The sequence below is a fragment of the Gudongella ferriphila genome (assembly GCF_046224405.1).
GTDB lineage: Bacteria > Bacillota > Clostridia > Tissierellales > Tissierellaceae > Gudongella.
In genome coordinates, this window is the sequence record NZ_JBJXRK010000001.1 from 1 (window position 1) to 57671 (window position 57671).

Consider the following 57671-nt stretch of genomic DNA (forward strand, 5'->3'; position numbering starts at 1 on the left):
GTTATAATTATACTACAATATGAGTAAAAAAGGAAAGAAACAGGCGTTTTAAAGGACATAGAGGTGAAGCTGAATGAAGTTTATGGATAAAATAAGAGATGTGTTGTATGACTCGGTTGACTATATATTTATGATTGTTATAGTTCTGGTGGTAATAGGTGTTATCGGCTGGAGACTTGACGTTCTGTTCGCTAAGGATGCACTGGGGTCACAGCAACCTGGACAGGTGATCGTTGACAACAGCGGAAGAGAGGAATATGATCCCGACCAACCCTCAGATGAGCCTGAGGTCATTGTTGAAGGTGAAGAAGGGTCTGAAGATCAGGTAGCACAGGACGGGGAGCCTCAGGAAGAGCCTGGGCAGCCTGCACAACCTTCAATCACCATAGTACAGGTTGAAATTCCTGTAGGCAGCATGCCTGGAAAGATTGGACTTATTCTGGAGGAGAAGGGCGTCGTAACCAGCAGCAGGGAGTTTATTGCCAAGGCCGTTGAGCTGGGACTGGACACCAAGCTTAAATCCGGAACCTATAAGATCCAGCTAGGACTACCAACTGAAGAAATAGTAAGGCTACTTACAAATTAAAGGACCGGCTTTTTAGCCAGTCCTTTTAATATGTCTCGTTTATATACTCATCTATTACAGATACTCTTCTCTTCTCTGAAAATACCCCTTCCTCCTTGAGAATATCAAGAAGCCAGATTGCCTTGGAGTGGAATATTGCCTCCTTGTAGTCCAGGAGCAGTATTTCGTAAAGCTTGTCCTTGAGACCCTTGGATTCACACTTGATAAAGTATGCCTCAACCCCTTCAAAATCGATCAGCCTAAGAAGGGCAAGGGCAGACTTGTCCTTTTCATGATAATAGTTGTTTCCCTTGTTTAGGTACTGAACATAATACCTTTGATGCTTTCCAGAGGCCTTGACCTCCTTTGCAAGCATTCTGAAGTATTTTGCCAGGACATTGTAGTACTGGTAGTTGTACATCCCCTTTTCAAAGCTGTCAACCTTGAGGAAGGGCTTTACATTCATCCTTCTTACAAAATCGTAGTTGTATTCCAGAAACTCCCTCTTGGTGATGTCTCCATTTTCATACTGAGTAATCAAAGAAGACCTGTGTTCAAAGAAGGTCGTAAACAATCCTTTTTTCCTATGATAAATCAAATTATACACCCATTCTAATATTAAACTTAGTTCCTAGTGGTTATTATACCACAAATCACCTATCCAGCAACAATCTAATTTCCTCCTCAGTCAACTCCCTGTACTGGCCAGGCTCCAGAGACTGGTCCAGATGCAGTGGCCCCATCCTTATCCTCTTTAAGTATGAAACCCTCATGCCGAGGGCCCCAACCATCCTCTTGACCTGGTGGTACTTGCCCTCCTGAATTGTTATTTCAGCGGTTGAGACAGGTCCTGAGGAAATTATCCTAAGCTCTGCAGGAAGTGTATGGTACCCGTCCTCCAGCAGGATTCCACGGCCAAACTCCTCCACGTGCTCTTCTGTAAGCCTGCCCTCAATCCTTGCAAGGTAGGCTTTGTCCACCTTCTTCTTGGGGGATAGCAAATCGTGAGCAAGCTTTCCGTCATTTGTTATGAGAAGAAGCCCTTCAGTATCCTTGTCAAGCCTTCCCACCGGGAAGGGTCTGAAATTCCTATGGAAATCATCAAGCAGCTCTACAACCGTTGATTCCCTTGGGTCATCCGTGGAGGAAACCATGTCCTTTGGCTTGTTCATCTGGAGATAGATGAACTCCCTGTATCTGATCCTTTTTCCACCACAGATGATCTCGTCTTCTTCAACATCCACCTTGAAGTCTGAGGCCTTCATGACCTTTCCATTGACAGTGACCATTCCGGCCTTGACCATCTCCTTGACTTCCTTTCTGGTGCCTACCCCCATGTTGGCCAGGACCTTGTCAAGTCTTTCCTTTCTCACATCCTCACCTCCCCTTTCTAAAAACTAAAGGAGCCCGAAGGCTCCCTCCCTTAAACTTCTATTTCCAGGCAGTATGGTCTAAGATTCTCAGGGACCTCAGCCATTGTGTAATCAATATTGATGTAGAACTCAACCTCATACTTCTCTGAAATCCTTTTCAGAGAATCAATTAAGTACACCATGTCGTTGAATTCAACCTTCATAACCTTGTAGATCCCGTCCACATAGATTTTTTCCAGATCGTAATCCATGGCCATTATCCCACATAAAAAGCCATAGAAGGACCGCACATTAAGCACGTTGAACTCCATGGCATTAATCAATCTAACATTATAGTTCAAGCTGAATATGTGATTATCGTCCACATCAACAAAAGCAATATTGCCATTGCCCTCTGCCATATCCTTGTTGGCGTTGTCGATTAACCACTTTGTCTTCCCTGACCCCTTCTCACCTAAAATGAACTTAACCATGATAAACCACCTTACCTTTCTTGTCTTAATATTATCTTTCTTCAGATGATTAATTAAAGATTCCTAAGGCTTTGCCACCAAGGTAGTTGAATCTTTTCCCTTGGCAAGTATTTTCATGCTTCATGCGGTGAACTATTTCATCCCTGATCTTCCACCAGGATTCCTGCCAGTTGACAAAAATCGCCCCTTCCTCAGGAGCTCTCCCGATGATTCTCTGTACTACAATTCCGGGATCCAGATACTCCAGAAAGGTTATTGCCCTCTGGATGTACTCTTCTCTGGAATGAAGCTCAAATTCACCCTTTTCATACTGTTTTGCCAGTATGGTGTTTTCCATCAAGTAGAGACTGTGCAGCTTAACCTCGTTCACCCCAAGAGCTGAAATCACCCTTGCTGTTTCAATTACATCCGTCATGTCATCCCAGGGTAGGTTAAGAATCACATGGGCACATGACCTTAAGCCAAAAGCCCTGATATTGATTGCCGCATCAATAAACTCGGCAAGTCCATGGCCTCTGTTTACCTTCCTTAGGCTATGATAGTTTACAGACTGCAGGCCCAACTCGATTGTTATATCTATACCCTTATTATACTGGATATCACTTAGAAATTGCAAATATTTAAAATTGATGCAGTCAGGTCTTGTGGATATTGAAATTCCAACGATATCCTCCTGTATTGCCTGATTTACATAGCTCTTGAAATCCTCCAGAGACATGTATGTGTTGGAAAAATTCTGAAAATATGCTATGAATTTCTTCGCCTTGTATTTTTTCCCTATGTGGTCCCTGTTTATCCTCAGCTGGTCTCCAACAGACATGCAGGAGGACAGATTCTCAAAGGAACCCCCCTCTTCACCACAAAAGGTGCAGCCACCCTTGCTCAGATTTCCATCCCTGTTGGGACAGGTAAGTGGCAGCTTGACGGGGAGTTTGTAGACCTTCTCTCCGTATTTGTCCTTTAGATAGCTTGAATACACATTATATACTTCCTTTTCCACATTGCACCTCTGCTTTATAAATTTAATACCTTCTCCAGAATATGGGCAAGACCTGAATGGTCATTGTCCCTTTCAGTTACAATATCCGCCGCCGCCTTTGCCAGTCCGCTTCCATTCTTCATGGCTATTCCAAGGCCTGCATTGAGAATCATATCCACGTCGTTGTTGTCGTCTCCAATTGCAATTATCTCATCCTGCTTGACCCCAATGGATTCAGCATACTCATGGAGGGTCTTCCACTTGCTTCCCCCCGGATTCATTGCCTCATACATTGCCTCGGCAATATATATGTTCTCCAGAACATGGGAGCTGTACCTGTCAGGATACTTCTCTCCGATGATTTCGCTGAAGCCTTTTACGGCCTGATAATCTCCCGGGAATACAACTGCAAGAACCCTGTCAAGCTTGTAAAGCTCCTTTTCAGGGACTACCAGGTATCTCTTGTCCTGCTCGGTGAGATACTTCATGTGGTCACCCAGAAGGTCATCCTGCTCCACCACCATATCTATCCCTTCAAGATACTTGTCAACGTGGACAATTCCCCTGAGTCTGTGTTCCTTTGCTTCCTTGAGAATATCCAGATAAGATTCCCGGTCCAGGAACTTTGATATGAGGACCACATCGTCCAGGGAGCTCCTGACGATGTTCCCGTTGTTGGCCATGATAACAAGATGGCTGTCAAGGTCCTTCACCAGCATCTTGGCTGAATAGTACCTTCTCCCAGTGGCTATAACAACCTGGTAGCCAAGTCCAATAAGCCGGTTAACAGCATCCCTGTTCTCATCTGATATTTTTTTACTGCTGTTCAGCAATGTCCCATCAAGATCAATGGCAATTAGTCTATACAAAGGTCTCACCTCATAGAGAAAAGAAAGTACCTTGCGGCTGCAAGGTACTTTCAGATTGGATTATTCTTCGTCTTCCTCGTCTTCATCCTCGTCAGTGTATAGAGCATAGAATGCTTCTGACACAAGATCAAACTCCTCTTCGTCCTCAATCAAGGCAAGCTCGAATTCCTCTTCACCAAGCTCCTTGTATTCGTATAGAAGAACCTCGTCTTCCTCTTCCTCTTCTTCATCTCCAAGTGGAAGAAGGGCAATGTATTCCTTGTCCTCTACCTCGAATATTCCTATTACTGCACATTCAAGTTCAGAATCATCATCAAGTGTAAGGGTTATAATCTCCATTTCCTCATGCTCGTGGTCATGATCGTGGTCATGGTTGCAGTTTTCGTCGTGCACGTGTTTGTTATCGCTCATCATCATTCTCCTTTTCTTATATTCTACTGTAATAGTACCTTATTTTGGGTACTTTATACAAGTGAAAACTTAATTTATTTTTTTTAGTGCCTCAAGAAGCAGTTCGTAGGTCCTCTCTGTGGATGAAATGCTCAGCCTCTCTCCAGGTGCATGTACTCCTGCCATGTTGGGTCCAAGGGATATCATATCAACATCCTCCATGACCTCATCAAAGAGACCGCATTCAAGGCCTGCATGTATGGCCTCAACCTTTGGTTCCTTTCCTGTAATATCCTTGTGGGCCTCTATAAACACATCCCTTATATATGAGTCCTTCCTGTACTCCCAAGCGGGATAATCCCCTGAGGTTTCCCACTGAAGACCCAGACCTTCAGAAAGGGTCCCTATTTGGGCAGCTATATACTCCTTCAGGGTCTTCACTGAGCTTCTGATTGCATTCTCAATTGTGACCCTATCCTGGTGGGTTGCCACGACACCCATGTTGTTGGAGCTCTCAACCAGGCCTTCAATATCCTGGCTCATGGACTGAACCCCCGTCGGTATAAGCATCATGGCCCCAATTATCCTGTCTCTTGTTTCATTTGGCATTGCCTTGCCTGAATGGTCAATCTCCTCCAGAGATACCTGTACACCGCCATCACTTGCAGCCAGCTCCTTCTTGAAGGCTACCTGGTAGCTTTGAACAACCTCCTTGGCCTTTTCATGATTCTCATCATCCATTGAAAGCTTGGCAATTGAAAGCCTTGGTATGGCATTTGATTTTGAACCTCCCTCGATGTGGAGAAGCTCATAGTCAAGCTCCTTCATCCCAGCAAGCACCCTGGCAAGGAGTCTGTTTGAATTTCCTCTTCCCTTGTCTATCTCCATACCTGAGTGTCCACCCTTAAGACCGCTGATTCTCAATTCATAGGCCTTGCCTTTCCTCTCCTTCCACTGGACAGGTGCAGTAACCATAAGTCTAGTCCCTCCGGCACAGCTCACAAGAAGGGTTCCTTCCTCCTCGGAATCGATGTTCACAAGGATCTTCCCCTTAAGGTTGTTCACATCCAGCTCCTTGGCTCCAGTCATTCCCGACTCCTCGTTTGTGGTTATCAAAAGCTCTATGGGTGGATGTGGAATGTCCTCCGACTCGATTATTGCAAGGCCCATGGCAACGGCTATGCCATTGTCCGCTCCAAGGGTTGTTTTCGGTGCAACAATAAAGTCCCCGTCCACTTCAAATGGAATTGGATCCTTTGAAAAGTCGATGTCACAATCATCCGCCTTTTCACATACCATGTCCATGTGCCCCTGGATGATCACAACGGGCTTGTCCTCATAGCCTTCTGTGCCGGGCTTTCTGATTATAATATTCAGAGCCTCATCCTGGATCACTTCAAGTCCCAGTCCCTCTCCAACGCCTTTCAGGTAATCACTCACCCTCTTTTCATCATAGGAGCATCTGGGAATCCCGGTCAGCTCCTCAAAATAATGAAAAACTCTGTCTGGCTTAAGTCCCTCGGTTTTCCTCATACTATACCTCCAATTCTCTCTCAGCAACATTTCCAAATATATCTATCATCCTGATCATGATGCGGTCATCCTCCTGTGGAAAATCCTCCAGAAGGATCTCAGGCTCCACGTCCTGGCCGTACCACTCACCTATTGAATCTCTGTGGTTATTTACCCTAAATACCCCAAGATAGTCAATATACATTGACGGTCTTTCCTTGAGGAAACTCATTGCAAGGTCTGGATCAGATGCATCCCTTTCAATTGATTCCGTGTCCAGTACCATGTCATGGATGGTTACCTTCAAGGCTTTTCCCTTTCTGGAGACCCTAGCCCTGAAGTCCAGCCTGGAAGAAATCCCTTCATGTACATGATACAGTTTTAGGCCTGCTGCAGCTCCAAGCCTCCTTTTACATGTGACTATGCTGTGGATGCTGCTGTCCCCTCCAATCCAGCTCCTACCCAGGTCTTGAGCAACCTTAATGGTGGTTCCACTACCCATGAAGAAGTCAGCCACAATTGAGCCCTCCTCTGATGAAGTCTTTATTATTCTCCTAAGAAGGGATTCCGGCTTCTGGGTTTCATAGCCTACCCTTTCAGAGGAGGTCCTGCCTACCATGTCCAGACTCCATACATCCTTCATGTTAACCAGTGTATACCAGCCCAGATCATCCTGGTACTCAGACACGTTCTTGAACCTGTAGGGCTTCATGCCACGATTGTATGATTTCTCCCTCTGGGGGTTGAAGATATAGTCCCTGGTCTTTGTATATACAAGGATGTTGTCATGTTTTTTTGAAAAGCTCCTTCTTCCCGCTCCTCCTGATTTGTAGGACCATATTATCTCATTGAGAAACCTGTCCTCACCAAACACCTGATCCAAGATCAGTCTCAGGTAATGTGATGTCCTGCCGTCCACATGAACGTATATGGTTCCCCTGTCCGAGAGCAGGTCCCTCATGAGAAAAAGCCTGATTGAGATCATCTGAAGATACTCCATGATCCCATCCTCCCAGGTGTCTCCATAGGCATGGTTGTAGAAGACCAGCTTCTCATCGCCCTTTCCCACAGTTATTCTTCTCTTGTAGTCAGACCCTGAAAAGAAGGGCGGGTCAATGTAGATCAGGTCTATCTTCCCCTTCATTCCGCCCTTAATAAGGTGAATTATGGTATGGAGGTTGTCTCCAAGGTACAGCCTGTTGTCCTGGACTGCCTTCCCGTGATGCTCAAGGGTCATATCCGCTGCCCTTCCATCCATGAGCTCCAGGGCAAGTGACCTTGAATTTTCAATTATACTGCCAAGCTCAAGAATTCTGTTCATACCTATAGCTCCTGTCCTTGAAATCTATTCTGTGACCTTCTCCCAGTCAGTATACTGGTTTAATATCTCAACCAACTTCTCGAAGTACACCCTGTGAAGCTCCTTGAATCTTCCCTTGACTGGACTGTCAAGGTCCAGAACCCCATATGCCTTTCCTTTCTTTATGATTGGAACTACCAGCTCTGAGTTGGATGCCGAATCACAGGCAATATGTCCAGGAAACAGGTGTACATCGGGAACAAGCTGAGTCTTCCCTTCCTCTATGGCTGTTCCACACACTCCCTTGCCAATTTCTATCCTGTTGCATGCAGGCAGACCTTGAAATGGTCCAAGAACAAGGTCGCCATTCTTCATAAGATAGAAGCCCGCCCAGTTAAGGTCCTCCACACATGCCTTTATGATTGCAGTCACATTCGATATGTTGGCCAATACATCCTTTTCTGAGCCCACCTGACCCTTTAACAGGAGAAGCATATACTTCAGCCTTTCCTCCTCGTTCATTTTATCCACTGCATCTACTTTAATCACTTTATCCCTCCTACAGGCTCATGTCCACGTGACAATAGCCGCCTGGATTCTTCTTCAGATAGTCCTGATGATACTCCTCAGCGGAGTAGTAGGAGCTTAGGGGCTCCATCTCTGTCACGATTGGCTCCCTGTACTGGTCTCTCACCTCTTCCATCTTCTTGAGGATAACTGGAACATCCCCTTCATCCACGTAATATATTCCCGTTCTGTACTGGTTTCCGATGTCTCCACCCTGTCTGTTGAGAAGGGTTGGATCGATTATCTTAAAGAACTTCTCCAGTAGAAACTCCAAGGATACAGCATTTTCTTCATATTTCACGTAGGTTGTTTCCGCATGTCCAGTAGTTCCAGTGCAAACCTGCTCGTAGCTTGGGTTTTCTCTTCTACCGTTTGCATAGCCCACATCAGTGTCAACAACACCCTCTATTCTTGAAAAGTACTCCTCCACACCCCAGAAGCACCCTCCTGCAAGATAAATTTCCTTCATCGCTATCCCTCCATTAAATTATATTCAATAGCCATAACACTCCCGGTACCATAAGCACCGTAACGATTCCTGCTACGCTTATTGCCAGGGAGCTCATTGCTCCTTCCACCTCTCCAAGCTCCATTGCCTTGGCAGTACCAACCGCATGAGAGGTGGTGCCAATAGCTATTCCCCGAGCGATGGGGTGATTCACTCCAAAAAGCTTAAGAAGCTTTTCTCCAAACATATACCCACTTATTCCCATCACCGACACAAAAATTGCTGTGAGGGCTGGATTTCCATCCAAGAGGGTGGAAATTTCCATTGCGATGGGGGTTGTGGTGGATCTTGGCACCAGGGATGCAATCAAGAGTCTATCCAGTCCAAGAAGCCTTCCTGCCAACACCACAAAGATGATTCCCGCTGCAGACCCGACAACAATTCCCACAAGAATGGGGATTAGATTCCCCTTCAAAAGGGCCCTCTGCTTGTAAAGAGGCACTGCCAACACTACGGTTGCAGGTCCAAGGAAGAAGGTTATCATCTGTCCTCCAAGGTTATAGGTCTCATAATCAATGTCAAATGCCAACAGAATTCCCACTACTATGATCATTCCAACCAGGAGGGGATTAAGGAGCATGATCTTTGTCCTCCTTGCAATGTAGCTTGAGATGGTAAATGCCAGGATAGATATCCCAACTCCAAATATTGGCGTATTTATATAATCCAGCATCCCATCAGCCCTCCTTTCTCTCTCTTCGCCTTACAAGCCACTGAACTGTAAGTCCTGTTGTAACCATAACCACAACAAGGCTGACTCCCAGAATCAACAGAAGCCAAACCAGATTGTCCCCCAGAAGGTGGGCAACGGTTATTATCCCAACTACCGTAGGCAGAAAAAGAAAGGTCAGGTGTGCAAGAAGCACATCTGAAATCCTCTCAACCAGCTTAAGGGGCAATATCCCCGTCAGGAGCAGAAGGAGGAGTAGAAGCATCCCAAGCACATTCCCTGGAAGGGAAAGGCCAAATACCCTCTGAATAGTCTGCCCTGCCCAAAGTATCAATAAAATCAGTCCCAATTGTTTCAATGCGGTCATTAATTTTCATTCCCTTCTACAAAGAAATAACAGGGTAGCCCCTGTCATTTCAAATCTTAAAACGGTGCAAAGCCCTGGTCTGCCCACCAGTCTTCCTTGTACATGTTGTACTGCTCCGTAAACTGCTCAAGATGTACTCTTTCCCATTTTATCAATGTATCGTAAAGCTTTCTTGCCTGTTCAATTTCAGTTTCTTCCTTGGCCTTTGTATAGAAGTCAACCGAATCCTTTTCCATTTGGATTCCAATGCTGAAAACCGACATTGCCAATGATGTAAGGTCCTTGTCCAGCTTGTCCCACTTGTATATCCCCGGTGACGGAGGTCCCTCCATAAACGCCATTTCCTTTTCGTCCTCTATTCCATCCTTGATCTTTACAAACAAGGCTTCCAGGTATTCAATATGCTTTTTCTCCTCGCTTGCAAGCTCTAGAAATGCATCCCTGCTTCCGCCTTCCCCTGCCTGCTTGGCTGCCATCCTGTAGAATTCAAAGCCTTCTACCTCGTTCATGATAGCCTGCTTGATTACCCTAAGCTCTTCCTTTAACATACGATCACCCTTTCTTTTTGATTACCCTTTCATTGATACCCAAATAATGGTGAAATAACGCGGTATTTTCTATTCCACAATTCCCAATTCAATAATTGCCTCTCTTATTGTCTCCCTGTTTCTCAGCCAGTCCTCGTAGCTGTTCAGGGGACCTATGAGATGAAGCAGCCTGTTCCGGAGAGTTTCAATGGAGCAGTTGTTGATGAAGTCAATGCTGGCTTCCGGGTAGAAGCTTTCGTAGATGTACATGAGAAGGCAATCCTCAATATCACTTCTATCTGACTCCTGAAGCTTCATTCCATCCATTGCCCTTTGTACAATCTCTCGGTACCGGTATCTCAGGTAGTGCATAAAGCCCTCGAAATCCTCTGCATTTGTTCCCTCTTCAATTTCATATATTATCTTGAAGAACAGGTTCCACCTGAAGTCCTTGTTAACCACATCGAGAATCCTGTTTCCAAACCTCCTGGAGAACTGGTCGCTGTATGCAATCTCCCTGTCAAATTCTATATAGTTGTTGAACTCAATATCACTCTTGCCTATGTCATTAAGCCTGTTCATAACCCTCAGGAAGTTCTCGCTGTAGCTTCCGTTTCCATCCTCAACCCTCATAAACACAAAGTTGACGATTACATCAGTGGACTTCTTGAAATCAAGCACAAAGCCGACTTCATGCCGTACTTTCACGATGTAAATATCATGGATTATCTTTGATAGCAGACTTTTCATCTGGGCCCTTTTGGCCGGTGTGCTGCTGGCATCCATGCTGCTGAGATGATTGTATATCAGCATAAGCTGCCTGTCGATCATTGTAAGGTTGTCCTTGATGGATGACATTATGTCCCTGAAGAAATCCTCAGTGAGCATGTAGTTGAAGTTCTTGTAAAGAACCCTGTGGTCTATGTCTCCCCAGAACACATTTACCATGGATTTGATCTGAAGCTCAAAGTTGACCACAACACCCTCCTTGGAGTATTTGCCGTCAATCTTGTAGATCTCAAAGCCGTTTTTCTGTATCTGTGGCTGCTTCTCGTCAAGAAGCAGGGATATGCTCTCATTAAGAGGGTTGGAGTAGTAGCCCCCTTCCTCCCGCCTGTTGAAAAGCTTGACTATATCCTCGTATAACTTAGCCTCATCCTCTATAAACCTACATTCAATCCTGAAACCTATAAGGTCTGAAAGGTCATCCACAAGCTTCTGTGGCGTTTCAAACTTAAGGTAGAAATTGTGTCTAAGGATCTTCTCCTTGAGGCTTTCAGAGGACTTGATCCTGTAGTTTACGTTCAAAAAATGGTCCTTTATAAACAGGCTGTCGTTGAAGAATTTTTCCAGTTCCCCAGCCACCCTGTCCAGCTCGTCAGACTTGTCCTCAATAAGGGACAACGTTTCATCAATAAAATCAAATAGCTCTAGTTTCATGTTAACCCTCCCCATAGGCTCTCTTCTTATTATACCATACAGGTTGATGAGTTTGTATCATTAAAGGGATTGAAAATCCCCCGGAATTTCCGGGGGATCAATGTCTAGAATTTGTCGTAATAGATCAGATTTTCAGGCATTCCCTTCTCTGTAAGGCTCTTGACAACACTGTCAATCATAGGCTCATTACCGCAAAGGTAGGCCTCCTTGCCTTCGCCTTCATTGAGGAGTTCATCAATGGCGTTGTTTACACGGCCCTTGAATCCATCCCATTCATCCCCTTCTCCCACACGGGATAGGCAAGGGATAAACTCAAAGTCTGGTAGGTCCTCCTCCAACTCCTTAAAATAATCCAGCATAAAGAGGTCTGATGGAGTTTTCGCTCCAAAGTAGAATCTTGCCTTTCTGTTTATGCCCTTTGATCTCATGAAGTTCAGAAGGGACAGTATAGGTGCAACTCCGGTACCAACCGCAACCATGACCATTTCCCTGTCGTTGTCCTGGTAGTAGAAGTCTCCAAAGGGACCGTTTATGGTTACCTTGTCCCCAACCTCAAGATGGTGGTGAACGTAGGTTGTGGCAATACCCTCTGGAACAAAGCCGATTATAAGCTCAATGTATTCCTTCTCCAGTGGAGATGAGGCTATTGAGTAGGCTCTGTATACCTCCTCGTCGTTTCCTTCGTATAGAGGCGCCTTAAGCTGTACATACTGCCCTGGCTTGAAGCTGATCTCCTCTCCCTCTGGCAGCTTGAATCTAAGCTTCTTGATTACATCCGTCAGGTCTTCGATTGCCTCAACTGTAGCCTCGAATTCCTTGACGTTGAACAGCTCCTCAGGAATCTGTATCCTGATATCCTGCTTGACCTTGCACTGGCAGGAAAGCCTGACGTTGTCCGCAAGCTCCTCTTCAGTCATGAAGGGGGTCTCTGTTGCAAGAACAGGACCGCCACCTTCAAGGACCTGCACCTTGCAGTAGCCACAGGTTCCCTTTCCGCCACAGGCGGAAGGGATGAAGATCTTCTCATCAATAAGTGTGGAAAGCAGTGATGAACCTCCGTTAACCGTGAACTGCTTGTCTTCGTTTATTGTCATTGTCACCTGACCGTAGTTTCCTATTGTTCTGTCAGCAATTGTCAAGAGGACTGCAAACAATGCTGTAATTACCGAAATGGATACGGTTGAGATTACTATTGAACTCATCTAATCCCCCCCTAAGATATTTGTACGATTCCTGAGAACCCTATAAATGCCAATGCCATCAAGCCTGTAACTATCAGGGTGATGCCAGGGCCTTCAAGTCCCTTTGGAACGCTTGCTCTCTTGAGCTTCTGTCTGATTCCTGCAAGGGCAACAATTGCAAGGGTCCAACCAAGACCTGATCCAACTGCAAAGCCGAATGACTGCAGGAATGTGTAGTCACGGATTACCATAAACAATGATACACCAAGGATGGCGCAGTTTACGGTTATTAGCGGAAGGAATATACCAAGTGCATAGTAAAGGTTAGGTATGTATCTTTCCAGGATCATCTCAATAAGCTGTACAAAGGCAGCTATACTGATGATGAATATGATGAATCTCAAAAACTCCAGATTATATGGAACCAGCAGGTAGTGGTAAACAAGATAGTTTATAATTGATGTACCTGCAAGTACAAAGGTTACAGCCTGTCCCAGACCCAGTGAAGTGTTTATCTCCTTGGAAACTGCAACAAAGGAGCACATTCCCAGGAAGTTGGACAGAATCATGTTGTTTGTGAAGATTGCTGCTATGAATATTACAAATGGATTCAGTTCAATCATGATTTAGCCCCCTCACTCTGATGCTTTTCCCTTAAGTTATATGCAATCCAGATTGCTATGGCCAACAGGAAGAATGCGCTTGGCGGCATTATCATGATTGTCCATGGAGTCCACCAGTCCCCAAATATCTGGATTCCAAACAGACTTCCGAATCCGAGAAGCTCTCTGAAGAATGCGATAAACAGAAGTACTCCAGTATATCCGATTCCGTTTGCAATCCCGTCAAGGAATGCAGGGAGCGGCGGGTTCTTCTGTGCATATGCCTCAGCACGACCCATTATGATACAGTTTGTTATAATCAAACCGATGTAGGGTCCCAGAGCCTTGCTCATTTCAGGCATGTATGCCTTAAGGAATATATCTACCATTATTACATATGCCGCTATGATAAGAACCTGAACCATCATCCTGATGTGCTTTGGTGTGTAATGTCTGATTGCGGAAATGGTCAGTGATGAAAACGCCGTTACAAATGTAAGTCCTATACCCATTACAAGGGAATTGACCAATAGGTTGGTTACGGCAAGGGCTGAGCATATTCCGATCAGCTGTCTTAGGATCGGGTTGTCAAGCCAGACACCCATTGAAAAAATCTCTTTTGATTTCTGTTTTGCCATGACCTATTCCCCCCCTCTTTCCTGCAAGAAACTATGAATGTCATCATTCATAAAGTTTGCAACTGATTTTGATGTCAAGGTTGCTCCAGCTATTGCATCCACGTTGCCGCCAGGAGCCGGGTTATAGACCACGTATTCCTCCTCAGAGGCATCCCCTATGTCAAGGTCCCTGAACTGGCTGAGGAATTCCTCCTCCTCAATCCTACCTCCAAGACCTGGTGTTTCCGACTGCTGGGTAAAGGTTAGACCAAGAATTGTATTGTAGTCCTCTGAGATTCCAACATACCCCACTATGCTACCCCACAGGCCGGACCCTGCAACAGGAAATGCGTAGCCCTCAAGGGAATCACCTTCGCGGTATATGTAAACATCGTCCTCCAGGGTTATCTTATTGTTGAAAAGCTCATCGACTGCCTGGACGCTATCATCCTCGTAGTCTATGTCGAATACGTAAAGTATCTTTGTCTGCAGCTCGTACTCCTCATTCGCCGCCACCCTCTCAGCTGTTGAGTAGTCCATGTAGGCCAGTATAAAGGTGAAGATGGCAGTTAGGAGAGCCATGAAAACTATTGGGTACCAGAATGTCTTTTTCATGCTGTCACCTCTTTCTTGCCTTCAGCCTTTTCCTTCCTGTAGTTCTTGTATGCCTTGATACTCTCGTCAATTATCGGCGAGAAGGTGTTGCCGATAAGTATGGCAAACATAACGCCCCCTGCAAACAGTGCAAAGCCCCTGATTATTACAGTTACCACACCGATTATTATGCCGTAGATCCACTTGCCTTCCTTTGTCTTTGTCCCTGATACAGGGTCGGTTGCCATAAAGACAGTACCGAAGAGGAAGCCTCCTGCCACAAGCCCATAAAGTGGGTTTGGAACCGATGGAACTCCAGCAAAGTATAGGATTGAGCTTAAGGCTGTAAACCCAACCAGACAGCCCGCCATGATCTCCCATGAAGCAACCTTCTTGTAGATAAGGTATGCTCCGGCAAGAAGGACAAGAATCGCACTTGTCTCTCCAATAGACCCCGAAACGTTTCCAATAAGCAGGTCCATAAATGGAAGGGTCGCCCCTGAATCCCTGTAGAGAAGCATTGGGGTTGCTGTTGAAACCATCTCTATTCCCTCGTTAAGATATGTAGCGAAGCCTCCCGGAAATCCCATGGACGGGTTTGTCCATTGTATAGTAAGGGGCTCTGGGAATGAGACATAAACAAAAGCCCTGGCTACCAAGGCAGGATTGAATATGTTCTTTCCGAAGCCTCCGAAGACCATCTTACCGAAAAGTACGCCAAAAACAATCCCCACAGCCGCTATCCAGAATGGCGTTGACGGCGGAAGGGTCATTGTATAAAGCATGCAGGTTATCAGGACCGCCTCCGAAATCTTTTTGTTGTTCTTCTTTTCGTAAAGGTATTCTGTTCCAATACCGAATACTCCAACCACAAATAACAATAATAATACCCTCAAACCGAAATAATATGTAGCCACCAGCAGAAGTGGAATAAGTGAGACTATTACAGTTCTCATCATTTTCTGCTTAATAAAGTATTTTGACACCAGATCTGAAAACAAAAGATCACCTCCAAGTTGATATAAGTAATAAATTCCATACTATATTAATACCACATTTTGGATGATTAATTCAATATTATTTAGATACACAAAACTATTATGATATTATTACATAATTTAGTGGTATAAATATGGACGAGGTGATAAAAGGATGAAAACATTTGAAAAATACACCATACATGGCCTGGAGCTGAACAACCGGATAGTCATGCCCCCCATGTGCATGTACTCAAGCGACGGCACAGGGACTGTCAAGGAATTCCACAAAATGCACTATGGAGCAAGGGCACTTGGCGGTGCAGGACTTATAATCCAGGAGGCAACAGCCGTTGAACCCAGGGGAAGGATATCCGACAGGGATTTGGGACTTTGGTCTGACGACCATATCCAGGGAATGGCAGACCTGGTGAAAATAGTGAAGAGCTACGGAGCTAGGTCAGGAATCCAGCTTGCCCATGCAGGCAGAAAGTCGGAATCGGAATCAGACATCCCTGTTGCTCCATCTCCGATAGCCTTCTCCCAGGACTACAGAACTCCCAGAGAACTCAGCATTGAAGAGGTAAAGGAAGTTGTAGGGAGCTTCAAGGCTGCCGCCAGGAGGGCACTCCTTGCAGGCTATGACCTTTTGGAGATCCACGCAGCACACGGCTATCTGATACATGAATTCCTATCCCCCATTACCAACAAGAGGGATGACATGTATGGAGGTACTCTTGAGAACAGGACAAGATTACTCAAGGAGGTTCTAAAGGAAGTAAAGGAGGTATGGCCGGACCACAAGCCCCTTATCATAAGGGTGTCAGCCACTGACTACCTACCCGGCGGTATTGATGGGGATGAGATCGTTCGGATTGTGGATCAGGTGAAGGATATGGTCCATATGGTACATGTGAGCACAGGAGCCATTGCTCCCGCCCAGATGAACCTCTATCCCGGATATCAGGTCCAGTATGCCGACAGGATAAGGAATGAATGTAAAATACCAACAATTGCAGTTGGTCTCATAAAGGACTTTGACCAGGTGGAGGAAATCCTCCAGAACGGTCGTGCAGACCTTGTTGCCCTTGGAAGGGAGCTCCTCAGAAATCCCAACTGGGTCATGAACAATATGCACAGCCAGGGAATTGAATCAAGATACCCCGACCAGTATTTCAGGGCCTACAGATAAGGGCAAAGAAAAACCACCTTGCGGAATAATAAAACTCCGAAAGGTGGTTTTTAGGTCTCTTAGTAGATCTCCACTGGATACTTGACCTTAAGCCCTGATATCTTGTTCTGATACTTCTCTTCCTGCTTTCTTGCAAGAACCTGCTGCTGAACCTGGTCTTTAACCTCTTCGAAGTCTGGCTCATCCGCTTGGTTCTTTGCATCCACACGGATTATGTGGTATCCAAACTGAGTCTTTACAGGCTCTGATACTGTTCCTATCTCCATATTAAAGGCCGCTTCCTCGAACTCAGGTACCATTTGGCCTCTGCCAAACTCGCCCAATGCTCCTCCTGCTTCCTTTGAAGGACATGATGAATAGTTTGCCGCTGCTTCCTCGAATGCAAGTCCGTCATTAAGCTCCTGGATGATCTCCTTGGCCTTGTCCTCTTCCTCAACAAGAATATGGCTTGCCTTCAGAGTTTCTGGCTGACTGAATGCTGCCTTGTTCTCCTGGAAGAATTCCTTCATCTCTTCCTCCTGAGCATCGATTCCCTCAACAAGCTTGCTGAAGGCGTAGCCCTTAAGAAGGTTTTTCTCAGTGGCTTCAAGTGTCTCCTTGAACTCAGGCTCCTGATTCATGTTCTGGTCAATGGCATCAAGATAAAGAAGCTCCTGATTAACCATTTCCTCAATAACTCTCTTTATACCCTCTGGGGATTGAAACTGCATGGCCACCTGAGGTCCCATGTCATTAAGGAACTTCAGAACGTCTCCCCTTGATATTTCCTTACCGTTAACTACTGCAACCAATTGTTGGTCAGTCATCTAATCTCTCCTTTTTAAATATATTCCTCTAAACCTTAACACAGGCTCAAGACCTTGTCAAACCTCCATACACAAAGAAAACCTCCCGGAATGATCCAGGAGGTTCGTGAGTCTAAATTAGATTACTGTTATATCTTCTGCTTGAAGACCTTTTTGACCTTCAACTACCTTAAACTCAACTTCTTGACCTTCTTCAAGAGTCTTGAAGCCGTCTTTTTGAATTTGTGAGTAGTGAGCAAATACGTCGTTGCCTTCCTCAGTTGTAATAAATCCAAATCCTTTTTCTGCGTTAAACCATTTTACTGTACCTTTCATTGCATAACCTCCAAAAATTTATTTATTTCTTTAATTCATGTAACCTTTACAACAATAAATTTGAGTTATACTCTGAAAAGGTAAACCAAAATTGTTGTTTCTTTTTATTACTCCTGAATTAAAGCTCATGTTCATAATAACACCCTTAGGGCTAAATTGCAAGGGATTTTTGCCAATTTACAAAAAATTACCGGAATTCATATGCTTTTCTGACAATTTTACTTGTTGAAGAGGTTAACCCTGTCCTTTAACACATTTTCAAAGTCAACCAGGTGCCTTTCATACTCCTTGTCCATATATGGCGAGCTCAGAATGAAATCTGCAGATGCCCTGTTGTTTGCAACGGGGATGTCATATAGAACCGCAATCCTTAAAAGTGCCTTTACATCAGGATCATGGGGCTGAGCCTCCAGTGGATCCCAGAAGAATATCATGAAATCTATGGCTCCCTCGGCAATCCTGGCGCCCACCTGCTGGTCTCCCCCTAATGGTCCGGACATGTAGCCTCTTACTGGAAGTCCGGTTCTCTCCTCGATAAGTCTTGATGTCGTACCCGTTCCAACAAGATGATGCCCTGAAAGTATCTCCTTGTTCTCCCTCACCCAATCGATCAGTTCCTTCTTCATGTTGTCATGGGCAATCAGGGCGATTTTCTTCTTTTTCCCCAGTATTGAGCTTGCTCCTACCATCCGCATCTCCTCCTCATGATATGATTGTACCACAGGTGAAAAATATTTCCATGAAAAACAATTAAAATGCAATATTTATCCTTACTGTTTTTCAGTTTTATGATAGAATGTAATTAACATACTATAAGAAGGAGTGATCCCATGAATCCAATGATTCAGAAATTTGTAGATCAGAAGTTTATGACACAGGACCAGGGTGAGTACATTGAGGCTGCAATCATGAACAAGGAGTCGATCGTTGTTTCCGGACACAGATCAGCTGGAATAAGACCTCTAATGGCTTCACTGATGGCTGTTGCTAAAAAGGAATTCTCAAATGTACAGGTCAAGGGCTTTGAGGACCTTGAGAAGGAAACAGAGTTCTTCCTAATTCCAGGACTTGACAATCTTGACTTTGAAAAGCTTGTGGGAGATGCAATCGGAGTTGAGGGAACTGCATTCGTTTCACTTAAGGAGCCAGAGCATCCAGTATCACTTATGAAGGTAATGAAGGCCAACTTCAAGGCGGGCAAGGCTGTTGGAAAGAAAATCCACACCCTGGAGTGCATCAAGGTTGACGATGTACCTGTTCTTGACAAGATCACAATGATGGTCCTGAATGAAAAGGGAAAGATCGAAAAAACAGACTTCTAGATTATTCTAGAAGTCCTTTTTCTGCCCATTTTGTATACCCCTGTGCATTTACCTCTCCATCCACTGAAATCACATGATCCATATGTCCAGGATTGTCTTTATCCCTCATAAAGCCCACCGTGAAGGAGTCCCCAAGGAGAACCTCCTTCCTGTATACTATTCCAAGCCTTTGGATGCGCATATTTTCATATAGGCTCTCGTCAAGCCCCTCCTGCATCCACTCAATGTATCTTATATTGTTAACATGATCGTTGTTGTCGATATCACTTCTTCTGACCCTGAAGGGTTTTGACTCCACAATGTCACCATGGGCCTCCCTCATTTCCGTAAAATCCTTAAAATTGAATTCCTCAACAAAGCTGTAGGACCTCTGTATCTCTTCGGGGATCCTCTTTGGTCTCCTCTTTTCTATATCCAGAAAGAACCATTTTGTGGTGGCCCTTGCAAGGAGCCCCCCCGTCCCCACCAGTAAGTACAAATTCCCTGGTTGCATAGAATCGGTCAAAGCTGGAGGTCCAGGTTCCCACCCTCACCTTTTCCTTTGCCCTTGGATATTTCAGTATCTCAGCCTCCCAGCGAAGGAGCATCCATGCATGTCCATTCCTGGACAGCTCCCTGAAGCCAACCTGAAGACTGTCTGAATGCCAATTTGATGTTTCGGCCATATATGCCAGTATATTTTCAGGCCTAATGTAGCCTTCCCTGTATGTATCGTAGTATGGTACTGTAAATTCCTTCCAAAATTTGCTCATTTTTATCCCTCCAAAAGATATTATACACGAAACCTATGATTTTTTTCAAATATTTTGGATAAATGTTACAATCTACTAATTTGTGGTATATAAGTATTAAGATAACGAAAAGGGGGGTAATTATGGCAAAAATCAATGCAATTGAAGGAGTAGGAGAAGCGTACGAAGCAAAGCTCAAGGAAGCAGGGATCGACACTACAGAAAAGTTACTGGAAGTTGCAGCTGATAAGAAGGGTCGCACAAAGCTAGCCAAGGAAACAGGCATCAGCGAGAAGCTCTTACTTACATGGGTAAATCATTGCGATCTTTATCGAGTCAAGGGAATTGGCCCCCAATATGCTGAAATACTTGAAATTGCAGGAATCGATTCAGTTCCTGAGTTGGCAAGAAGAAACGCAGCCAGTGTATTGGAAAAAATGAAGGAAGTAAACTCAAATAGACCGGTGGTCAGGGGTCTTCCAGCGCAGAAGCAGATTGAGAACTGGATTATCAGGGCTAAGGATCTGCCCAAGGTTGTAAAACACTAAAGGGGAGGCTACATAAGTAGCTTCCTTTTTCATTGTAAAATTTCTTCCACTGTAATACAATAATATAAAAGAGACAAAAGGAGGACGAATAGATGTCGGAAGGCTATAGATTTACAATTGGAAAGGGCGACAATACAGTGGAGCTTCTTTCAAAGATGAGCAACAGACACGGACTTATAGCAGGAGCAACAGGTACCGGTAAGACAATATCACTTAAGGTCCTGGCTGAGCACTTCAGCGATATAGGAGTGCCTGTATTTCTTGCGGATGTAAAGGGAGACCTGGCAAGCCTTGCCGAGCCTGGATCCATGAACGACAAGCTAAAGGAAAGGATCAATACAATCGGCCTTGAGGACTTCCAGTTTGGGTCCTTCCCCATCAGACTTTGGGACGTGTATGGAAAGCTTGGTCACCCTGTAAGGACTGATATTACGGAGATGGGACCAATCCTTCTATCCAGGCTTCTGGACCTTAACGAAACCCAGACGGGAATTCTCCATATAGCCTTCAGGGTTGCCGACGAGAACGGATGGCTTCTTGTTGACCTTAAGGACCTGAGGTCCATGCTCCAGTACCTTGGAGACAACAGAAAGGAATACTCCCTTCAGTACGGAAATATCGCACCCCAGTCAATCGGTGCCATACAAAGGTCATTGCTTACGCTGGAATCCCAGGGAGGAGACGTGTTCTTCGGCGAGCCGTCACTTGATATCCAGGACCTTCTTATGACAGACCCTAACGGCAAGGGGATGGTTAATGTACTGGCATCCCAGGACCTTTTCAATTCACCTAGAATTTATTCCACCTTCCTACTATGGATGCTGTCAGAGCTGTTCGAACAGCTACCTGAGGTTGGGGATCCTGAGAAGCCCAGGATGGTCTTCTTCTTTGATGAAGCTCATCTGCTCTTTAACGACACACCCAAGGCCCTCATGGAGAAGATTGAGCTGGTTGTAAGGCTAATACGTTCCAAGGGCGTTGGCGTATTCTTTGTGACCCAGAATCCTGCGGACATACCGGACAATGTCCTTGGACAGCTTGGAAACAGGATCCAGCATGCCCTCCGTGCCTACACTCCCAAGGAGCAGAAGGCAATAAAGGCAGCTGCAGAGACCTTCAGGCAGAATCCGAGCTTCAAGGTTGAAGAGGCCATAACCCAGCTTAAGACAGGTGAGGCACTTGTGTCCTTCCTGGATGAGGAGGGCAAGCCCTCAATTGTTGAACGGGCCCTCATCGCTCCCCCAAGGAGTGTCATCGGGACCCTGGATCCAGCCAAAAGACAAGGGATCATTGACAACTCTCCCATGAACTTCAAGTACAAGGATGCCGTTGATGAGGAATCAGCCTATGAGATTATCCAGGCAAAATATGAGAAGATAGTGGCTCAGCAACACCAGGAAGAGGAAGCGAAAATCCGGGAGCTTGAGGAAAAGGAAGCTGAGAAGCTGAGAAAGGCTCGGGAAAAGGAAATCGAAAAGGAAAAGAAGGAGCGTGAAAGGGCAAGAAAAAACAATCCCCTCTACAAGGTGGGACGGACAGCAGTAAACACCTTGACAGGAGATGTTGGAAGAAAAATTGCAAGAGGACTTCTTGGCAATGTGGGTAATTTCTTTAAGTAAAAAACAAACCAAGGGAGCAGGCGATCGCTGCTCCCTATTTGAATTCCAGCTTGTCTCCCACATTGACGTCCTTGAAAACTCCCGCCTCAGCCTCCATGACAAAGTGGGACTTAAAGACCAGAGGACCCATCCTTCCAGGCTTGAAGTCCCGAAGGACCTTCACCACAACATTGTCCCTATCCACAAAGAGCACATCTATTGGGAACTTCATCCTGTAGGTGTGGATTGAGTTACAGGGAAGGATCATCATCCCCTCCCTCTCATCCAGTCCCTTTCTTCCAAGAAGGCCCTGAAGCCTTTTTGTGTAGGTATCAGCCATTATTATCCTTTCCAAAACAACCTTTCCGTTAACAAGCATCCTAGAAGCCATTTGTACGACCCTCCAGGATATCCTTGCCTGCCTCTTCTCCCTTGGACCATTTCTTATCGCCCATGGAGTATTTGAAATTGAACTCTCCTGATACGAACTCCATTCCATCATAGAGGTTCATCTCAGTGTATATGTCATTTCTAAAATTCAGTATCCCTGGCAATGTTGTCTTTATATAGGTGGATGTCATGGGCTTATTTGAAAATAGCTTCTTCCATCCAATGATGAATTTTCTTCCCTCTACCAACAGCTTCTTACCTATGATGATATCGTGGCTGTATCTGGTGCTGCCCAGATTGAAATCAGCCCTGTCCTCAATATCCATGGAGATCCTGACCTCATTTCTTTTTGCAGCCTTAAGGTTGAACTCCTTCTTGTCCTTTTCCTTACCATCCTTCCAGTATTGAAGGGTTCCCCTGATCTTTGTTGCGGGAGAAACAAGGATCATGTAGAAAAGATTTCCAAGTACAAATATTAGAAGTGGCAGAAGGATAAATATTCCTCCAAGAACTGAAACCAGGAGCATATTCTCCCCAATGCTATTTATAATGTTTCCAAAGAAGCCAACAGTCTCCACTTGGTAACCTACCATGCTGCTGTTAAGCTCAGTTTCAGGATGAAGGGGTCTTGCTATGATCCTCAGGTCACTTGTTCCCTTTGATATACCTGAATCCGTATCTATAAACAGGTTTACGGTCCTGGTGGCTCCAGGTCCAATCTCAACCTGACTGCTTCTAAGGTCACCCAGATCACCTTCAGCCCGCACATCAAGCACCTCCGCAAATGGAGACCTGTTTTCCACTATCAGTGGTATGGTCAGGGTCTCACCGGCTTTTACCCAGAGGCTCTCCTGCCCTGCGGAAATTGTCACCCTACCTGGTGCAGCGGTGAATATCTCTCCAAGATCCTTTTTAAGGTCAAATGCCTCATCCCTGTAGGTTCCTGATGCCTCAAGGTAGACCCTTGCTGAATACTCGCTGGAAATGCTCCACCTTGTTGTCCAGCGGCCATCTCCAGCCATTATATCTCCACTGGCCTCTCCCCCATCATCAAGGAGGGGAAGTCTTGATACCTCTCCGTTTTCCTTCTCCACAACAAAATTGAAGCTATCCACCTGTAATAGGGGGCCTTCTCCCACGCTTCTGTTCCCAACCCTTATTGAGGCAACCACTGTTTCAGCTTCACCTAGGCGGTAGCCTCCCCTTTTGGGCCAGAACTCGTTTATCAGCTGAGGCTTTCCTATGGCCTCCTGTATTATTGCAGGAGCCAGCAGCTCCTGGATTATCTCTTCCCTTGACTGCAGAATCTGAATCAGGTTTTGGTCAAGCTCTGCTGCATCCCTGTAGATCCTAACATCCCCACCTGTTTCCTCGGCTATCCTGTTCAGTATCTCAACGTCGATGTCATCTGAGAAGGCAATTGAATAAACCGGATAAGCCTTCCCGGATATTGAAGCCGTCCTGGTCCACAGGGTGTCCATGTAGCTTTCCATCTGGGGAGAGCCTGGTGGTACATTTACCGGATCAGGGTCAGGTCTTCCATCGGTCAGGAAAATTATAAGCTTTCTCGCATCAGAGTCAGCGATGGCATCAAGCTGATTTTCCGCAGCAAGAAGTGCCTGGACATAGTCAGTGTCTGCCGTGCCGGCAAGCCTGTCCTGGATGCTTTCCTTGAAGCTGGTCCTTACTGCCTCACTTTCCATCCTCCGTGGTGGAACAGCCAGTGTTACCTCTGAATTGAAAATGACAATACCCAGATAATCATCGGGATTTAGCATCTCTATGAATATGTCTGCAACCCTGCGTCTAAGCATTTCAGGGTCGGTCCGGATCATGCTCCCGGATGTGTCAACCACAAGTGAAACAGCCAGCTTCTCGGAGTTAAGGTCTTCCAAAGGGTCGGCATAGGCAGGGAATGGCATAGCCATTCCCAGTATTAGTAGTATTAAAATTGCTTTTTTGACCGCTGCTTTTTTTATCACTGTCATCACCCCTGCTTATTACTAATCTGCGAATACACTCATGATCCTTATAAAAGCTGGCCCAAGGATCACTATGAATAATGCAGGAAACATTAAAAATACCAATGGAAAAAGCATCTTTATTGGAACCTTCATCGCAGCTTCTTCAGCCCTTTGTCTTCTTTTTTGTCTCATTGATGTTGATTGTACCCTCAACATATTTGCTATATTGCTACCCAATTGCTCGGACTGTATAACAGCTGTAATAAAGGATGATATATCATCTACACCTGTCCTCTTATATATTCCCCTTAAGGCATCCTCTCTCCGTCTTCCCTTGTTTATTTCATCAATGGCTCTGTTGATTTCATCTGAAAGAGGTCCAGGCATCTTTTCCGTCGTTCTCTTAAGTGCCATATCAAAGCCAAGGCCTGCCTCAACTGAAACAAATATCAGGTCCAGCATATCCGGAAGACTTTTCTGTATCTTGGCTCTTCTGGCTCTTGCCTTAATGTTAAGGATATAGTAGGGAAGAATAAAGCCTGCAAGGGCAAGTAGAATTATCATAAGAATATTCACTTCAATACCTGTTGCCTGTAGCAATAGGTAGTAAAAAGCGGGAAGTATGATCGCAACCATAAACATCATTGAAACCAATCTGTTTACATTGATATTTCCAGGAGAACCGGCCTGGATTATTGTCCTTTCCATTGCTTTGCTGATTCCCTGTGGAGTTGTCCGTCCAAGTAATGCTGTGAACTTCTGGTAGGCAGGCTTGATGATCCTTTCCTTGAAAGGCTCCTGAAGAACGGATTCATCCGTTGGGTCAACAAAGTCCTGCTCCAATTCGTGCAGTCTGCCCTTTACCTTTTCCCTGCGCTTAAATGCAAACCCATAAATAATCTGTACAAGGTATGCCACAAATGCTATGACTGATAAATATGCAAGTATCATCATAAGATCACCTTCTTGTCCCATTTTATCTAGATCTCAATATCCGCAAGCCTCATCATAATAAATGCTCCTACTATCTGGAAGAATATGGCCAGAACTACAAGTATAATTCCTATTGTACTCTGGAAAAGCTCCATAATATAATCAGGATTGAAAATACTTATAATAATAGCAAAAGCAAATGGCAACATAGATATTAGTATCGCAGAGACTCTACTTTGGGCAGTTAAAGTTTTTATCTCTCCCCTAATTCTCATTCTGTCCCTTATTGTTGCTGCAATTGTATCAAGAATCTCAGCCAGATTTCCTCCGACCTTACGCTGGATGATCAGGGCTGTTACAAACATGTCTATATCCTCATCATCGGTCCTGTTTGAAAAGTCCATAAGGGCATCGTCAAGAGTTTTTCCGATTGAATTGTCCCTGATGATCCTCAGGAACTCATCCCTTATTGGTGATTCCATTTCCGTTGCAGCCACATTCATGGCCTGAATAAAGCTAAATCCTGCCCTAAGACCGTTTGAAAGTATTGTCAAAGACTCAGGCAATTGAGAGTTCAGCTGCCTCATCCTCTTTTTCTTTGTATTTGTAACTACAACATCAGGAATTCTAAATCCCAGAAGAAAGCCTGCAAGACCGATAAACCACATTCTGGTCAATAGAAACAAGAAGAGACCCAAACCAGCCGCCACCAGGAGTGAAAGTCCAAGGAATTCCTCAACCCTCATAAAGATGTATGCCTGCTGGAGCTTGGTCTTCTTATCCTCCATGTATGACTTCCTTGATACCGCCCTTCCAACACCTCCGATTGTCCTTAGGACAAATTCCTTGAAGGTTATGTCCTCTTCCTCTCCAACCTCCTCCTCGTCAGCCAGGTACATGTCCATTCTGTTGGCGACCTTTAGCTTTTTATTGAAAAGAAGGGAATAGAGTCCGAGAAAAATAAAAAGCACTGTAAGAAATCCCAAAATAAATATAAGATAAATCATGGCTATAACCTCCTGTCAGTGTTAAAAACAGATGCAGGTATTGTTTCGCCATAGGCCTTCAATTTTTCCATAAACTTTGGCACGATTCCAGTTGGAACGTGTCTACCCAATACATTGCCACCCTCGTCAAAGCCCTCCTGCTTGAAGATGTAGAGATCCTGAAGGGTTATTGTATCCGCTTCCATCCCTACAATCTCTGTGATTTTCATTACTTTTCTGGTACCGTCTGTCATCCTTGCAACAAATACAATAAGGTTGATTGCCGAGGACACTTGTTCACGGATGGCCCTTGATGGAAGATCCATTCCAGACATCATTACCATTGTTTCAAGCCTCCCAAGGGTATCCCTGGGGCTGTTGGCATGTATTGTCGTAATAGACCCGTCATGACCTGTGTTCATGGCCTGGAGCATGTCCAGTGCCTCTCCTCCCCTGACCTCACCGACGATTATCCTGTCAGGTCTCATCCTAAGTGAGTTGATCACAAGGTCCCTGATTGCCACGTGTCCCTTGCCCTCAATGTTTGGAGGTCTGCTTTCAAGGGATACAACATGGTCCTTCTGCAGCTGAAGCTCCGCTGCATCCTCTATTGTAACTATACGCTCATTGTTCGGTATGAAGTTTGATATTACATTAAGGAGGGTTGTCTTACCGCTACCGGTACCTCCTGCAACGATGATGTTGATCCTTCCCCTTACACAGGCCTTTATTAGCTTTGCAATATCAGCCGTCAGGGTACCCATGGTTATCAGGTCCTCCAGGTTGTAGGGCTCAACTGCAAACTTACGGATCGTGATGGTAGGTCCCTTGATTGACAAGGGAGGTATTATAACATTCACACGGGATCCGTCTGGAAGTCTGGCATCAACCATTGGAGAGCTTTCATCCACCCTCCGTCCAAGTGGGGAAATAATCTTGTCAATTGTATGCATAATATGGGTGTCGTCCCTGAAGGAGACCTCCGTTCTTGTTATTTTCCCCTTACGCTCAACAAACACATCCTGGGGAGAGTTCACCATAATCTCTGTTACTGTGGGGTCGTTTATAAGGGGGGTGATTGGACCGTAGCCGAAAACCTCATCCATCACATAGCCTGCAACCCTCTGCTTGTCCCCGAAGGAAAGATTACGCTTGGACTCCACAAGAATATCATTTATTATCTTGTTTGTATCGTCAAGAACCTGCTTTTTAAAGAGCTTGTCCTCTGTATTTACAGTTCCTGAAATGGTTTCGATGACCCTGGAAAGTGTCTCCGTGGCTATCTCCTCCAGCTCCTTCCGCTTTCGGAGCAATATCTCCCCCGTTCCCTGGTCATGTGCTGTCTGTTCTCCATTTTGCTTTAAATTCTTGAAGTTAAAGGAACCGTTTCCCATGGTATCACCTCCGGCTAGCTATGGCCATTTCCTCCTAAATCAGTGTTGATCTTCTTTGCCAGTGAAAGAAAGCCCTTGCTCACTGGACTTCTTGGTTTTGAAATCACCACCGGCGTCCCGCTGTTCAGGGACAAGACCGCCAGCTTGTAATCCGCATCTATTACAGAGTAGAGACTCTGACCCAGGGTGCTTTCAACATCCTTGGTCTTGATCTGACTTGATGCATCCGCTCTGTTTAATAGAATCTTTATCTTGTTCTTTGGAAAGTTCAGTTCATGCAGGGTCAAAATCGACGCCTTAATATTTCTCAGTGTTGAAATTTCAGGTGTTGTAACCATCAGCAGGACATCCGCAAATTGGAATGCTGGATTTACAGGCTCATAGAACCTGGCTGGCATATCAACCACCACATAATCAAATGCTCCCCTAAGGGCCTTCAAAATTATCTCTATATGCTCAGCTGTTATAAATTCATTGATCTGAGGCTTTGCATTTGCTGGAAGAACCTTGATTCCCGACTCGTGGGGAATCAGATATGATTCTATAATATCCTGGTCGATGTTTCTAATATCATCAACTATGTCCATGATTGTAAACCTTGGCACAAGATTAAGTGCAAGTACAGTGTTTCCAAAATCCAGGTCCAGATCCACAAGGCAGACCCGCTTTTCATTGCCCTTAGAAAGTGCAATGGCAAGGTTTGTTGAAATAAAGGTCTTTCCAACCCCTCCCTTGGTGCTGAATACGGTTATGACATTGCCGTTTGTGGCTCGTCTTCTTCTTGTAGGAGTTGTTTCCCTGTGGACAACCTCCTTGTCCTTCACAAGCTCAAAGGACCTGTAAATGGAATCCACAAGCTTGGATGAAGTGAACGGGGAGATTATTACATCCTTGGCGCCAACAAATATTGCGCGGTACATTGTATCCTCAAGAAGCTGGGTTTCAACCAGAACCACTGCTATTTCCGGGTATTCCTTGGATAAAAAGTCCGTAAACTCATATCTGTCAAAATCAACGTTTGTACCAATAAGGACAACATTGGGATATTTCTCGCCAATATAGTAATTTGCCTCCTCTGTTGTAGTGGCATCCCCCACCAGATTGACGTAGTCAACCTTAGCCAGGGTTTCCGTTACCAGGTCCTTGTCATCACTGCTCTTTTCTATCAATAGTACCTTTATTTTATCCAAGTATCTCACCTCACTCTAAAGGTTTCAAAGTTGTCGCTTCCATAATGGTCAAGCTCGTTGATCTGGTTGTCAACAGGATTCCTTAGTGTCAGATGGAAGCTTCCGTTTAGTGTAGCCCATGCAACCACCTCAGCCTGCTCCGGATTTACAAGTATTGTTAGGGAGTTTGGCTGCTGCACTGTATTTTCTTCTGTAGGTGCGCTTCTTCCTCCTACTGCCACAACCTCAATATTTTGCAGCTGGGTGTAGGTCATCTGTACATTTTCCTCTTCCTCTTCGCCTTCCACTTCAACCTCAAATTCATAGGTTGCCAGGATATCCACCCTGTCACCTTTCTGAACGTAGTTGGCCACTCCGATGATTTCGTTGACAGGTATTGTCATTGCCCTCATGTTTTCAGGTATCCAGTAGGAAAGTCCAACATCACCCTCCTCCATTGCTACCCTTCCCGAAAGAATCTGTTCACCTGAAATGATTTCGGTCCTTGTTATGGCTCCAACCACCTGTTCCAGGTCTGTTACAGCATCAGGATGAACTCCTTCTGATGGAACGGATGACATTTGAACCATCTCAGCAGTAATCCTAACGTGCTCAGGTATTGCAGTTGTAGCTGTAACCACATCAGAATAAGAGGTTGCAGCCACCTCCTGGGGATCCACCCTGAGGGACTGAATATACCTGTTTAAGAAAAATATTGTGATAATGCCAAGGAGTACCCCAATCAGGAGTACCTTTTTATTCACTTTCATAGACTGCACCTCTTTCTTTGTAGTTTATTCTTATTCAACTAGCCAACTCTGAAGGACTTCCTCCCAGTAACCATCATTTGAATTAATGTCATCGACTTTGTCAAAGATTTTATTTATTCTGCCCGTAAGCCTCGGGTCCATTCCAGTTTTGAACTCCAGATTCATATTAACAACATGTAACACTAGATACTCGGTGAAATTCCCAGCGACATCTGGTCCATCAGCTTCCCATTTACCTCCCTTTAATGCTCCTGGAAGTATGGCAAAGATATATGCCTGACCTCCATTATCTTTAATATATTTATCCAATGGTCCATCCTTAGCTCCTACATTGCTTATAAAACCTGTCTCAGCCTGGATTTCATCTATTTCTCCCTTAAATCCATTATCAATTATACTCCTAAGCTCAGCTGCTCCGGGATTTTCAAGATCAATAAAACCAAAACTACCAGTCATACTGTTTGTACCAAATAATATATCAAACAATACATCTGGATCATCATCTATCATCATCTGAAGAACATCCCTATAAACATTTATATCTGTTTGTAGCAGTTGCTCAACGCTCCATTCGGGGTATCTGTCATTAGGATTGGTCTCATCATCGGGAATTGAGAAATCTTTTCCCCCCTGCTCAACATATATGACAGCTGTTGGATACTTATCAAGCAGGAAATTCTTTACGTCGCTCTTTAAGATCCCAGGTCTATGACCAAACTCATAATTTAGCTCATGCTTATTGTCCTTGAACAACTCATAGAAATCATCCTTGTTTTGTAAATCATCAGCTATCACTTTATAGAAGATTTCTTCCCATCCTATCAGTCCAAGAGGCAATACATCTTTATGTCCGGGTATCCAAATAGATGTTCTTGTTGCTTTTGCTTTTGCTGTAACTAGCTTGCTATTAAATCCAAAAAACCTCATAAAATAGACATCATGGTTCTTATTAACTATGGTCTCAACAAATTTATCATCAACAATATATGCATCAATATCATCCTTGTCCATACCGTGATCTTCAGCATATATTCCAGCTACTTCTTTAACTTTTGGGTCTCCCCCATCGATAACCCATGTGCCTGCAAGAGCTGCAGCATCGGCTACATTTTGAGCTTGTCTTCTTTGAACATAGAGATTCCCCATATCTACAGAAAAAGCACCAAATCCAAGAAGTACTGCCATGAAAACTGCAACCATCACCATTGCTTGACCTTCAATATCACTAAATAACGATTTAATTCTATTGAATAGTATATGATTTTTCCTAAACATGTTTTCATCTCCCTAAACTCATCTAATTTTCTCTAAAACCTTCTACCATCATTACTGAAGTCTTGGAAACTGTATAAAATCCATCTTCAAAATAGCGTTCCATCATAGGTACTATAATTGGAACTTTTCCCTCAACCGTTACACTTAACGACTGTCCATTAACGAAAACACCATTAGCTGGATCGATTGTAATCTCGCCTTTTTCCAAGTAGGGTGAATCATCAAATGCATTATCAATACTTAGAATCATTTTATTCTTATCCTTTTCAACAATTCCAATTCTAGCTCCCTCTCTAGCGGCATTGCTGACAGCAACATATCCACCGTATATTATTCCAGACTGAATTATGCCCATCAAAAGAAGTAATAGTACGGGTAGGATTAAAGCAAATTCAACTAAAGATTGACCTTGTTCATCTCTTTTAAATTTCCAAAAATCAAACATCCAACTCACCTCATATAAAATAAGAAATTACTGCCCCAATCCCTATGGCCACTCCATAGGGGATGTATCTCTTCTCCCAGTCTACCTGGGTTTTAAGAAGCCAGTTGTTAACTCGTTTCAACAGATCACTGTTGAAGGTCAATGTAATAATAAAAATAATCGGTTTTAGTATAATTGCAACAACTCTTTTTAATGTTATCCACAGCTTCTTTTCCTTGATAAGTATTAGTATTACAATAACTCCGCCTGCAAGTCCTGTGTAGACAGTTGTATAAAGAACAAATCTCCAACCTTTTAGTGCTCCTATTGCAGCCATTAGTTTTACATCTCCACCACCCATTCCTCCAAGGATATAGGGTACCAGGAAAACTCCTAATCCTACCAGAAACCCAAGTCCGCTAAACTTCAATCCTGCATATCCATCAAATACTGTATATGTCAATAAACCCCAAAGTATTACTGGTATTGTAATAAAATTGGGGATTCTTTTCGAAGTAACATCATGATACGATGAAACTGTCACTAATATTAATAGCAAAGTCGTATTTAACATTTAATTCACCGTTCTCCATTTATCCGTATTATCAAGTGAAATAAACACTCATTTGTCATACTCTTCGAGATTTAACCACAACAGCAAAGCAACTTTTCTTGCTGTTGTGGTTTTTATTTCAACTATACTAAACTAATAATTTGAGATATATTCTATCCACCTGGCAAACTTGGATCCCATAACTCTGAAAACCATTCACTTAACGCTCCCCCAAATGCTGCTAATCCAACAAGAACAACCAAAGCAACGGCAAATATTATCAATCCATACTCAGCCATTCCCTGTCCTTCTTCATCCTTCCAAAGTCTCATCATAAGATTCATCATCATTTTTCCTCCTTTTCATGTAATTATCTCCACTACCTATGTTCTTTCCCGTACAATTCAAATCCTTAACCATCGTTCACTTCATCCAACCACCCCACTAAAGTATTGTGGTCTAAAAAAGACCAAAACAATTTTTGTCCCGGTCGGTTACGTCACTGGCTCCCTATTAAGAAGACGTCCAAATAATCTTAATAGATCGAGGCCCCCAAATAAAACATGTATAATTACTTATGATTATAATACCCCGCTACTGTGGTTGTAAACGGGGTCTCAGTTTTATATGGATTTTATTTCAATTTTATTTCAGTTTTATGAAAATTTTATTCAATTTGATGGTTAACAGATTTACGGACCTCGATTTGATTCATTTTGTTTGCCAAAAGGCTTCTGGCAATGACAGTGCCAAGTACAATCGCCCCTCCAAGCAGAGATACAGGTCCTGGTCTTTCCCCTACAATAAGAAACACCCAGATTGGGTTTAGGATCGGTTCAAGAAACATAATCAGAATGGCTTCAAGGGCCGTCAGATGCTTGACTGCAAGGGAATAGAAAATATAGGCTATGCCCACCTGGAAGGTTCCAAGAACAAACAATCCTACAATATCCCCAGTTGTATATGACAATCCGATCAAGAATGGAATTCCCACTACAGCTGTTATCAAATGACCAAGAAGTGTTGTCTCCACAGGCTTTTCATCCTTCTGGAACCTCAGTGAAATTGTAACTCCTGCAAGGGCAACCCCGCTTCCGATTGCTACCATGTTTCCTGCCCAGTTTCCTCCAGATACATCATCCAGGAAGAAGAGGACCATTCCTATTGCAACAGAAAAAATTGCAGCAATGTCATACCAGCGAATCCTTTCCTTAAGAATCCAGACGCTAAGAATAGCAACCCAGATTGGTGCTGTAAACTGAAGTATTATGGCATTTGCTGCTGTTGTAAGCTTGTTTGCGATAACAAAAGCAGTGATCATTGTAGAGTAGCATAGGGCTCCAGAAACCTGGGCCTTGGAAAAGGTGAATTTTGGCTTTCTTACATACAGCCATACCACCGCTGCTGAAAAGATTGCCCGGCCTCCTGCTATTGTCATGGGAGGAAGATCAATGAACTTGATTATTATCCCACCTGTACTTAAAAGGGTGGCTGCTATGACAATATATGTTATTGCTCTTAATCTGTCCCCATTCATCAGTCTACCACCTTTATTTTTTCATGCCCACAATCACAAAAAACTCCTCTATTCCCTCTATTAGGTCACCCACGCCTTGGACATTTCTTGATATTGTCTCGATTGGGCACATTCCGTCCTTATCCCTGTTTAGTATATGAGGAACCTTTTTCCCGTACTCCAGTGCTATTCCCTTCTGGTTGAAAATCTCCAAGGCCGGCTCAGATATTAGGTCTGTGTAGATTCCTCTAATCCTACCCTCAGCAAGAAGCATGGCAGCTGCCTTTCCTGTTATCCTGTCTGACACAAAGGCTCCCTCAAGGTCCTCAAAGCTCTCTGTATAGACATCATAAATAGGCTTGATGCCTCTGTCCGTTGATTGTGCTACAACTTTTCCGTTATTATATACAACCATTTTCAGGTCATTCTTTTCCATATGGTCTTTTGCTATTTTGATTCCTTCCAACTTTTCATCTCCTCCATTATGTTCTTCATATATTCTACATCAATAGGGTTAAATATGAAACAGTTTTCCCCAGATACTTTACTATTTCCTCCCACTTCCTATATAATAGGATATTATGTACAAAAAGAATATCCGAAAGATGAGGTAGATTATGTATCCTGATATATCATACAGCGAGCTGGAAGAAAAACTGAAAACCGATGAATATGTTCTAATAGATGTACGGACCCCAGATGAGTATGCCCAGGAGACCATTCCTGGAGCAATCAATGTTCCCCTGTTCTCCAACGAGGAAAGGGCCATTGTGGGAACAGCCTACAAGCAACTGTCCGTTGATGAGGCCAAGATGATCGGTGTGGAGGCAGTGGCCAAAAGGCTTCCTGACATGTTCAAGACACTGCTTGAAATCAACAAGAAGCACAAGCATCTTGTGTTTTTCTGTGCAAGGGGAGGCTTCAGGAGCGGAAGTGTTGTGGCTTTCCTGCAGAGCCTTCATATAAGTGCATTGAAGCTTCAGGGTGGCTACAAGGCCTACAGGGCATATGTGAACGAAAGGCTGCCTGAGGTTGCAAAGGATATTGAATTGATTGTACTTTACGGAAACACCGGCACAGGCAAGACCCAGGTCCTTGAGGCACTTAAGGCCAAAGGTGCTGATGTGTTGGACCTTGAGGGCTGTGCAAACCACAGGGGCTCAACTCTTGGAGCTGTTGGATTAGGTGAGCCCAATACCCAGAAGATGTTTGAGGCCCTGCTGTATGAGGAGCTGAAGGACAGGAAGGGAAATCTGGTCTTTACTGAGGGAGAAAGCAAGAGAATCGGCCGCTCAGTAATTCCCGATTATATCTTTGAGAAGATCCGTAGCGGAATCCATGTTGAGATTACAGCTCCAATGGATATCCGGGTTGAGAACATCGTAGGAGATTATGTTTATGAAACGGACCACGAGCTGATTGAGGCTCTTAATCACCTTAGAAAGAGACTCGGTAACGATAGAATTGACCAGTTTATTGAGCTGGTAAGGCAGAATGATTACCGGTCTGTTGCAAGAGACCTTATGATTGAATACTATGATCCCATGTATGAGCATAATCCCAAGAATTATGTTTTTCATGTTGAGAACCAGGAGCCGGAAAAGAGTGCGGAAATACTTATAAACAAGTTTATAGTCGAAAGTGGAAAGTAGAAAGTTGAAGGGTAAGGTAATAAGTAAGAGGTAATATCTAAGAGGCAAATGAACATTGAAAATTGAACACTGAACAATAGATAAAAAATCTAAAAACTAATATCTCATAATCAAGTATTTTTGCTTAGTCAAACAGTGGTTCAGTTAAGGATGAAATCAGTAAGATTAAGGTAAAAGATTAGCAGCTGACAAACTTGTCAGCTGCTTTTAGCTATTCCACTTTATCTAAGATAAGGGTAGGAAATGCCCTCATCTATATCCCAAACTGTAACAAAATCCCATCCACCGAAATTTGATGAATCGGTCATCTGTAAAGATGTATAACCCATGCCAGCTGCTGATGAGGTAATACCTGAAGCATCAATGTCCCAGTAGCTTGAAGTAACTGTACTGGCAGAAGCTTTATAGCCAACTAACCCTCCCCATCGGAATGTTCCGTTTACAACTCCGGTTGAGTAACAGTTGGATAAAGCACTCGAACTATTATAGTAACCGTGTATTCCTATTAATCCTCCAACATACTGATCTCCGATAACATTACCATAAGCATATGAATTGCTAATTGAAGCGTCATTCATTCCAACCAAGCCACCAACAAAGTTATCAGATCCTTCTACAAATCCTAATGCGAATGTTTTGTCAATAGTACCACTATTATAGCCACTCAGTCCACCTACATATCCACCACCAGAAACATTTCCAGTGGAGTAACTATTGCTTATAGTACCTTGACTTTCTCCTACAAGACCTCCTGCATAATTGGTAGTACCTGTTACGGTTGCATCTGAAAAAGAGTCCCGAATTTCACCGCTACCCCGATTAAGTCCAACGATTCCACCCACACTACCTATACCTTGAACAATACCGCTTCCTGTGCAGCTTTCGATGATGGCGGCTTCATTGTCACCTACTATAATTCCCAATCGGCTTCCCTGAGTTGGTGTTTTATTAGCTATTGTACAAGATCCTGAAGATAATCTAATTTCTCCATCTCTTGTCCAGCCGGCGATGCCTCCAACACTCATTATTCCCTCAATTGTTCCAGTTACAGAACACGCTTCAATAGTTCCATAACTGACTCCAACGATACCACCTATAAACTCTCTCCCATCAATACTCACGTCAATTAGATTCAAATCATGAATAAATGAAGTTTCTGAAGTTGTCCCAAAAAGTCCTATTCTACTATCCGAACCTGAGATCGAGAGGTTTGTTATATTTCCATTGTCTCCATCGTATGAACCCGTAAAAGGATTTAGAGTAGAACCTATTGGCTCCCATCCTTTACCGTCATTGTAATAATCTCCACCAGTGGTAACATAGTCCGCCAGATCAATGTCCTCTATCTGAATGAAGTTGGCATCCAAATATTTTCTCACATTGTTCAGATGTTCAGCTGTTGCTATTTGATATGGATCGGATACAGTCCCTGAACCACCTGCAAATTCTCCCTCATGGTCAAACCCCTGCCAATATAAAGCGGGATATCCGTCATTGTCTGTTGGATTCATAGTCCACTCAGTTGGAAAATCCCAACCAACATAGGTTGATAGCGATAGCATTTCTGCTGTTGTCTTAGGCATTCCTTTTCCAGAGTTGTCTGACTGATATGATGTTTCAGAGTTGTAATAGCTGTCATCAACTGTTGGGACAGTACCACCGGTTGTCTTGGAGCCTATCAAGCCACCAACATAGGAGCTTCCATTAACCCTACCTGTTGAATAACAATTGGTTACTGAAGAGCCAACACTTAGATAACCGGCAAGACCACCAATATAACTTCCTCCTGTGACAGGTCCCATAGCATAGGAATCATTAATAGCTGTATCCTGTGCAGAACCAACTAGGCCTCCAACTGATTGACTAGATCCTGATACATCTCCAGACGCATAGGTGAACCTAATCTCACCATACCCTGAGTAGCCCGCTAGACCACCGACATATTGAGTTCCTGATGGATTGCTCTCCGCATATGACTCGGCTATGGTTCCATTGTTGTCTCCAACCAATCCACCAACCCTCTCTGATCCTGATACAGTCCCAATCCTATGGTGTGAGCCTTCAACCAGGGAGCTGTTGTAGCCCACCAAGCCACCTACATAATATACTCCATTGGCATTGCCTGTAGCATAGCTGTCTCTAATTATACTATTGTATCCATTTATGCCAACCAAGCCACCAATATACTCCTCATTCCCTGAAACATTTCCTTCCGCATTGGAGTTTATCACTGAGCCCTCAAAATTTTCACCTACAAGTCCCCCGATTGTTTTCCAACCGGTGACATCACCCTTGGCATAGGAGCCTTCTATGGTTCCACCACTGTTATATCCTACCAAACCTCCCATCTGATATGGATAACCACCAGATGCAGCATCAACAGGAGCCAAATCGGCTTCACTGAAGCAATCTTCGATTACACCGTAATTGCTTCCAACCAAGCCTCCTGCATTGAAGTCAGAGGTTTTAACTATTCCTGTTGTGGATGAATCATAAATCGTACCAGAATTGAAGCCTACCAGTCCACCTGCATAATCCCATCCGTTCAGTACCTCAACATTGGAAGAGGAACAGTTTGAAATTTCACCAGCGTTATAGCCAACCAAGGTTCCAGTGTACTGGTCAGCAGAAACATAGGAGTTACTCAAATCCATATTTTTCAGTACTGCTGATGAACCAACATATCCGAACAAGCCTTGGTATCTTCCTATAGATCTATTGATATACAGTCCCTCTATGGAATACCCGTCACCATCATAGCTTCCCTCAAAGGGTGCTGACCCTGATCCTATTGGATTCCATCCTTCTCCATCCTTCCATGGTGAAACCCCCAGATCAATATCAGCAATTTGTATGAAATGACTGTCCAGATAATTTCTGACCTCATTTAACTGCTCTGCAGTAGCAACTTCATATGGATTTTCTTCCGTCCCAGATCCTCCCGCAAAGGGGCTTGGAGGATAAGGTATATTTTCACTGCTCTGCCATTTCAGATAAGGATAAGAATTTCCTTCATCTATATTCCAGATGTTTTCAAAATCCCAATCAGTGTAAATAGGAACACTGTTTGTTGATTTAATCATGGCCGACGTTACGTAGCCGACACCTCCTGCTGAAGAATCTATTCCCGAGGTTTCGATGTCCCAATAGCTGTTGTTGACCTCCATATCTTCACTCTTGTGTCCTACAAGTCCTCCTGTCCTGGCATATCCTGTAACCTTTCCTATGGAATAGCAATTGTTTATTGAATGACCCCAGGCGTTTCCAACCAAGCCACCTGCTGTATGGTCTCCAAATACCTCCGCAGTCGAATATGAATTGTGAATCTCAGCATTTGGATTTGACATTCGACCAACCAGTCCACCGAAATAGTAGTCTTGACCATTGATATCCAGGGCGATTACAGAGCCTGATGAATAGCTTCCAGTTATTAATCCATCACTACCAGCTACCAACAAACCTGCATTGTTGTTGGCCATTATGGTTCCCTCTACTGAACAGTTCCGAACTTCTCCACCTCGCTGATAGGCAACCAGGGCACTTACATAACTATTTCCCTTAACATCAACACCCTTCATCTGTACATTTTCTATGATCCCACCTGGTGCCAGCTCTTGGAATAGGCTTTTATAGCTTTCATAGCCTTCATAATCAATTGTCAGGTTTTCTATGATGTAGCCATTGCCATCGAATGATCCTGAAAGTCCATTTGACCACTCACCGATTGGCTGCCAGCCTTCCCCCTCATTCCAGGGTGAGACTCCTAAATCTATATTGGCAATCTGTAAGAAATGACTGTCCAGATGATCCCTTACTTTGTTAAGCTGTTCAGGATTTGCCACCCTGTAAGGATCTTCCTCTGTTCCGGATCCTCCCGCAAATTCTCCGGTTGATTCAAAATACGCTGTGAAGGTTTTGCTTTCAGAGGTTGTTGTATAGCTAAATGCAGATGAGGTGGTTAAAAGGTTTTTACCTTCTCTCCATTCAACAAACTCATATCCGTCATTGGCATTTGCACTTACGTTAACTTCGGTCCCTTCTTCATAACTTCCAGAACCAATTACTGTTCCAGCTCCTGCTGGAACAATGTCTAATGCCAGAGTATATTTGGGTGCAGCAGGCCTTGAAGTTCCAGAGCTTGACTTAGGCTTAAGGTTCTCGGGAAGCTTGATATCATAGCTTGAAGCTTTGGCAAATTCTCCTAGTGCTTCAATTATAACCCCTCTGATAACCACTTCAATCTCAGAATTTGCATACAATTTTTTAACTGTGGAGTCTCTTGACACCTGAATATAAACATTTTCCAAATCCTTGTGAATGTATAATTCCTGCAACTCGCTTTTTCCATTTATCTCAATATCTGCGTTTGCTAATAAATCTATCTTTTCAAAACCACCTTCAAGCTCAATTGCCACTCCAGGTGTTACTCTTATGATCTCAACAGCTCCAAAGCTATTATTAAGCTCTTCTCCTTTCAGTTTTGCTGATGAGTGAAGGTAGGTATTGTTTATTGAAGTACTGCCCTGTGCAATTATTCTAATATTACCATCCTTTTTTATTATCAGTAGATTTTGTAGGGATGAGTTTCTTATTATGATTGAGTTTGCTCCCCCACCCTTTACAATGGTTTCTCCCTTAACTGTTATGTTGTCCAGGATAACATCTCCATCTCCAATGCCTTCTGCCAAGTAAAGGTCTCCATCTATAATCATGTTTTGTAGAGTTACGTCATTGACCGAAACAGTAAGGTTTCCCTTTAGTTCCAGCTTTCCTTGGTCCAAGCTTGGCCCATACACACCAGGCTCATTATAAATAATCCCAAATAGATTATCCAATACCTTGACTGATTCTGCCCTGGTAATATAATTTGAGGCTTTCAATGTGCCATCTGTATAGCCTGTCAAGTATCCCTTCTGTACCGCAAGGATAAGTGCTGCTTTGCTCCAGTCAGGTGTGTTATTAGTATCGACAAATTTTCCAAGAACATCCCCTTCTATTTCTTCCAGCTGCACTAAATTTTTCAATATTACGGCTGCTTCCTGTCTTGTTATCAGTTCATTCGCCCTGAAGGTATTATCTTCATAGCCTGCTATGTATTCTCCATAGATTGCCTTTCTTAAATCTCTGAAGTACCAATCTCTTTCCTCAACATCCACGAATGAGATTGACTCTTCCATTTTGATGCTTATGACATTGTTTATTAACTTTACGAACTCGGCTCTTGTAATTTTGTCATCAGGCCTGAATGTGCCATCTTCGTAGCCACTAATCAGCCCCTTACCAGACCACTCTTCAATGTCATCTTTTGCCCAGTGGGCACTAATGTCATTGAATGACTGTCCAAATGCCACTTGCCCAACTCCTCCAAGCATTGAGAAAACCATTGCGAACGTTAATAACCAGCTTAATATTTTCTTATACATTGCCCATACCTCCCTAACATTTCCATTAAATCCTATTTTCTAGCAATAATGAGCATCTACTCCCATAAATTGCTCATAACCCACCCATCTTATATATTATAATATTTCATAAATCGAATGTTAGGTTATATACATTTGGCAATGACGATAATTGGCACATTTCATGACAAAAACTAATGCCGGCAGAAATCTGCCGGCATCCTTTTATTCACCTAACTCTTCATTCTCTTCAGTTTTATTCAATATCTCCATAAACTGCTCACCAGTTATGGTCTCCATCTCAAGAAGATAATTGGATAGTTCCCTCAGCTTGTCCATATTCTCTTCCAGAATCTTCTTGGCCTTGTCATGGGCCTCTTTGATGATTCTCAGGACCTCTGCATCGATCCTTGATGAGGTCTCAGCGGAGCAGGTAAGTGAGGAATCCCCTCCAAGGTACATGTTGGTCTGGGTTTCAAGGGCCATCATGTCAAATTCACCGCTCATTCCATATCGTGTAACCATTGCCCTGGCAATCTTAGTTACCTGCTCGATGTCATTGGCAGCTCCCGTTGTGATTGAGCCGAATACCAGCTCCTCTGCCGCACGTCCACCGGTGATCGTAACAATCTTGTTGAACAGCTCCTCCTTGCTCATAAGCACGCTTTCCTGCTCTGAGATCTGCATGGTGTAGCCCAGGGCTCCCGAGGTCCTTGGTATGATTGTAATCTTGTGGACCGGGTCTGAATCTGTCTGCTTTGCAGCAACCAGAGCGTGCCCGATCTCGTGGTAGGCGATGATCCTCTTCTCCTTGGTGGAGATAACGGAATTCTTCCTTTGGTAGCCTGCTATTACAACCTCAACTGACTCCTCAAGGTCAGGCTGGCTTACCTTGTCCCTACCCTGCCTTACAGCACGTAGGGCAGCCTCGTTTATCATGTTTGCAAGGTCAGCTCCCGAAGCTCCAGCAGTGGCCCTTGCTATTGCATTGTAGTCAAGGTCCGGATCAACCTTGACAGCCTTGGCGTGAACCTTCAGAATGTCCTCCCTGCCCTTCATGTCAGGCAGCTCCACCGGAACCCTCCTGTCGAACCTTCCAGGCCTTAGAAGGGCCTTGTCAAGGGACTCAGGCCTGTTTGTGGCAGCAAGGATGACAACTCCCTCCTTGCCGTCGAAGCCATCCATCTCGGTCAAAAGCTGATTAAGTGTCTGCTCTCTTTCGTCGTTGCCGCCGATACCTCCGCCGTCACGCTTCTTTCCGATTGTGTCGATCTCATCTATGAAGACTATGCAGGGTGCCTTTTCCTGTGCTTGCTTGAAAAGGTCCCTTACCTTGGCCGCTCCCATTCCAACAAACATCTGAACGAACTCAGAGCCCGAGATTGAGAAGAAGGGCACCTTGGCCTCTCCTGCAACAGCCCTTGCAAGAAGGGTCTTACCGGTTCCCGGAGGTCCCACAAGAAGGGCTCCCTTTGGAAGGTTTGCACCGATATCCTTGTACTTGCCTGGATTGTGCAGGTAGTCAACAATCTCCTCAAGAGCCTCCTTGGCCTCATCCTGACCGGCAACATCCTCGAAGGTCTTGCCTGTCTGGGATTCAACGTAGATCTTTGCATTGCTCTTTCCAAAGGAAAGTACATCATTTCCTCCGCCCATCCTCTTCTGCATTGACCTGGCGAAAAGCTGGCCTATTGCAACAAAGATGGCTATTGTTATAATCCAGGAGAAGATTGTACTCATGAGGGATGGTGTGGTGTCTGAAATCTCCCTTGAGAATACCACATCAGCATCGTTCAACCTCCCCACCAGGTCAGGGTCATCCATGGTTCCCGTAACAAAGACGGTCTCCGTTCCCTTCTCCTGAATGAAAATGTCGTTGTCCTTTATTTCAACCACATCAATCTCTCCGTCCTCCAGCATCTGAAGGAAGGTTCCATAATCTATCTGCTCTATGTCAGACTGCATCATCCTAGGAAACACGACCATGTTAAGCACAATTATCACTATAAGAGCGATAAGGTAGTAGTATATGATCGGCTTCTTTGGTCTTTTGAAATTATTCATATTATCACCGTTCCTATCCAAATAGACCTATTTAAGGTCTGAAAATATCTCCCAAGGGAGATTCACCATTCTAGGCATGGTTTGCCTTCATGCCGGTTGCATTTCTGATTGCCTTTACAAGAGGGGGTATTATAACAAGCTGTATAAGTATCCCCGGTATTCCCGTTACAATGGCACCCTTTATAAAGGCCCAGGGTGACATCTGGACGCCAAAGAAGGTTGAAAGGACAAACACCACAATGGCTGCCATGACCCTTCCATCAATCATCCCTGCTATCAGCGGGAAGAAGGTCTTTCCAGGGTACTGCTTTGCTATAAATCCAGAGGTGAGCCCGTACACCCCAAGCTCAAATACCATGATTGGAAGCATTGGAAACATTGGGGGCATCCCAGTCATTACACTGCTGAGTAGCGGGGTTATGACTCCTGTAAAAAGTCCCGCAAGGGGGCCAAGGGTCAGACCTGCCATAAGTACAGGTATGTGCATGGGAAGGAAGACCGGTCCTCCCATGTTGAAGCTGTGAAAGGCGATGGGAAGGACTATTCCCAAGGCTATAAACATTCCAGTCATTACAATTTTTCTAGTGTTCATCTTATCCTCCCTTGTATGAAAAGCTAAAGGAGACCAGACGTGCCGATCTCCTTCTAATCTTACTTGAATGTGTCAATCAGCGCATCCAGCATGCTTGTATCGTACTGCTCGATGGCTCCGTTGTCAACTAGGGAAGCTATTGCAGGATCTATTGGAACCCTTGCAAAATGCTGAATTCCCTGGTCGGCGGCAACCTGCTCAACCTTGCTCTCTCCAAATACGTTTATCTTCTTTCCGCAATCCGGACAGCTTAAGTATGACATGTTCTCAACTATTCCAAGGATTGGAACGTTCATCATCTTGGCCATGTTTGAGGCCTTGGTCACGATCATGGAAACCAGCTCCTGGGGTGATGTAACTACTATTATCCCATCCACAGGCAGTGACTGGAATACCGTCAAGGGAACATCCCCTGTTCCAGGTGGCATGTCCACGAACATATACTCAATATCTCCCCATTGAACGTCTGACCAGAACTGCTTTACAACCCCTGCTACGATTGGACCTCTCCAGATTACAGGGTCAGTCTCCTTCTCAAGAATCAGGTTAACAGACATTATGCTTATTCCAGTGTCGCTCCTTTTTGGCATCAGGGATTTCCCGTCAGATACCGCCTTGCCGTGGATACCGAATGCCTTTGGAATTGAGGGACCCGTTATGTCAGCATCCATGATTGCCGTTCTGTAGCCCTTCTTGTTCATGTTGACCGCAAGCATTGAAGTTACAAGGGATTTTCCTACTCCACCCTTGCCGCTTACGATGCCGATTACCTTCTTCACTGAGCTCTTTTCATTCAAGGCTACGAAGAACTCATTCTGAGGCTCTTTTCTGTCGTTGCAGTCAACGCCGCAGGTGCTGCAGCTGTCATTACATGTTTCACTCATTAAAAATACGCCTTCTTTCTTTATGTTTATTTATATTTTATTCAATACCTCTTGCCATTCTGTTTCTTCCCTGTCTTTGACGACGTCTGTTTCCACAGTGGAAATAGTCGTGATCGCAATCGCCATCGCACAGCTTGTAGGATCCGCCCTCTATCTTAAGGGTAAGTCCATCCACTACCGCATCAGCAAGCTTCTTTCTTGCAGAGATGTATATCCTTTGGACGGTTGTCCTTGCAACATTCATTCTCTCTGCACATTCCTCCTGCATCAGTCCTTCCTTGTCGATAAGCCTGATTGTCTCGTACTCCTCTACAGTCATGACAATCTGACTTCCATCAAAGGGTCTTCTATTCAAGGGACCGAAAAGGTCGGTCTCTGGAAGACAGCATACTCTTCTTGTTTTTGTTGGTCTTGCCAATCAAATCACCTCCATACCCTAGTATTATACCACGAATTAATCCGCGTTGCCAGAGAATTTGAAATTTGATTTAATTGGCTTTGTTATCCTATTCCAGGAGGGTTATGGAGGCTCTATCGTAATCCAAAATACCTTCCCTTTTCATTTTCTGAAGCTCCCTGCTGAGGGAGGTCCTCTGCACTCCCAGTCTTTCCGCAAGCTCTTTTTTTGAGGTTGGCAGAATTATCCTTTCTCCTCCCTGTCTTTTCCTTTCCATTTGAACAAAGTCCATGATCTTTTCCCTAAGGGGCTTCATGGATATCTCTGTAATCCAGTTTGCAAGGGAGATGGCCTTGTCGGATACAATCTGTAGGAGAGATTCCGTGAACCTTGGATTGTCCCTGGACAGCTCAAGAAGCAGTCCCTTTGAAAGCTGAAGAATCTCCGTATCCTCCACTGCAGTTACAGAGAAGGGGTAGGCGCTGTCTGTTGAAAAGAGAAGATTCACTCCCACAATGTCACCCTTCTTGAACCTTGCAAGGGTTATTACGTTTCCCTCCTGGTCTATGCTGTGTATGTCAACGGTTCCCTTAAGGACAATATCCATTGTAGTGCAGACCTCTCCCTGCAAATAGACCAGCTGATTCCCTTGGAACCTTTTGGTCTTGACATTATCCTTTCGGATGGCTTCCTCAAGCCTATGGGGTTCTATATTCACAAAGGGCTCAATTGAATTGATCATTCTACCAATATACTCCATTTCATCCTCCATTTGTGTTACCTAGGTAACTTTCATATGTACAGTTCATAAGTATACTGGAACTATTACATAATTGAAAGGGGTCAAACATGAAAACACGCTTCAGAAAATCAGTACAGCTTTTTTTCCTTGGAATATTCATTCTTCTTGTAATCCTCAACAAGCCTCAGCTTTGGATGGGGCTTCTGCTCCTTGGAGTGGCAGCATCCTTTATATTTGGTCGACTGTATTGCGGATGGATCTGTTCAATCAATACCGTAATGGAAGCGGTCACAGCCTTTAAAAGAAAAAGTGGCATAAGGGACAGGAAAATCCCCGATGTCCTAAAGCGTCCCCTTGTACGCTGGGGAATGCTTCTGCTCTTCTTTGCCACCTTCATCCTTGTTATGCGAACGGGTAAGCAGATGCCCATACTTCCGGTACTGTTTCTATTTGGAATCATTCTCACCTTCTTCTTTCACGAGGAGCTTTGGCACAGATTCCTCTGTCCCTATGGAAGTATACTTAACAGGAGCTCCAGGAATCCAAAATACGGAATGAAGGTGGACCCGGACCTTTGCATCAGCTGCGGCAGGTGTGTTAATGCGTGTCCCGCCCTTGCAATTGAGAAGGACGAAGTGTCCCACTTCATAAACAGGGAGGATTGCCTTGTGTGCATGAAATGCACGGAGGTCTGCACTCCTAACGCAATAACCTATGAGTAGGAAAAGCTAAAAGCTCCCAAACGGGAGCTTTCGTTTTCTAAAGACCTAACAGCTGGTCTATTCCTGCCTTGTCAAAGCCTACGATTATCTGTCCGTTGATGTCAAGGACAGGTACGCCTCTTTGCCCAGATTTCTGAACCATTTCCACTGCCTTGTCATAATCCTTTGATACGTCATGGTCAGTGTAAGTAACATTCTTTGAGTTTAGGTAATCCTTTACCTTAGTACACCATGGTCAAGACGGGGTTGAATAAATTATTACACTCATTGAAATTCCTCCTTATTATTTTCGATTACTATACATATACCATGTGTGACTTGTTTTAAACATTTGTTGACCAAGTATGTCCAAAACTTAAAAAATATTGAATCCCATCCATATGAAAGGCAGGAACTAAAACCGGTTCCAGCCTTGATTTTACCTGTTATTCAATCTCTATGCGGTTCTTTTCCTTAACGGATTTCTCAACCTTGGGAACTGTTATTTCAAGAACCCCACCATCCAGCTTGGCCTTGATGTTGTCCGAATCCGCATCGGCCAGATAGACGCTTCTGCTCATTGAGCAGTACCTTCTTTCCTTGTGGATGTAGTTCTTCTTCTCCTCATCCACCTTCTCTTCCCTCTGGATACCGATCATCAGCTGTCCTTCATGCATTTCTAGAGTGATCTCCTCCTTTTTCACCCCTGGCAGCTCAGCCTCGATCAGGTATTCTTTCTCCTTGTCCTGAACGTCAAGCTTAAAGGTGTCTCTAGCCAAACTTCTTCGTGGCATCATCAGATCGTCACTAAAGAAGTCATCAAGCATGCCGTAGAAATCACCCAAGCCTGTTCCAGTCAGTCCTCTGTTCCTTCTGTTGAAAGGTACTAGTCCTGCCATGATTAACAACTCCTTTTATATTGTATTTTTGTTTTAGCACTCTCTTGTTTTGAGTGCTAACCTTTTGCAATTATATTATAGGGCATATGTTTTTAATTGTCAATACCATTATCATGATTTTTTCAGATCCACCACATACCAGGCAGCTCTCTTGTCAACATCCCTCTTGCTGACATTTCCGAATTCCTCCCTCAGCTCCTCCTCCACAGCCTTGATGAAGTTGAAGTAGTCTCCCCCCTCAAGCCACTCAACAATATCATTGGCCCATCTTCTCTCCTGGTTGTAGTCATAGATGATCATTTTCCTGCTTGTAACCCTTGCCATTTCACGATACATTCTGAGCCTTTCCTCTTTTTTCATGCCGTGGGCAACATATGAGGATATTGATAGGTCAAAGGCATCATCCTGGAAGGGAAGACCCTCAAGTACATCAGCCATTACACAGTCCGCAAGGATGTCCGCATTTCTTCTTTTTGCTATTTTGAGCATCCTCTCAACCGGCTCAACTCCTGTCACATGGAGGCCATTTTCAGCCAATACCCTGCAAAGGGCTCCAGTTCCAAAGCCAATGTCCACAGCTGTGGAATACTCTCTGAAATCCAGAAAATCACGGTTATTCTTGATAATCTCCCTGTAGTGGTCCACCTGCTTGTTGTAGAAGAGTCCGTATATGGGTGCTATTGTATGAAAAACTCCATTACTCATGATCTCAACCCCCTATATGTGAAAATAGTAGGACCTCATAAGGTATGGATCCCGGTACTTTTCGTTAAGTCTCCACAGGCTATTCTTAACTGCCTGCAGGGAGAGCCTGCCTTCCCTGAACCTGTCCAGGTCACTTCTGAACCTGTTTTTCTCCTTTTCTGTGGCTACATCCTTGAAATAGCCCCACACATGCTGGATTCCATTTACCACCGTCCCCTGGGTTGGGCTGGTCCTGTATATGGCCTTGTCAACAAGGCTGTAGAATTCCTCAACCGGATAGGAGTCCTTGTCCTTTAGGAGGCCTCGGATCCTCTGGTAGCCTTCAGGAGACCTTTCAAGGACATTGTATTTGTATCTGCTCCATTCACCCTCCAGATTCTCTATTTTTCCAGTTTTTATTACAGCATTGATCGCCTTTTTTGCAGACAGGTTCTTATCCTTGACCTCCAGCATGATATCAAGGTCATGGTGGATGTTTTCCTCTATATATTCCAGGAGCTGTCCCACATCTATTGTCTCTGAATGGGCCCCCAGGTTCTTCCTTGGATCCTGCTGGGAGTAGTGGATCTTCTGGATGCCATCCTCCTCTTTCCAGGTCTTGGCAGCCTCCCTGATCCACATGTGATCCTTTCCGTCTCCAACCTTGACCTGGTGGTGGAGGTTGTCAAAGACAACTGGTATCTTAAGGGTGGTTCCAATTTCAAGGACCTCCTCAATATTGTACAGCCTCTCGTCGTTTTCAATTATTAGGCGACCTTTCACACCCTCAGGAAGCTTACGGTAGTTTTCCTTGAATCTTCTTATGGCAGAATTTTTATCCCCGTACACCCCTCCAATGTGGATGATTATCTTTGCCCTTCCATCAAGCTGGAGACTGTCCAGGACCAGGTTGTGGTAAACAAGGTCATCAATCGCCCGATTGACAACATCCCCATCAGGTGAATTTAGGACCGTGTACTGACCCGGGTGCATGGATATCCTCATGTCATTGTCCCTCATAAGACCTCCAAGCTCCTGGAATTGAGGCTTGAAAACCTCCCACCATTTTGTACCGTTCACAGGGCTTGACCCGAAGGGTATAAGGTCTGAGGACAGCCTGAACATATTCAGACCATCCTCAGCATTGTACCTTAAAATGTTCCCCAAGGTATTAAGATTGTGACCGGTTACTTCATTAAGCCTTTCCGGTGTTGCTTTCTTGCTGGTGACCCCCTTGAAGTCCGTATAGGGAATCCCTTTTGTAAGGCATGCATATCCTATTCTCATGTTTTCATCCTTTACTCTACCTCTATAGGGTTACCTTGTCGTATTCCCTCAGGTTGTTTGCCCTTATTATATCCATCAGCTTGATGGGGTAGTTGGGGTCAGTGGCATAGCCAGCCCTTCTTATGGCCCAGGCTCCCATTGTACTGTTGTACATCACGTCCCTGAATATTCCGTAGCGGTCTTTCTGGAGAAGCACCTTGTGGTCATTCCAGCTCTCCACAGGGTCCATATATGCCCTGAATTCAGCGTCAATCCTGTAGGTTACTCCATTGTAGACCTCCCAGGTGTTTGATATGACCGATCCGTTGCTGGCGCTTCCCTTTATTCCAAAGAGATTGTTTGACATCTTGCCTGAATACTTATCCCTTGGCACATACTGTCCCCAGCCTGTTTCAAGGATTGCCTGGGATGTCTGTATCGCAGCGGACATTCCTGTCCTTCTGTAGGTCTGGACAGCCATTTCAGCTGCAAAGGACTTGAACTGATCCTTTGGAACTATACTCTTCGGACCAAATATCTCCTGTGCATAGACCTGAAAATCAACGGTTTCACTGGTTACAATCCTCCCGTTGTAGGTTGCTCGTGCTAGAATTCTCCAGTCCCCCGTATCCTGAGGCTGTGGAGTGTAGACTGCCTTTTTTGTATCCGGATTTGCAGCAATTGTCCTTGTACCCCCAGTTCCCTTGTTTGTAAGGACAAACTGAACGTCTGTAAATTCAACATTGCTTCTGTAGGTCAGGTCTGTATCTCCTGTCACCACCTGCTTGGGTCCGATTCCCTGTAGCTGAAGCTGTGGAGTTCCTTGGAAGTTGACTCTTACGGGCTCACTGGTGACGATGTTGCCCTGCGAATCCACAACCCTTACCATCAGGTCTTTCCAGCCGGATATCTCAGGGCCTGGGAACCAGGTATAGGTTCCGTATGGAATGGTCTGAATTACTGTCTCCATTCCCGTTGAAGGGTCTCTCATAAGGAAGGTGGTCTCCCTTACATCAAAGTTTCTGTTTGCCATAAGGGTCACTGGATTTCTTATGGTGGATCCCTCGGTTACCCCTGACAGGGTCATCCTTTTGGGTACCTGTACATTCACAGTATATACCTTGCCTGGAAACTCATTTTTTTGGTGGTCCAATGCAATTATCTGTACGGTATTAAGACCGTTGTCCGTAGACATTGGATTCCAGGTGAAGGGGCCGTAAGGGTCCCTGTTTTCCTCTATCTTCACCCTTCCAGTGGAAAGGTTTGTTATAACGTATTTCACTGAATATGGTGCAAAGTTAAGCTTTGGCATGATCTCCCTGGCTGAGCTTAGAACCATGTTGTTTACAAGACCTGTCATGTCAGCTTCAGGTATGACCCTAACTGATACAGGTATGCTGTCTCCCCCAAGGAAGCTTCCATTCTGGTCATAGACGCCGGCAACCAGCATCCTGTCCCCTGTGTTTTCAACCTCGGGTATATATTCAACTGCCCTTGTGGCTGCATCTGACATCCCCACTATAAAGCCGGTATGGTCCTTCTTGTCAAGGAGAAGCAGTCTGATCTGGTTGCCTGCTTTAAGGAGACTAGAATCCCCGGAGACCGTGATCCTTGAGGTCCCTGTGATATAGCTCCCCCCTTCATGTGAGGTTATGTTCACGTTGTAGAAGGGCTCAACAGCCGCTGCCCTGCTTGAGTCAACGGTCACCGTTCTTGTGGCGTTGTCCCAGCTTACACCTACTCCAAGTCCATTGCTTATGAGCCTTAGGGGCACAAAGGTCCTGCTGTTTATTATCCTTGGAGCAACATCGCTTACTACAGCATCATTGCCATTACCAAGCTCCACGACCCTGCTGTCAATTATCATCCTCAGGGACCTGTCTCCCTTCCATGCCTTTACGGTTCTGGTTACATTGTCCCAGCTGACCTCTCCCCCGATTTCCTCCGTAACAAACCTTATTGGGACGAGGGTCCTGCCGTTTTCTATTATGGGCTCTGTCAGATGGGTTATGTCCTTTCCGTCAACAACCAGCTTTATGGGCTCCATTCCAGTGGCTTCAGTATCGCAGCCATTGAACATTGCAAGCATCATGGCCAGTGTTCCTATTGTAAATAGCTTGGTCAATCTATTCATATCAAATGCACCTCTCTTTAGCTAATATTTTTGTCAGTTCCACTCCAAAAGTCTTCTCTCGCCTTCAAGTGCCTGGATTTCGGTTATGTCCTGGCTAACTTCAAGCACCCCCCTGTACTGGCCGTCTTCGTTTCTCATGGCAAAGTACTGTATCAGTATCATCCTATCCCTTATTTTTATCCAGAAGGTGGCAGTATCCCTTTCTCCCCTTCTGAAGGCTTCAACAATCTCCTCCACCACATGGACGCTGTCTGGTGGATGGCACTTGTTCACATCCCGTCCGATTATTGCAGGTGACCTTGGGAAGATCCTGTCCTTGGGACGGGTGAAGAACCTTACCTTGTTGTGTTGGTCAACAAAGGTCATGTCGACTGGAAGGGAATCAAAGATAAGCTTGATCTGGTCAAAGGAAAGCTCTCCCGTCTCTGTCCTGAACCTTCCATCTGACAATTGTTCTTCGGTGCTTTCAATGTATTCCTCCTCCCACTCCTTCTGGATGAAGGGGAAGCTGTAATCATAGCTTTGTCGGTGCATCTGGTGCCATTCCTCCTCACTGAGCACCTCACATGCTGCCGGGAAGAGGATTATTTCCTCCTTCTTAACTATACCCAGGATTCCAAAAAACAATTCCGCTATGGCGACATTCACCTCATGGTCGTCACTCCCGGGATCCCTAAGCTTCACCAGAGCATTGTCAACCTGGTCCTTCACCATGTCATGGAGCCCCCACATTATTGTCAGACCTTCAAACCTTGGAAGCTTCTTTTCCAGGTAGGGAAAGAGTATGTTTTCCTTCTTGGTGTAGTGGGGATAGAATTCCTTCAGCTCTTCGATTAGAGGTATGAGCTTTTCCCTTCTCATCTGTGAAGTGGGCTCCTTCACTATGGTCTTGATATGGTCGGTCTTTTTCCTCAAAGCCTGGTTTTCAAGCTCCAGGTCAGTGAGGAAGTTGTCACTTTCAGGTCTCTTCCAGGTATGACTTGTAAGGCTTTCGTGAAAAACATTTATTATCTTGTCAAGAAATGTTAGAATCTCCTTTTCTGTCATGCCATCCTGAAGAAGTCCGTGGAAAACCTGAAATGCATCCTGAGGCTTGACGGTGGTGATGTCATCCTTGTACTCCAGATAAAGCTTCCTTCCGTCTTCCTTGCTGTTGAGTCTTCTTATATATTCTTTAAGTCTATCTATTTTTCCCGCATCCTGATTCATCCAATCGCTCCCTTCAAGGTGATGCTTTAATTATACATTAGAACCTGCTTTGAGGCAAAAAAATAACAGGAGCAACTAGGCTCCTGTGGTTTCCAAATTATTCCTGTACTGGTCTCTTGTAATGGAGTAGCAATGCTCGTCGTGGACCCTTCCATCATAGGTTACGGTTGCACGCTTAAGCACCCCTTCATGGGTCATTCCACACTTTAGTATCACACTTTTTGACCTGTCATTGTGAGGATAATGGTAGGCTGATACCAGGTCAATCTCCAGAACCTCAAAGGCATAGCTTATGATCCTCCTTGATGCCTCCGTTGCATAGCCAAGGCCCCAGTGCTGGGAGTTCATTACATAGCCCATCATTCTGGCGGATTTGTTGTCCCTTTTCTTGTCCCTATGTAGACCTATGGACCCGATTACCTTGGAATTCTCCTTGAGCTCAATGGCCCAAATTTCATTGCTCTTGACAAACTTCTTCAAAAGAAACAGTGATTCATCCTTGTTTCTGTGGTAGTCCCAGCCTGCATCGGGTCCTACCGCAGGGTCTTTCGCGTATTCGTAAAAATCGTTGAGATCGCTCAATTTGAACCTTCGCAGGAGCAATCTTTCTGTTTGGAGTATGGGCATCATTTCACCTCTTGCTACTATTTTGTTGCCATATGAACATTGTACCATGTATTGTAATATTTTGGAATGTTCTCCTTGTCACCTCTATAGGATAATAAGGCTTATTGCCATAACCAGCATACCTGATATGAGGCCCCATATGGCTATATGGTGTTCTCCATACTTCTGAGCCGTTGGCAGCAGCTCATCCAAGGAAATGTAAACCATGATTCCTGCAACCCCCGCAAAAATGATTCCAAACATCCTCTCATCAAAAATACGCATGAGGAGGAAGTATCCCACCAAGGCACCCAATGGCTCCGAAAGGCCTGAAAGGAAGGAATACTTGAATGCCTTTCTCTTGCTTCCTGTGGCATAGTATATCGGTACTGACACGGCTATACCCTCTGGGATGTTGTGTATTGCAATAGCAATTGCAATTGATATTCCAAGGGAAGGGTCCTGCAATGCACTGATAAAGGTTGCAAGGCCTTCAGGAAAATTGTGGATTGCAATTGCAAGGGCTGAGAAGAGTCCCATCCTCATTAGCTCTTCATTCTCTTTAGCACCCTCCTCCATTTCACCCACATCCCTCATCTCGTGGGGATTCTCTCCTGAGGGTACGAACTTGTCTATTAGTCCAATCAGTGCAATTCCGGCGAAGAAGGCAACTGTTGTTACCAGAAGACCTCCTGTCTCCCCGTATATGACCTCCAGTGATTCCCTGGCTTTGGGAAATATCTCAACAAAGGATACGTAAATCATTACACCTGCTGAAAATCCAAGTGCGGCTGATAGAAATTTCTTGTTGGTCTGCTTTGTATAAAATGCCAGTGCACTTCCGATACCAGTTGACAGACCTGCCAACAGGGTCAATGTAAAGGCGAAAATAATTGTGCCAGTGCTTGCTTCCATAAATGTCCTCCTAATTTGTGTCATTTCTTATATAATAGTCATATATTAGCATAAAATCTCAAATAGTCAAATTCCAGGTTAGAAAGTTGTCGGATTAGGTTTTATCTTCATCCTCCTCCATCTCCCTTACAACCTCCACAAATACATGTGCAAGGTCAGGGTCAAACTGGGTGCCTGCATTTCTCTCAATTTCCTTCAAGGCCTCTTCCTCCGGCAGCTTTCTCTTGTATGGACGTTCCGTTATCATGGCATCATAGGAATCAATGATGGAGACTATCCTTGAAAGAACCGGTATTTCGTCGTACTTCAAACCATCCGGGTAGCCTGTTCCATCCCAACGTTCATGATGGGACAGGATGTAGTCCGATATGGCCGCAAGCTCAAGCGATGCCATGGCAATCCTGTAGCCCATTTCAGGGTGCTTTCTTATTATCTCCCATTCCTCCTCCGTAAGGGGCTCCTCCTTGTTGAGGAGCTCAGTATCAATTGTGATTTTTCCTATGTCATGTATTGAAACAAGGGTTTGGAGCTTATCAAGCATTTCATCGTTGAATTCCAGCCTCTTGCCCATTTTTCTGGCAACCTTCTCCATATTTGTAAGGTTCTCCTCGTTTTCCTCCCCACGTCTGAGAAGTGAATTCCTTATGGACTTAATGATTGTACCGTGGGTGCTCTTGTGGTCAAAAAGCTTGTTTCTGTACATGTGGTCCTCCGCCAGCTTGATGGTTTCGGAAAGCTCCTCCTCCATCCCTTCCTTGGTTGCATACCCAAGGGAAATGCTTATCTGCACGGGAGAATCCTTGTTGAGCTGGTTGATCAGCTCACCTTCCTGTCCAATCCTCTTGACTATCATCCTGGCAATGTCCAGGGTTGTATTTGGCAGCAGGATTACAAACTCATCTCCACCTGTCCTGGCCAGAACATCGGTGCTTCTGATTGATTCCTTGAGGAGCTCTGCGGTTTTAATAATGAGCTGGTCCCCGTACTCGTGACCAAAGGCATCGTTTATAAGCTTAAGTCCGTTTATGTCCCCAACGATTACCGAAAGCGGAAGTGATTCCTCCCTGTTTATCTGGTCTATGGTGTGGTTGTAATATCTTCTGTTGTAGACTCCCGTCATTGCATCGTAGTAGGTCAGGTAGTTTATCCTCTCCTCCCTCTCCTTCTGCTGGGTGATATCAACCACCATTCCCTCAAGGACAGTGAGGTTCCCTTCCTTGTCCAAGACAGGCTGGCCCTGTTCATAGACCCATTTTTTCTGACCTGCGGCTGTGATTATTTCGTACTCGGTCCGTACCATCCTTCCATCGGCGACGGCTTCCTCCCAGTGCCTCCAAATTTCATCCCTGTACTTCTCATCTATGATCTCATTGTAGGATATTTCCTTGTTTTCTATGAGGCTGTCAACATCATAGCCTGTAAGCTCCTTGCATCCCTCTGAGACATACTCCATTGTCCAGTGCCTGTCAAATCTGCAGCGGTAAACCATCCCAGGAAGACTCTCAAGGAGGTTTAGCCTGGTCCTTTCGGACTTTCTGAAGTTGTCAAGATACCCTGCCCTTTCGCTGAAGGTTATGGCCAGGATACCGTCTCCAAGGTCAATGACCTTGATGTTGAAGTAGAATGAATTGCTAAATATTATGCCTTCAACCTCTCCATCATCCATTACCGAGGACACAGCCTCACCCAGCTGCTGGGTTATGCTCTCCTCAAGGACTTCAACTATCCTTTTTCCAGCTATGTCGCCCTCCAAATGAAGATAGTCTAGAAGGAGCTGGTTATAATTCTGCACAACCAACTCCTCAAAGGAGGTCTCCCCCTTGAGGATCAGGTATCCCAATGGTGACTTGCTCATTAATTTGTGGTATATGCTGTTCATAAGGCACCTCTTCCCCTTCATAACGGTTGTTGTCTTTATACCCCTTTAAGGAAGCAAGTATTACAGGAATGTAAAATTGTTCAGTCAATATTGATGTGTTTTTGTCAATCACCCCTTTCACATTATTTTCACCTGAGTGTAACAATTTTGCAATGAATTGGATTATCTTTTGTGGTATACTAACATAGATACTTAAAGGGAGGAGACTTAAAATGAATTTAACAAAGGGAAAAAACGGCAGAAAAATAATATTGCTTATGCTGGTACTTGCGCTTGGGGTGTTTGCTGGAGCCTGCGAAAAGGCTGAGGAGCCAAGCGAGGTTGAGGTTGTTGCTAAAATCAACGATGTTGAGATCACCAAGGACGAATTCTACAGCTACCTGCTCCAGCAGAACGGACCTGAGGTTCTGGAGGCATTGATTCTTGAGAAGATGATCATGATGGAGATGGAGGCCAATGATATCGAGGTCTCTGATGAGGCCCTCCAGGAGGAACTGAACGAGATGAAGAACTCCTATGGTGGAGAGGAAGCCTTCCAAGAGGCAATTCAATACTACGGCTTCACGGAAGCGTCTGTTATGAACAATATCAAGCTTAATCTTGGAATTGAGGCATTGATGGAGCCATACATCGATATTACAGAGGATGAGGTGCTGCAGTACTTCATTCAGAACAAGGAGGAATTCGATACCTCTGAGCAGGTAAACGCCAGTCATATACTTGTGGATACTGAAGAGGAGGCAAGGGACATCAAGCAGCAGCTGGACGACGGTGGAGATTTTGCGGAGCTTGCAGCCGAGTACTCAAAGGATGCTTCAAATGCCCAGCAGGGAGGAGCCCTTGGCTTCTTTGGGAAGGGTCGAATGGTGGCACCGTTTGAAGAGGCAGCCTTCGGTATGGAGCCTGGAGAAATTAGCGATCCGGTCCAGACTGATTTTGGATTTCATATAATAAGGGTTGAGGACAAAACTGAAGCCCAGGAGACAAAGCTTGAGGATGTTTCCGATGAGATCAAGGATATCCTTAAGCAGGAGAAAATGAACTCTGCTTACTCTGTATGGTATGAGGATGTTCAGGAGAAATACAAGGTTGAGAACTTTATTCTAAACAACTAGAGGACAAAAAATCTGGATGCCAGGCATCCAGATTTTTTTATGCTATTCTTATTTGTTTTTGTTTCTCTCAAGGAATCCTGCAAGGTCAAGCTCCATTGTAAACCTGTCCTCTCCCTTGCCGTACTCATCCTTTGAGTACAGGATTGACTTGAATCCAATTTTGTCCCTGTAAAGCCTGATTGCAGGCTCGTTGTCCACATCCACTGTAAGGCTCATCTTGTCAAATCCCTGATCCAAAAGGTCCTCTGCAATAATCTTGAGGAATTCAAATCCAAGACCCAGGCTCTGATAGTCCTCTGAAATTGCATAGTCAAACAAGTATGCCTTGTAGAAATCCTCCCAGTCTCTCATAAGTATTGCAAGTCCAACTATCTGATGCTTGCCTTCCTCAGTTAGTATATAGACGTTTCCGTGTCTGATCTGTGGAACAAGTCCCCACTGGTCCATTCCCAGATCTCCAAATATATCCAGTCCAAATTCAACCATGTTCCTCAGGAGCTTAAGGTTGAAGTCCTGTACAAGATACACCTTCAGATTATCCACACCTTCAATATTCTTTACCACCTTATGTGGTAGACCTTTTACCTCTTCTAATTGCATAATCCATCTCCTTTACTTTTTTATGTAAACATTATACCCAAAAACCTCCCTCTTCAACGACTTTTTTGTGATTTAGCCAATGGCAGCACATTGTCCTATCACTATATTGCACAAAAGCCATCAAAAGTATATAATTACAAAAGAAACCTTTAAGGAGAGTGAAAATGGAATTCAAGGATAAGATAACGAGAATGATGCAGATATTGAAAATCACCAACTCCCAGTTGGCCCAACGGCTGGATGTGGATATGTCCCTTGTAAGCCGCTGGAGAACCGGAAACCGCCTTCCATCACAGCGTGGGGACCATATGGAGCAGATTGCAGATTACCTGATGGAGTGCGCCTTCAAGAAGGACCTGCTGGATGAGTTTACAGAGCTTCTGGGTCTCTCGGCAGATGCACACAGAAGCGATCACGTATACCTGAGGTCCCATCTTCTGAACTGGCTGCAGGATGACAAGTACCAGGACAATTCACCCTTTATCAGGGACTTTATCGACAAGGTTGAGTTCTTCACTGGGAGCTCTGAGTTT

At 44.5% G+C, this 57671-nt stretch carries 61 protein-coding genes, 1 pseudogene and 1 riboswitch (1 of these 63 running past the window's edge); of the genes and pseudogenes, 9 read left to right on the forward strand and 53 right to left on the reverse strand.

Features of this window, described 5'->3' with window-relative positions; all coding sequences use genetic code 11:
• Positions 1–73 precede the first annotated feature (73 nt).
• Positions 74–586, forward strand: a complete 513-nt coding sequence (locus tag ACKVDP_RS00005; RefSeq protein WP_409226749.1) for a hypothetical protein — start codon at positions 74–76, stop codon at positions 584–586.
• Between the two features lie 25 nt (positions 587–611).
• Here the strand turns inward: ACKVDP_RS00005 and ACKVDP_RS00010 are convergent, their stop codons facing one another.
• The 19 genes from ACKVDP_RS00010 to ACKVDP_RS00100 form a co-directional block, all read right to left on the reverse strand.
• On the reverse strand, positions 612–1172 hold the full coding sequence (locus ACKVDP_RS00010; protein WP_409226750.1) for a DUF6648 family protein: 561 nt from the start codon (positions 1170–1172) through the stop codon (positions 612–614).
• A gap of 46 nt (positions 1173–1218) precedes the next feature.
• Entirely contained in the window at positions 1219–1938 is a 720-nt protein-coding gene (locus tag ACKVDP_RS00015; RefSeq protein ID WP_409226751.1) for a pseudouridine synthase, read from the reverse strand.
• A 50-nt stretch (positions 1939–1988) separates the two neighbouring features.
• Entirely contained in the window at positions 1989–2411 is a 423-nt protein-coding gene (locus ACKVDP_RS00020; protein WP_409226752.1) for a hypothetical protein, read from the reverse strand.
• Between the two features lie 49 nt (positions 2412–2460).
• Positions 2461–3411, reverse strand: a complete 951-nt coding sequence (locus ACKVDP_RS00025) for a TIGR01212 family radical SAM protein (RefSeq protein WP_409226753.1) — start codon at positions 3409–3411, stop codon at positions 2461–2463.
• A gap of 14 nt (positions 3412–3425) precedes the next feature.
• Entirely contained in the window at positions 3426–4259 is an 834-nt protein-coding gene (locus tag ACKVDP_RS00030; protein WP_409226754.1) for a Cof-type HAD-IIB family hydrolase, read from the reverse strand.
• A gap of 60 nt (positions 4260–4319) precedes the next feature.
• On the reverse strand, positions 4320–4670 hold the full coding sequence (locus ACKVDP_RS00035; RefSeq protein ID WP_409226755.1) for a DUF1292 domain-containing protein: 351 nt from the start codon (positions 4668–4670) through the stop codon (positions 4320–4322).
• A 69-nt stretch (positions 4671–4739) separates the two neighbouring features.
• A complete protein-coding gene (locus ACKVDP_RS00040) occupies positions 4740–6182 on the reverse strand; it encodes an aminoacyl-histidine dipeptidase (protein ID WP_409226756.1) in 1443 nt (480 codons plus the stop codon).
• Position 6183: 1 nt separating this feature from the next.
• Positions 6184–7482 (reverse strand): DNA methyltransferase, encoded by a 1299-nt coding sequence (locus tag ACKVDP_RS00045; RefSeq protein WP_409226757.1) that lies wholly within the window; start codon positions 7480–7482, stop codon positions 6184–6186.
• A gap of 24 nt (positions 7483–7506) precedes the next feature.
• The gene (locus ACKVDP_RS00050; protein WP_409226758.1) at positions 7507–8010 is read right to left on the reverse strand and encodes a GAF domain-containing protein; all 504 of its coding nucleotides are present in this window, start codon (positions 8008–8010) and stop codon (positions 7507–7509) included.
• Between the two features lie 10 nt (positions 8011–8020).
• Positions 8021–8497 (reverse strand): peptide-methionine (S)-S-oxide reductase MsrA, encoded by a 477-nt coding sequence (msrA, locus tag ACKVDP_RS00055; RefSeq protein WP_409226759.1) that lies wholly within the window; start codon positions 8495–8497, stop codon positions 8021–8023.
• 13 nt (positions 8498–8510) lie between these two features.
• Positions 8511–9209, reverse strand: a complete 699-nt coding sequence (locus ACKVDP_RS00060) for an LrgB family protein (protein WP_409226760.1) — start codon at positions 9207–9209, stop codon at positions 8511–8513.
• Between the two features lie 4 nt (positions 9210–9213).
• The gene (locus tag ACKVDP_RS00065; protein WP_409226761.1) at positions 9214–9573 is read right to left on the reverse strand and encodes a CidA/LrgA family protein; all 360 of its coding nucleotides are present in this window, start codon (positions 9571–9573) and stop codon (positions 9214–9216) included.
• A gap of 56 nt (positions 9574–9629) precedes the next feature.
• On the reverse strand, positions 9630–10121 hold the full coding sequence (locus ACKVDP_RS00070) for a ferritin family protein (protein ID WP_409226762.1): 492 nt from the start codon (positions 10119–10121) through the stop codon (positions 9630–9632).
• 69 nt (positions 10122–10190) lie between these two features.
• Entirely contained in the window at positions 10191–11540 is a 1350-nt protein-coding gene (locus ACKVDP_RS00075) for a GTP pyrophosphokinase (protein ID WP_409226763.1), read from the reverse strand.
• Between the two features lie 104 nt (positions 11541–11644).
• Positions 11645–12742 (reverse strand): NADH:ubiquinone reductase (Na(+)-transporting) subunit F, encoded by a 1098-nt coding sequence (locus ACKVDP_RS00080; RefSeq protein WP_409226764.1) that lies wholly within the window; start codon positions 12740–12742, stop codon positions 11645–11647.
• Between the two features lie 11 nt (positions 12743–12753).
• Positions 12754–13344 carry an NADH:ubiquinone reductase (Na(+)-transporting) subunit E gene (locus tag ACKVDP_RS00085; RefSeq protein ID WP_409226765.1) on the reverse strand — a complete coding sequence of 197 codons (591 nt, stop codon included), beginning with the start codon at positions 13342–13344 and terminating at the stop codon, positions 12754–12756.
• On the reverse strand, positions 13341–13961 hold the full coding sequence (locus ACKVDP_RS00090) for an NADH:ubiquinone reductase (Na(+)-transporting) subunit D (protein WP_409226766.1): 621 nt from the start codon (positions 13959–13961) through the stop codon (positions 13341–13343). Before ACKVDP_RS00090 ends, ACKVDP_RS00085 begins: the two co-directional genes overlap by 4 nt.
• Before the next feature lie 3 nt (positions 13962–13964).
• Positions 13965–14555, reverse strand: coding sequence for an FMN-binding protein (locus ACKVDP_RS00095; RefSeq protein WP_409226767.1), 591 nt, complete (start codon positions 14553–14555; stop codon positions 13965–13967).
• On the reverse strand, positions 14552–15535 hold the full coding sequence (locus ACKVDP_RS00100; RefSeq protein WP_409226768.1) for an RnfABCDGE type electron transport complex subunit D: 984 nt from the start codon (positions 15533–15535) through the stop codon (positions 14552–14554). Before ACKVDP_RS00100 ends, ACKVDP_RS00095 begins: the two co-directional genes overlap by 4 nt.
• Before the next feature lie 151 nt (positions 15536–15686).
• On the opposite strand from ACKVDP_RS00100, the gene namA reads away from it, so the two are divergent.
• Positions 15687–16703, forward strand: a complete 1017-nt coding sequence (namA, locus tag ACKVDP_RS00105) for an NADPH dehydrogenase NamA (protein WP_409226769.1) — start codon at positions 15687–15689, stop codon at positions 16701–16703.
• Between the two features lie 59 nt (positions 16704–16762).
• Here namA and ACKVDP_RS00110 read toward each other — a convergent pair whose 3' ends face one another.
• The 3 genes from ACKVDP_RS00110 to ACKVDP_RS00120 form a co-directional block, all read right to left on the reverse strand.
• Complete coding sequence (locus tag ACKVDP_RS00110) at positions 16763–17509, reverse strand: peptidyl-prolyl cis-trans isomerase (protein ID WP_409226770.1); 747 nt, start codon at positions 17507–17509, stop codon at positions 16763–16765.
• Positions 17510–17626: 117 nt separating this feature from the next.
• Complete coding sequence (locus ACKVDP_RS00115; RefSeq protein WP_409226771.1) at positions 17627–17824, reverse strand: cold-shock protein; 198 nt, start codon at positions 17822–17824, stop codon at positions 17627–17629.
• 218 nt (positions 17825–18042) lie between these two features.
• Positions 18043–18513, reverse strand: a complete 471-nt coding sequence (locus ACKVDP_RS00120) for a methylglyoxal synthase (RefSeq protein WP_409226772.1) — start codon at positions 18511–18513, stop codon at positions 18043–18045.
• 141 nt (positions 18514–18654) lie between these two features.
• Between ACKVDP_RS00120 and ACKVDP_RS00125 the strand changes: the two genes are divergently transcribed.
• A complete protein-coding gene (locus ACKVDP_RS00125; protein WP_409226773.1) occupies positions 18655–19146 on the forward strand; it encodes a hypothetical protein in 492 nt (163 codons plus the stop codon).
• Between the two features lies 1 nt (position 19147).
• Here the strand turns inward: ACKVDP_RS00125 and ACKVDP_RS00130 are convergent, their stop codons facing one another.
• Positions 19148–19468, reverse strand: coding sequence for a hypothetical protein (locus ACKVDP_RS00130; protein WP_409226774.1), 321 nt, complete (start codon positions 19466–19468; stop codon positions 19148–19150).
• Positions 19469–19496: 28 nt separating this feature from the next.
• Positions 19497–19898 carry an acyl-ACP thioesterase domain-containing protein gene (locus tag ACKVDP_RS00135; RefSeq protein WP_409226775.1) on the reverse strand — a complete coding sequence of 134 codons (402 nt, stop codon included), beginning with the start codon at positions 19896–19898 and terminating at the stop codon, positions 19497–19499.
• Between the two features lie 122 nt (positions 19899–20020).
• Between ACKVDP_RS00135 and ACKVDP_RS00140 the strand changes: the two genes are divergently transcribed.
• Both ACKVDP_RS00140 and ACKVDP_RS00145 read left to right on the forward strand, forming a co-directional pair.
• Complete coding sequence (locus tag ACKVDP_RS00140; RefSeq protein ID WP_409226776.1) at positions 20021–20425, forward strand: DUF4332 domain-containing protein; 405 nt, start codon at positions 20021–20023, stop codon at positions 20423–20425.
• A 92-nt stretch (positions 20426–20517) separates the two neighbouring features.
• Entirely contained in the window at positions 20518–22044 is a 1527-nt protein-coding gene (locus ACKVDP_RS00145) for a helicase HerA-like domain-containing protein (RefSeq protein ID WP_409226777.1), read from the forward strand.
• Between the two features lie 34 nt (positions 22045–22078).
• Here the strand turns inward: ACKVDP_RS00145 and ACKVDP_RS00150 are convergent, their stop codons facing one another.
• From ACKVDP_RS00150 to ACKVDP_RS00210, 13 genes are all read right to left on the reverse strand, one after another.
• Positions 22079–22414 (reverse strand): DUF192 domain-containing protein, encoded by a 336-nt coding sequence (locus tag ACKVDP_RS00150; RefSeq protein WP_409226778.1) that lies wholly within the window; start codon positions 22412–22414, stop codon positions 22079–22081.
• Complete coding sequence (locus ACKVDP_RS00155) at positions 22404–24395, reverse strand: VWA domain-containing protein (protein ID WP_409226779.1); 1992 nt, start codon at positions 24393–24395, stop codon at positions 22404–22406. Before ACKVDP_RS00155 ends, ACKVDP_RS00150 begins: the two co-directional genes overlap by 11 nt.
• A 21-nt stretch (positions 24396–24416) precedes the next feature.
• Positions 24417–25331 carry a type II secretion system F family protein gene (locus ACKVDP_RS00160; RefSeq protein ID WP_409226780.1) on the reverse strand — a complete coding sequence of 305 codons (915 nt, stop codon included), beginning with the start codon at positions 25329–25331 and terminating at the stop codon, positions 24417–24419.
• 26 nt (positions 25332–25357) lie between these two features.
• A complete protein-coding gene (locus ACKVDP_RS00165) occupies positions 25358–26317 on the reverse strand; it encodes a type II secretion system F family protein (protein ID WP_409226781.1) in 960 nt (319 codons plus the stop codon).
• A gap of 2 nt (positions 26318–26319) precedes the next feature.
• The gene (locus tag ACKVDP_RS00170) at positions 26320–27690 is read right to left on the reverse strand and encodes a CpaF family protein (protein WP_409226782.1); all 1371 of its coding nucleotides are present in this window, start codon (positions 27688–27690) and stop codon (positions 26320–26322) included.
• 14 nt (positions 27691–27704) lie between these two features.
• Positions 27705–28880, reverse strand: a complete 1176-nt coding sequence (locus ACKVDP_RS00175; protein WP_409226783.1) for a nucleotide-binding protein — start codon at positions 28878–28880, stop codon at positions 27705–27707.
• A gap of 5 nt (positions 28881–28885) precedes the next feature.
• The gene (gene cpaB, locus ACKVDP_RS00180) at positions 28886–29629 is read right to left on the reverse strand and encodes a Flp pilus assembly protein CpaB (RefSeq protein WP_409226784.1); all 744 of its coding nucleotides are present in this window, start codon (positions 29627–29629) and stop codon (positions 28886–28888) included.
• 30 nt (positions 29630–29659) lie between these two features.
• Positions 29660–30904, reverse strand: coding sequence for a pilus assembly protein TadG-related protein (locus ACKVDP_RS00185; protein WP_409226785.1), 1245 nt, complete (start codon positions 30902–30904; stop codon positions 29660–29662).
• A gap of 22 nt (positions 30905–30926) precedes the next feature.
• Positions 30927–31349: a TadE/TadG family type IV pilus assembly protein gene (locus tag ACKVDP_RS00190; RefSeq protein WP_409226786.1), complete on the reverse strand. Its 423-nt coding sequence runs from the start codon at positions 31347–31349 to the stop codon at positions 30927–30929.
• A gap of 10 nt (positions 31350–31359) precedes the next feature.
• A complete protein-coding gene (locus tag ACKVDP_RS00195; RefSeq protein WP_409226787.1) occupies positions 31360–31902 on the reverse strand; it encodes an A24 family peptidase in 543 nt (180 codons plus the stop codon).
• A gap of 152 nt (positions 31903–32054) precedes the next feature.
• A complete protein-coding gene (locus ACKVDP_RS00200; RefSeq protein ID WP_409226788.1) occupies positions 32055–32228 on the reverse strand; it encodes a Flp family type IVb pilin in 174 nt (57 codons plus the stop codon).
• A 132-nt stretch (positions 32229–32360) separates the two neighbouring features.
• Positions 32361–32444: riboswitch (cyclic di-GMP riboswitch) on the reverse strand.
• 104 nt (positions 32445–32548) lie between these two features.
• The gene (locus ACKVDP_RS00205; RefSeq protein WP_409226789.1) at positions 32549–33418 is read right to left on the reverse strand and encodes a DMT family transporter; all 870 of its coding nucleotides are present in this window, start codon (positions 33416–33418) and stop codon (positions 32549–32551) included.
• Positions 33419–33431: 13 nt separating this feature from the next.
• The gene (locus ACKVDP_RS00210; RefSeq protein WP_409226790.1) at positions 33432–33863 is read right to left on the reverse strand and encodes a DUF1893 domain-containing protein; all 432 of its coding nucleotides are present in this window, start codon (positions 33861–33863) and stop codon (positions 33432–33434) included.
• A gap of 151 nt (positions 33864–34014) precedes the next feature.
• Here ACKVDP_RS00210 and mnmH point away from each other — a divergent pair, with 151 nt between their 5' ends.
• On the forward strand, positions 34015–35049 hold the full coding sequence (gene mnmH, locus ACKVDP_RS00215) for a tRNA 2-selenouridine(34) synthase MnmH (RefSeq protein WP_409226791.1): 1035 nt from the start codon (positions 34015–34017) through the stop codon (positions 35047–35049).
• A 221-nt stretch (positions 35050–35270) separates the two neighbouring features.
• Here the strand turns inward: mnmH and ACKVDP_RS00220 are convergent, their stop codons facing one another.
• The 6 genes from ACKVDP_RS00220 to ACKVDP_RS00245 all read right to left on the reverse strand — a co-directional run bounded on the left by ACKVDP_RS00220 (position 35271) and on the right by ACKVDP_RS00245 (position 45148).
• On the reverse strand, positions 35271–40472 hold the full coding sequence (locus ACKVDP_RS00220; protein WP_409226792.1) for a GLUG motif-containing protein: 5202 nt from the start codon (positions 40470–40472) through the stop codon (positions 35271–35273).
• Between the two features lie 204 nt (positions 40473–40676).
• Positions 40677–42515, reverse strand: coding sequence for an ATP-dependent zinc metalloprotease FtsH (ftsH, locus tag ACKVDP_RS00225; protein WP_409226793.1), 1839 nt, complete (start codon positions 42513–42515; stop codon positions 40677–40679).
• Positions 42516–42585: 70 nt separating this feature from the next.
• Positions 42586–43107, reverse strand: a complete 522-nt coding sequence (locus ACKVDP_RS00230) for an ECF transporter S component (protein WP_409226794.1) — start codon at positions 43105–43107, stop codon at positions 42586–42588.
• A 59-nt stretch (positions 43108–43166) separates the two neighbouring features.
• Complete coding sequence (locus tag ACKVDP_RS00235) at positions 43167–43991, reverse strand: P-loop NTPase (protein WP_409226795.1); 825 nt, start codon at positions 43989–43991, stop codon at positions 43167–43169.
• A gap of 37 nt (positions 43992–44028) precedes the next feature.
• A complete protein-coding gene (locus ACKVDP_RS00240) occupies positions 44029–44409 on the reverse strand; it encodes a DUF134 domain-containing protein (protein WP_409226796.1) in 381 nt (126 codons plus the stop codon).
• Positions 44410–44497: 88 nt separating this feature from the next.
• On the reverse strand, positions 44498–45148 hold the full coding sequence (locus tag ACKVDP_RS00245; RefSeq protein WP_409226797.1) for a Crp/Fnr family transcriptional regulator: 651 nt from the start codon (positions 45146–45148) through the stop codon (positions 44498–44500).
• An 89-nt stretch (positions 45149–45237) separates the two neighbouring features.
• Here ACKVDP_RS00245 and ACKVDP_RS00250 point away from each other — a divergent pair, with 89 nt between their 5' ends.
• A complete protein-coding gene (locus tag ACKVDP_RS00250; protein WP_409226798.1) occupies positions 45238–45852 on the forward strand; it encodes a 4Fe-4S binding protein in 615 nt (204 codons plus the stop codon).
• A 37-nt stretch (positions 45853–45889) separates the two neighbouring features.
• Here the strand turns inward: ACKVDP_RS00250 and ACKVDP_RS00255 are convergent.
• The 9 genes and pseudogenes from ACKVDP_RS00255 to ACKVDP_RS00295 form a co-directional block, all read right to left on the reverse strand.
• Positions 45890–46075: pseudogene (locus ACKVDP_RS00255) on the reverse strand (glutaredoxin family protein); the annotation flags it as partial.
• Between the two features lie 202 nt (positions 46076–46277).
• Positions 46278–46730, reverse strand: coding sequence for an Hsp20/alpha crystallin family protein (locus ACKVDP_RS00260; protein WP_409226799.1), 453 nt, complete (start codon positions 46728–46730; stop codon positions 46278–46280).
• Between the two features lie 111 nt (positions 46731–46841).
• Positions 46842–47435, reverse strand: coding sequence for a class I SAM-dependent methyltransferase (locus ACKVDP_RS00265; protein WP_409226800.1), 594 nt, complete (start codon positions 47433–47435; stop codon positions 46842–46844).
• A gap of 12 nt (positions 47436–47447) precedes the next feature.
• The gene (uvsE, locus tag ACKVDP_RS00270) at positions 47448–48701 is read right to left on the reverse strand and encodes a UV DNA damage repair endonuclease UvsE (protein WP_409226801.1); all 1254 of its coding nucleotides are present in this window, start codon (positions 48699–48701) and stop codon (positions 47448–47450) included.
• Positions 48702–48723: 22 nt separating this feature from the next.
• Complete coding sequence (locus tag ACKVDP_RS00275; protein ID WP_409226802.1) at positions 48724–50814, reverse strand: stalk domain-containing protein; 2091 nt, start codon at positions 50812–50814, stop codon at positions 48724–48726.
• 33 nt (positions 50815–50847) lie between these two features.
• Entirely contained in the window at positions 50848–52023 is a 1176-nt protein-coding gene (locus tag ACKVDP_RS00280) for a DUF438 domain-containing protein (RefSeq protein ID WP_409226803.1), read from the reverse strand.
• Between the two features lie 75 nt (positions 52024–52098).
• Positions 52099–52698, reverse strand: coding sequence for a GNAT family N-acetyltransferase (locus ACKVDP_RS00285; protein WP_409226804.1), 600 nt, complete (start codon positions 52696–52698; stop codon positions 52099–52101).
• A gap of 36 nt (positions 52699–52734) precedes the next feature.
• Positions 52735–53544 carry a zinc transporter ZupT gene (gene zupT / locus ACKVDP_RS00290; RefSeq protein WP_409226805.1) on the reverse strand — a complete coding sequence of 270 codons (810 nt, stop codon included), beginning with the start codon at positions 53542–53544 and terminating at the stop codon, positions 52735–52737.
• Positions 53545–53638: 94 nt separating this feature from the next.
• Positions 53639–55423, reverse strand: coding sequence for an HD domain-containing phosphohydrolase (locus tag ACKVDP_RS00295; RefSeq protein WP_409226806.1), 1785 nt, complete (start codon positions 55421–55423; stop codon positions 53639–53641).
• Positions 55424–55635: 212 nt separating this feature from the next.
• Here ACKVDP_RS00295 and ACKVDP_RS00300 point away from each other — a divergent pair, with 212 nt between their 5' ends.
• Positions 55636–56538: a peptidylprolyl isomerase gene (locus ACKVDP_RS00300; RefSeq protein WP_409226807.1), complete on the forward strand. Its 903-nt coding sequence runs from the start codon at positions 55636–55638 to the stop codon at positions 56536–56538.
• A 48-nt stretch (positions 56539–56586) separates the two neighbouring features.
• Here ACKVDP_RS00300 and ACKVDP_RS00305 read toward each other — a convergent pair whose 3' ends face one another.
• The gene (locus tag ACKVDP_RS00305; protein WP_409226808.1) at positions 56587–57138 is read right to left on the reverse strand and encodes a GNAT family N-acetyltransferase; all 552 of its coding nucleotides are present in this window, start codon (positions 57136–57138) and stop codon (positions 56587–56589) included.
• A 164-nt stretch (positions 57139–57302) separates the two neighbouring features.
• Between ACKVDP_RS00305 and ACKVDP_RS00310 the strand changes: the two genes are divergently transcribed.
• Positions 57303–57671, forward strand: the beginning of a protein-coding gene (locus ACKVDP_RS00310) for a helix-turn-helix domain-containing protein (protein ID WP_409226809.1). It continues 1140 nt past the right edge of the window; only the first 369 of its 1509 coding nucleotides appear in the window; its start codon is at positions 57303–57305; its stop codon lies beyond the right edge, outside the window.

Coding starts and splice junctions, on each gene's coding strand:
- ACKVDP_RS00005 (WP_409226749.1), top strand. CDS start 74: ATGAAGTTTATGGATAAAATAAGAGATGTGTTGTATGACTCGGTTGAC.
- ACKVDP_RS00020 (WP_409226752.1), bottom strand. CDS start 2,411: ATGGTTAAGTTCATTTTAGGTGAGAAGGGGTCAGGGAAGACAAAGTGG.
- ACKVDP_RS00035 (WP_409226755.1), bottom strand. CDS start 4,670: ATGAGCGATAACAAACACGTGCACGACGAAAACTGCAACCATGACCAC.
- ACKVDP_RS00040 (WP_409226756.1), bottom strand. CDS start 6,182: ATGAGGAAAACCGAGGGACTTAAGCCAGACAGAGTTTTTCATTATTTT.
- ACKVDP_RS00045 (WP_409226757.1), bottom strand. CDS start 7,482: ATGAACAGAATTCTTGAGCTTGGCAGTATAATTGAAAATTCAAGGTCA.
- msrA (WP_409226759.1), bottom strand. CDS start 8,497: ATGAAGGAAATTTATCTTGCAGGAGGGTGCTTCTGGGGTGTGGAGGAG.
- ACKVDP_RS00060 (WP_409226760.1), bottom strand. CDS start 9,209: ATGCTGGATTATATAAATACGCCAATATTTGGAGTTGGGATATCTATC.
- ACKVDP_RS00065 (WP_409226761.1), bottom strand. CDS start 9,573: ATGACCGCATTGAAACAATTGGGACTGATTTTATTGATACTTTGGGCA.
- ACKVDP_RS00070 (WP_409226762.1), bottom strand. CDS start 10,121: ATGTTAAAGGAAGAGCTTAGGGTAATCAAGCAGGCTATCATGAACGAG.
- ACKVDP_RS00075 (WP_409226763.1), bottom strand. CDS start 11,540: ATGAAACTAGAGCTATTTGATTTTATTGATGAAACGTTGTCCCTTATT.
- ACKVDP_RS00080 (WP_409226764.1), bottom strand. CDS start 12,742: ATGAGTTCAATAGTAATCTCAACCGTATCCATTTCGGTAATTACAGCA.
- ACKVDP_RS00085 (WP_409226765.1), bottom strand. CDS start 13,344: ATGATTGAACTGAATCCATTTGTAATATTCATAGCAGCAATCTTCACA.
- ACKVDP_RS00090 (WP_409226766.1), bottom strand. CDS start 13,961: ATGGCAAAACAGAAATCAAAAGAGATTTTTTCAATGGGTGTCTGGCTT.
- ACKVDP_RS00095 (WP_409226767.1), bottom strand. CDS start 14,555: ATGAAAAAGACATTCTGGTACCCAATAGTTTTCATGGCTCTCCTAACT.
- namA (WP_409226769.1), top strand. CDS start 15,687: ATGAAAACATTTGAAAAATACACCATACATGGCCTGGAGCTGAACAAC.
- ACKVDP_RS00110 (WP_409226770.1), bottom strand. CDS start 17,509: ATGACTGACCAACAATTGGTTGCAGTAGTTAACGGTAAGGAAATATCA.
- ACKVDP_RS00115 (WP_409226771.1), bottom strand. CDS start 17,824: ATGAAAGGTACAGTAAAATGGTTTAACGCAGAAAAAGGATTTGGATTT.
- ACKVDP_RS00120 (WP_409226772.1), bottom strand. CDS start 18,513: ATGGTAGGAGCAAGCTCAATACTGGGGAAAAAGAAGAAAATCGCCCTG.
- ACKVDP_RS00125 (WP_409226773.1), top strand. CDS start 18,655: ATGAATCCAATGATTCAGAAATTTGTAGATCAGAAGTTTATGACACAG.
- ACKVDP_RS00130 (WP_409226774.1), bottom strand. CDS start 19,468: ATGAGGGAGGCCCATGGTGACATTGTGGAGTCAAAACCCTTCAGGGTC.
- ACKVDP_RS00135 (WP_409226775.1), bottom strand. CDS start 19,898: ATGAGCAAATTTTGGAAGGAATTTACAGTACCATACTACGATACATAC.
- ACKVDP_RS00140 (WP_409226776.1), top strand. CDS start 20,021: ATGGCAAAAATCAATGCAATTGAAGGAGTAGGAGAAGCGTACGAAGCA.
- ACKVDP_RS00145 (WP_409226777.1), top strand. CDS start 20,518: ATGTCGGAAGGCTATAGATTTACAATTGGAAAGGGCGACAATACAGTG.
- ACKVDP_RS00150 (WP_409226778.1), bottom strand. CDS start 22,414: ATGGCTTCTAGGATGCTTGTTAACGGAAAGGTTGTTTTGGAAAGGATA.
- ACKVDP_RS00160 (WP_409226780.1), bottom strand. CDS start 25,331: ATGATGATACTTGCATATTTATCAGTCATAGCATTTGTGGCATACCTT.
- ACKVDP_RS00165 (WP_409226781.1), bottom strand. CDS start 26,317: ATGATTTATCTTATATTTATTTTGGGATTTCTTACAGTGCTTTTTATT.
- ACKVDP_RS00170 (WP_409226782.1), bottom strand. CDS start 27,690: ATGGGAAACGGTTCCTTTAACTTCAAGAATTTAAAGCAAAATGGAGAA.
- cpaB (WP_409226784.1), bottom strand. CDS start 29,629: ATGAAAGTGAATAAAAAGGTACTCCTGATTGGGGTACTCCTTGGCATT.
- ACKVDP_RS00185 (WP_409226785.1), bottom strand. CDS start 30,904: ATGTTTAGGAAAAATCATATACTATTCAATAGAATTAAATCGTTATTT.
- ACKVDP_RS00190 (WP_409226786.1), bottom strand. CDS start 31,349: ATGTTTGATTTTTGGAAATTTAAAAGAGATGAACAAGGTCAATCTTTA.
- ACKVDP_RS00195 (WP_409226787.1), bottom strand. CDS start 31,902: ATGTTAAATACGACTTTGCTATTAATATTAGTGACAGTTTCATCGTAT.
- ACKVDP_RS00200 (WP_409226788.1), bottom strand. CDS start 32,228: ATGATGAATCTTATGATGAGACTTTGGAAGGATGAAGAAGGACAGGGA.
- ACKVDP_RS00205 (WP_409226789.1), bottom strand. CDS start 33,418: ATGAATGGGGACAGATTAAGAGCAATAACATATATTGTCATAGCAGCC.
- mnmH (WP_409226791.1), top strand. CDS start 34,015: ATGTATCCTGATATATCATACAGCGAGCTGGAAGAAAAACTGAAAACC.
- ACKVDP_RS00220 (WP_409226792.1), bottom strand. CDS start 40,472: ATGTATAAGAAAATATTAAGCTGGTTATTAACGTTCGCAATGGTTTTC.
- ftsH (WP_409226793.1), bottom strand. CDS start 42,515: ATGAATAATTTCAAAAGACCAAAGAAGCCGATCATATACTACTACCTT.
- ACKVDP_RS00230 (WP_409226794.1), bottom strand. CDS start 43,107: ATGAACACTAGAAAAATTGTAATGACTGGAATGTTTATAGCCTTGGGA.
- ACKVDP_RS00235 (WP_409226795.1), bottom strand. CDS start 43,991: ATGAGTGAAACATGTAATGACAGCTGCAGCACCTGCGGCGTTGACTGC.
- ACKVDP_RS00245 (WP_409226797.1), bottom strand. CDS start 45,148: ATGGAGTATATTGGTAGAATGATCAATTCAATTGAGCCCTTTGTGAAT.
- ACKVDP_RS00250 (WP_409226798.1), top strand. CDS start 45,238: ATGAAAACACGCTTCAGAAAATCAGTACAGCTTTTTTTCCTTGGAATA.
- ACKVDP_RS00260 (WP_409226799.1), bottom strand. CDS start 46,730: ATGGCAGGACTAGTACCTTTCAACAGAAGGAACAGAGGACTGACTGGA.
- ACKVDP_RS00265 (WP_409226800.1), bottom strand. CDS start 47,435: ATGAGTAATGGAGTTTTTCATACAATAGCACCCATATACGGACTCTTC.
- uvsE (WP_409226801.1), bottom strand. CDS start 48,701: ATGAGAATAGGATATGCATGCCTTACAAAAGGGATTCCCTATACGGAC.
- ACKVDP_RS00275 (WP_409226802.1), bottom strand. CDS start 50,814: ATGAATAGATTGACCAAGCTATTTACAATAGGAACACTGGCCATGATG.
- ACKVDP_RS00280 (WP_409226803.1), bottom strand. CDS start 52,023: ATGAATCAGGATGCGGGAAAAATAGATAGACTTAAAGAATATATAAGA.
- ACKVDP_RS00285 (WP_409226804.1), bottom strand. CDS start 52,698: ATGGTACAATGTTCATATGGCAACAAAATAGTAGCAAGAGGTGAAATG.
- zupT (WP_409226805.1), bottom strand. CDS start 53,544: ATGGAAGCAAGCACTGGCACAATTATTTTCGCCTTTACATTGACCCTG.
- ACKVDP_RS00295 (WP_409226806.1), bottom strand. CDS start 55,423: ATGAACAGCATATACCACAAATTAATGAGCAAGTCACCATTGGGATAC.
- ACKVDP_RS00300 (WP_409226807.1), top strand. CDS start 55,636: ATGAATTTAACAAAGGGAAAAAACGGCAGAAAAATAATATTGCTTATG.
- ACKVDP_RS00305 (WP_409226808.1), bottom strand. CDS start 57,138: ATGCAATTAGAAGAGGTAAAAGGTCTACCACATAAGGTGGTAAAGAAT.